Origin of the sequence: Microcystis panniformis FACHB-1757 (assembly GCF_001264245.1) — a bacterium.
GTDB classification, from domain to species: domain Bacteria; phylum Cyanobacteriota; class Cyanobacteriia; order Cyanobacteriales; family Microcystaceae; genus Microcystis; species Microcystis panniformis.
Window position 1 is genome coordinate 1383717 of the sequence record NZ_CP011339.1, and the last position, 56511, is coordinate 1440227.

Annotated in this window: 58 protein-coding genes and 11 pseudogenes (2 of these 69 running past the window's edge); 24 read left to right on the forward strand and 45 right to left on the reverse strand. The window is 43.1% G+C overall.

The genetic code is table 11. The features are described 5' to 3' along the window. Both VL20_RS06695 and VL20_RS06700 read right to left on the reverse strand, forming a co-directional pair. On the reverse strand, positions 1–196 hold the beginning of the coding sequence (locus tag VL20_RS06695; RefSeq protein WP_052276015.1) for a TRAFAC clade GTPase domain-containing protein. Its footprint begins 551 nt before the window's first position; the window shows 196 of its 747 coding nt (coding positions 1–196); its start codon is at positions 194–196; the stop codon falls past the left edge of the window. 578 nt (positions 197–774) lie between these two features. Beyond that, positions 775–1116, reverse strand: coding sequence for a phage holin family protein (locus VL20_RS06700; RefSeq protein ID WP_052278398.1), 342 nt, complete (start codon positions 1114–1116; stop codon positions 775–777). Positions 1117–1411: 295 nt separating this feature from the next. Between VL20_RS06700 and VL20_RS06710 the strand changes: the two genes are divergently transcribed. Beyond that, positions 1412–1801 carry a hypothetical protein gene (locus VL20_RS06710; protein WP_052276017.1) on the forward strand — a complete coding sequence of 130 codons (390 nt, stop codon included), beginning with the start codon at positions 1412–1414 and terminating at the stop codon, positions 1799–1801. Positions 1802–2133: 332 nt separating this feature from the next. After that, entirely contained in the window at positions 2134–2490 is a 357-nt protein-coding gene (locus VL20_RS06715) for an iron-sulfur cluster assembly accessory protein (protein WP_052276018.1), read from the forward strand. A gap of 199 nt (positions 2491–2689) precedes the next feature. On the opposite strand, the gene VL20_RS06720 is transcribed toward VL20_RS06715, so the two are convergent. Beyond that, entirely contained in the window at positions 2690–2956 is a 267-nt protein-coding gene (locus VL20_RS06720; protein ID WP_002747571.1) for a hypothetical protein, read from the reverse strand. 370 nt (positions 2957–3326) lie between these two features. Continuing rightward, on the reverse strand, positions 3327–4406 hold the full coding sequence (locus VL20_RS06725; RefSeq protein WP_128575400.1) for an ISAs1 family transposase: 1080 nt from the start codon (positions 4404–4406) through the stop codon (positions 3327–3329). Between the two features lie 181 nt (positions 4407–4587). On the opposite strand from VL20_RS06725, the pseudogene VL20_RS06730 reads away from it, so the two are divergent. Then, positions 4588–5802, forward strand: a pseudogene (locus VL20_RS06730) (ISL3 family transposase). A gap of 291 nt (positions 5803–6093) precedes the next feature. Here the strand turns inward: VL20_RS06730 and VL20_RS33625 are convergent. Beyond that, positions 6094–6309: pseudogene (locus VL20_RS33625) on the reverse strand (RNA-guided endonuclease TnpB family protein); the annotation flags it as partial. Positions 6310–6627: 318 nt separating this feature from the next. On the opposite strand from VL20_RS33625, the pseudogene VL20_RS06740 reads away from it, so the two are divergent. After that, positions 6628–7692, forward strand: a pseudogene (locus VL20_RS06740) (ISKra4 family transposase). 95 nt (positions 7693–7787) lie between these two features. Here the strand turns inward: VL20_RS06740 and VL20_RS06745 are convergent. The 10 genes and pseudogenes from VL20_RS06745 to VL20_RS06790 all read right to left on the reverse strand — a co-directional run bounded on the left by VL20_RS06745 (position 7788) and on the right by VL20_RS06790 (position 13946). After that, positions 7788–8000 carry a hypothetical protein gene (locus VL20_RS06745; protein ID WP_052275239.1) on the reverse strand — a complete coding sequence of 71 codons (213 nt, stop codon included), beginning with the start codon at positions 7998–8000 and terminating at the stop codon, positions 7788–7790. After that, positions 7975–8808, reverse strand: a complete 834-nt coding sequence (locus tag VL20_RS32320; RefSeq protein ID WP_284525807.1) for a transposase — start codon at positions 8806–8808, stop codon at positions 7975–7977. Before VL20_RS32320 ends, VL20_RS06745 begins: the two co-directional genes overlap by 26 nt. A gap of 66 nt (positions 8809–8874) precedes the next feature. After that, entirely contained in the window at positions 8875–9810 is a 936-nt protein-coding gene (locus VL20_RS34040) for a hypothetical protein (protein ID WP_128575156.1), read from the reverse strand. A 154-nt stretch (positions 9811–9964) separates the two neighbouring features. Further along, a pseudogene (locus VL20_RS06760) lies at positions 9965–10207 on the reverse strand (DUF3368 domain-containing protein); the annotation flags it as partial. A gap of 53 nt (positions 10208–10260) precedes the next feature. After that, positions 10261–10602: a PIN domain-containing protein gene (locus VL20_RS06765; protein ID WP_260441251.1), complete on the reverse strand. Its 342-nt coding sequence runs from the start codon at positions 10600–10602 to the stop codon at positions 10261–10263. After that, a complete protein-coding gene (locus VL20_RS06770; RefSeq protein ID WP_002770627.1) occupies positions 10599–10844 on the reverse strand; it encodes a UPF0175 family protein in 246 nt (81 codons plus the stop codon). The genes VL20_RS06765 and VL20_RS06770 overlap by 4 nt, the downstream gene beginning before the upstream one ends. A gap of 168 nt (positions 10845–11012) precedes the next feature. Beyond that, positions 11013–11969 carry a DUF4351 domain-containing protein gene (locus VL20_RS06775; RefSeq protein ID WP_052276020.1) on the reverse strand — a complete coding sequence of 319 codons (957 nt, stop codon included), beginning with the start codon at positions 11967–11969 and terminating at the stop codon, positions 11013–11015. Then, positions 11966–12151, reverse strand: a complete 186-nt coding sequence (locus VL20_RS33630) for a hypothetical protein (protein ID WP_128575157.1) — start codon at positions 12149–12151, stop codon at positions 11966–11968. The genes VL20_RS06775 and VL20_RS33630 overlap by 4 nt, the downstream gene beginning before the upstream one ends. Before the next feature lie 27 nt (positions 12152–12178). Beyond that, positions 12179–12697: pseudogene (locus VL20_RS06780) on the reverse strand (DUF4347 domain-containing protein). A 312-nt stretch (positions 12698–13009) separates the two neighbouring features. Further along, positions 13010–13946, reverse strand: a pseudogene (locus tag VL20_RS06790) (IS110-like element ISMae40 family transposase). A gap of 509 nt (positions 13947–14455) precedes the next feature. Here VL20_RS06790 and VL20_RS06795 point away from each other — a divergent pair. Next, entirely contained in the window at positions 14456–15640 is a 1185-nt protein-coding gene (locus tag VL20_RS06795) for a DNA cytosine methyltransferase (RefSeq protein WP_052276021.1), read from the forward strand. A gap of 212 nt (positions 15641–15852) precedes the next feature. Here the strand turns inward: VL20_RS06795 and VL20_RS06800 are convergent, their stop codons facing one another. The 10 genes and pseudogenes from VL20_RS06800 to cysK form a co-directional block, all read right to left on the reverse strand. After that, a complete protein-coding gene (locus tag VL20_RS06800) occupies positions 15853–16302 on the reverse strand; it encodes a hypothetical protein (RefSeq protein ID WP_128575159.1) in 450 nt (149 codons plus the stop codon). 279 nt (positions 16303–16581) lie between these two features. Further along, complete coding sequence (locus VL20_RS06810; RefSeq protein ID WP_284526024.1) at positions 16582–16893, reverse strand: helix-turn-helix domain-containing protein; 312 nt, start codon at positions 16891–16893, stop codon at positions 16582–16584. A gap of 66 nt (positions 16894–16959) precedes the next feature. After that, positions 16960–17667 (reverse strand): MBL fold metallo-hydrolase, encoded by a 708-nt coding sequence (locus VL20_RS32330; protein WP_249264845.1) that lies wholly within the window; start codon positions 17665–17667, stop codon positions 16960–16962. A 1011-nt stretch (positions 17668–18678) separates the two neighbouring features. Beyond that, positions 18679–18801, reverse strand: a pseudogene (locus VL20_RS34045) (hypothetical protein); the annotation flags it as partial. After that, positions 18801–19106 (reverse strand): FAD/NAD(P)-binding protein, encoded by a 306-nt coding sequence (locus VL20_RS32340; protein WP_284526025.1) that lies wholly within the window; start codon positions 19104–19106, stop codon positions 18801–18803. The gene VL20_RS32340 and the pseudogene VL20_RS34045, both read right to left, overlap by 1 nt. A 223-nt stretch (positions 19107–19329) precedes the next feature. Then, on the reverse strand, positions 19330–19968 hold the full coding sequence (locus tag VL20_RS06820) for a cadmium resistance transporter (RefSeq protein ID WP_052276024.1): 639 nt from the start codon (positions 19966–19968) through the stop codon (positions 19330–19332). Between the two features lie 30 nt (positions 19969–19998). After that, positions 19999–20573, reverse strand: a pseudogene (locus tag VL20_RS06825) (Crp/Fnr family transcriptional regulator). Between the two features lie 158 nt (positions 20574–20731). Continuing rightward, positions 20732–21405, reverse strand: a pseudogene (locus VL20_RS06830) (hypothetical protein). Between the two features lie 219 nt (positions 21406–21624). Continuing rightward, positions 21625–22161: an MgtC/SapB family protein gene (locus VL20_RS06835; RefSeq protein WP_002733201.1), complete on the reverse strand. Its 537-nt coding sequence runs from the start codon at positions 22159–22161 to the stop codon at positions 21625–21627. Between the two features lie 199 nt (positions 22162–22360). After that, complete coding sequence (gene cysK, locus VL20_RS06840) at positions 22361–23308, reverse strand: cysteine synthase A (protein ID WP_052276026.1); 948 nt, start codon at positions 23306–23308, stop codon at positions 22361–22363. 777 nt (positions 23309–24085) lie between these two features. Between cysK and VL20_RS06845 the strand changes: the two genes are divergently transcribed. After that, positions 24086–24604 (forward strand): C-phycocyanin subunit beta, encoded by a 519-nt coding sequence (locus tag VL20_RS06845; protein WP_284526154.1) that lies wholly within the window; start codon positions 24086–24088, stop codon positions 24602–24604. A 55-nt stretch (positions 24605–24659) separates the two neighbouring features. Further along, entirely contained in the window at positions 24660–25151 is a 492-nt protein-coding gene (gene cpcA / locus VL20_RS06850; protein ID WP_002732914.1) for a C-phycocyanin subunit alpha, read from the forward strand. A gap of 491 nt (positions 25152–25642) precedes the next feature. Here the strand turns inward: cpcA and VL20_RS06855 are convergent, their stop codons facing one another. The 8 genes from VL20_RS06855 to VL20_RS06890 form a co-directional block, all read right to left on the reverse strand. Continuing rightward, entirely contained in the window at positions 25643–26641 is a 999-nt protein-coding gene (locus VL20_RS06855; RefSeq protein ID WP_052276028.1) for a sulfurtransferase, read from the reverse strand. 111 nt (positions 26642–26752) lie between these two features. After that, on the reverse strand, positions 26753–27421 hold the full coding sequence (locus tag VL20_RS06860) for a phosphatase PAP2 family protein (RefSeq protein WP_052276029.1): 669 nt from the start codon (positions 27419–27421) through the stop codon (positions 26753–26755). Further along, a complete protein-coding gene (locus VL20_RS06865) occupies positions 27418–27798 on the reverse strand; it encodes a DUF7980 family protein (RefSeq protein ID WP_052276030.1) in 381 nt (126 codons plus the stop codon). Before VL20_RS06865 ends, VL20_RS06860 begins: the two co-directional genes overlap by 4 nt. 314 nt (positions 27799–28112) lie before the next feature. Continuing rightward, positions 28113–29195: a sulfate ABC transporter substrate-binding protein gene (locus tag VL20_RS06870; protein ID WP_052276031.1), complete on the reverse strand. Its 1083-nt coding sequence runs from the start codon at positions 29193–29195 to the stop codon at positions 28113–28115. Between the two features lie 622 nt (positions 29196–29817). Continuing rightward, positions 29818–30210: a DUF5615 family PIN-like protein gene (locus tag VL20_RS06875; RefSeq protein WP_036399750.1), complete on the reverse strand. Its 393-nt coding sequence runs from the start codon at positions 30208–30210 to the stop codon at positions 29818–29820. Continuing rightward, positions 30207–30584, reverse strand: coding sequence for a DUF433 domain-containing protein (locus VL20_RS06880; protein WP_002741562.1), 378 nt, complete (start codon positions 30582–30584; stop codon positions 30207–30209). The genes VL20_RS06875 and VL20_RS06880 overlap by 4 nt, the downstream gene beginning before the upstream one ends. A gap of 260 nt (positions 30585–30844) precedes the next feature. Further along, entirely contained in the window at positions 30845–31216 is a 372-nt protein-coding gene (locus VL20_RS06885; protein WP_052276032.1) for an aspartyl protease, read from the reverse strand. Further along, positions 31213–31488 (reverse strand): hypothetical protein, encoded by a 276-nt coding sequence (locus tag VL20_RS06890; protein ID WP_002733756.1) that lies wholly within the window; start codon positions 31486–31488, stop codon positions 31213–31215. Before VL20_RS06890 ends, VL20_RS06885 begins: the two co-directional genes overlap by 4 nt. Before the next feature lie 354 nt (positions 31489–31842). Here VL20_RS06890 and VL20_RS06895 point away from each other — a divergent pair, with 354 nt between their 5' ends. Together VL20_RS06895 and VL20_RS06900 are read left to right on the forward strand one after the other, a co-directional pair. Continuing rightward, positions 31843–32067 (forward strand): type II toxin-antitoxin system HicB family antitoxin, encoded by a 225-nt coding sequence (locus VL20_RS06895; protein ID WP_002779120.1) that lies wholly within the window; start codon positions 31843–31845, stop codon positions 32065–32067. Continuing rightward, positions 32064–32285, forward strand: a complete 222-nt coding sequence (locus VL20_RS06900; protein WP_052276033.1) for a type II toxin-antitoxin system HicA family toxin — start codon at positions 32064–32066, stop codon at positions 32283–32285. Before VL20_RS06895 ends, VL20_RS06900 begins: the two co-directional genes overlap by 4 nt. Before the next feature lie 248 nt (positions 32286–32533). On the opposite strand, the gene VL20_RS06905 is transcribed toward VL20_RS06900, so the two are convergent. The 3 genes from VL20_RS06905 to VL20_RS06915 form a co-directional block, all read right to left on the reverse strand. Then, entirely contained in the window at positions 32534–32743 is a 210-nt protein-coding gene (locus tag VL20_RS06905; protein ID WP_002732654.1) for a hypothetical protein, read from the reverse strand. Next, positions 32730–33221, reverse strand: coding sequence for a type II toxin-antitoxin system VapC family toxin (locus tag VL20_RS06910; protein ID WP_052276034.1), 492 nt, complete (start codon positions 33219–33221; stop codon positions 32730–32732). The genes VL20_RS06905 and VL20_RS06910 overlap by 14 nt, the downstream gene beginning before the upstream one ends. Before the next feature lie 408 nt (positions 33222–33629). After that, complete coding sequence (locus tag VL20_RS06915) at positions 33630–34385, reverse strand: hypothetical protein (protein ID WP_052276035.1); 756 nt, start codon at positions 34383–34385, stop codon at positions 33630–33632. Positions 34386–34901: 516 nt separating this feature from the next. Here VL20_RS06915 and VL20_RS06925 point away from each other — a divergent pair. Continuing rightward, complete coding sequence (locus VL20_RS06925) at positions 34902–35759, forward strand: IS5-like element ISMae4 family transposase (RefSeq protein ID WP_052278400.1); 858 nt, start codon at positions 34902–34904, stop codon at positions 35757–35759. Positions 35760–36289: 530 nt separating this feature from the next. Here VL20_RS06925 and VL20_RS06930 read toward each other — a convergent pair. Continuing rightward, positions 36290–36640 (reverse strand): hypothetical protein, encoded by a 351-nt coding sequence (locus VL20_RS06930; RefSeq protein ID WP_052276037.1) that lies wholly within the window; start codon positions 36638–36640, stop codon positions 36290–36292. A gap of 476 nt (positions 36641–37116) precedes the next feature. Here VL20_RS06930 and VL20_RS06940 point away from each other — a divergent pair, with 476 nt between their 5' ends. Then, positions 37117–39447 (forward strand): heavy metal translocating P-type ATPase, encoded by a 2331-nt coding sequence (locus tag VL20_RS06940; protein WP_052276039.1) that lies wholly within the window; start codon positions 37117–37119, stop codon positions 39445–39447. Between the two features lie 297 nt (positions 39448–39744). Here VL20_RS06940 and VL20_RS06945 read toward each other — a convergent pair whose 3' ends face one another. Beyond that, positions 39745–40086 (reverse strand): hypothetical protein, encoded by a 342-nt coding sequence (locus VL20_RS06945; RefSeq protein WP_002734498.1) that lies wholly within the window; start codon positions 40084–40086, stop codon positions 39745–39747. 12 nt (positions 40087–40098) lie between these two features. On the opposite strand from VL20_RS06945, the gene holB reads away from it, so the two are divergent. Next, positions 40099–41064 (forward strand): DNA polymerase III subunit delta', encoded by a 966-nt coding sequence (gene holB, locus VL20_RS06950; RefSeq protein WP_002787161.1) that lies wholly within the window; start codon positions 40099–40101, stop codon positions 41062–41064. 37 nt (positions 41065–41101) lie between these two features. Continuing rightward, on the forward strand, positions 41102–41314 hold the full coding sequence (locus VL20_RS06955; RefSeq protein ID WP_052276040.1) for a hypothetical protein: 213 nt from the start codon (positions 41102–41104) through the stop codon (positions 41312–41314). 431 nt (positions 41315–41745) lie between these two features. Here VL20_RS06955 and ftsH2 read toward each other — a convergent pair whose 3' ends face one another. Next, positions 41746–43632, reverse strand: coding sequence for an ATP-dependent zinc metalloprotease FtsH2 (gene ftsH2, locus VL20_RS06960; protein WP_024970580.1), 1887 nt, complete (start codon positions 43630–43632; stop codon positions 41746–41748). A gap of 603 nt (positions 43633–44235) precedes the next feature. Between ftsH2 and VL20_RS32350 the strand changes: the two genes are divergently transcribed. The 3 genes from VL20_RS32350 (at position 44236) to VL20_RS06965 (ending at position 45609) form a co-directional block, all read left to right on the forward strand. Further along, positions 44236–44358, forward strand: a complete 123-nt coding sequence (locus tag VL20_RS32350) for a hypothetical protein (protein ID WP_284526155.1) — start codon at positions 44236–44238, stop codon at positions 44356–44358. Positions 44359–44565: 207 nt separating this feature from the next. Continuing rightward, complete coding sequence (locus tag VL20_RS27540) at positions 44566–44661, forward strand: type II restriction endonuclease (protein WP_071825022.1); 96 nt, start codon at positions 44566–44568, stop codon at positions 44659–44661. Between the two features lie 15 nt (positions 44662–44676). After that, positions 44677–45609, forward strand: a complete 933-nt coding sequence (locus VL20_RS06965) for a DNA adenine methylase (RefSeq protein ID WP_052276041.1) — start codon at positions 44677–44679, stop codon at positions 45607–45609. 35 nt (positions 45610–45644) lie between these two features. Here VL20_RS06965 and VL20_RS06970 read toward each other — a convergent pair whose 3' ends face one another. Next, on the reverse strand, positions 45645–45944 hold the full coding sequence (locus VL20_RS06970; protein ID WP_002759071.1) for a hypothetical protein: 300 nt from the start codon (positions 45942–45944) through the stop codon (positions 45645–45647). Positions 45945–46162: 218 nt separating this feature from the next. Here VL20_RS06970 and psbX point away from each other — a divergent pair, with 218 nt between their 5' ends. Beyond that, on the forward strand, positions 46163–46282 hold the full coding sequence (gene psbX / locus VL20_RS27545) for a photosystem II reaction center X protein (RefSeq protein ID WP_002759073.1): 120 nt from the start codon (positions 46163–46165) through the stop codon (positions 46280–46282). Positions 46283–46324: 42 nt separating this feature from the next. Here psbX and VL20_RS06975 read toward each other — a convergent pair whose 3' ends face one another. Together VL20_RS06975 and VL20_RS06980 are read right to left on the reverse strand one after the other, a co-directional pair. Further along, positions 46325–46972 carry a ComF family protein gene (locus tag VL20_RS06975; RefSeq protein WP_052276042.1) on the reverse strand — a complete coding sequence of 216 codons (648 nt, stop codon included), beginning with the start codon at positions 46970–46972 and terminating at the stop codon, positions 46325–46327. Next, the gene (locus VL20_RS06980) at positions 46941–47240 is read right to left on the reverse strand and encodes a DUF1816 domain-containing protein (RefSeq protein WP_002787171.1); all 300 of its coding nucleotides are present in this window, start codon (positions 47238–47240) and stop codon (positions 46941–46943) included. Before VL20_RS06980 ends, VL20_RS06975 begins: the two co-directional genes overlap by 32 nt. Positions 47241–47494: 254 nt before the next feature. Between VL20_RS06980 and VL20_RS06985 the strand changes: the two genes are divergently transcribed. From VL20_RS06985 to VL20_RS07005, 5 genes are all read left to right on the forward strand, one after another. Then, entirely contained in the window at positions 47495–47854 is a 360-nt protein-coding gene (locus VL20_RS06985) for a ferredoxin thioredoxin reductase catalytic beta subunit (protein WP_052276043.1), read from the forward strand. Between the two features lie 9 nt (positions 47855–47863). Continuing rightward, complete coding sequence (locus VL20_RS06990) at positions 47864–48289, forward strand: DUF309 domain-containing protein (RefSeq protein ID WP_052276044.1); 426 nt, start codon at positions 47864–47866, stop codon at positions 48287–48289. Positions 48290–48338: 49 nt separating this feature from the next. Next, complete coding sequence (locus VL20_RS06995; protein WP_052276045.1) at positions 48339–48839, forward strand: LptA/OstA family protein; 501 nt, start codon at positions 48339–48341, stop codon at positions 48837–48839. Positions 48840–49051: 212 nt separating this feature from the next. Further along, the gene (gene lptB, locus VL20_RS07000; protein ID WP_052276046.1) at positions 49052–49780 is read left to right on the forward strand and encodes an LPS export ABC transporter ATP-binding protein; all 729 of its coding nucleotides are present in this window, start codon (positions 49052–49054) and stop codon (positions 49778–49780) included. A gap of 32 nt (positions 49781–49812) precedes the next feature. Further along, complete coding sequence (locus tag VL20_RS07005) at positions 49813–50982, forward strand: LptF/LptG family permease (RefSeq protein WP_002787175.1); 1170 nt, start codon at positions 49813–49815, stop codon at positions 50980–50982. Between the two features lie 36 nt (positions 50983–51018). Here VL20_RS07005 and rsmI read toward each other — a convergent pair whose 3' ends face one another. Next, on the reverse strand, positions 51019–51858 hold the full coding sequence (gene rsmI / locus VL20_RS07010) for a 16S rRNA (cytidine(1402)-2'-O)-methyltransferase (protein ID WP_052276047.1): 840 nt from the start codon (positions 51856–51858) through the stop codon (positions 51019–51021). Between the two features lie 382 nt (positions 51859–52240). Here rsmI and VL20_RS27555 point away from each other — a divergent pair, with 382 nt between their 5' ends. Both VL20_RS27555 and VL20_RS07015 read left to right on the forward strand, forming a co-directional pair. Next, the gene (locus VL20_RS27555) at positions 52241–52357 is read left to right on the forward strand and encodes a photosystem II reaction center protein I (RefSeq protein WP_002732356.1); all 117 of its coding nucleotides are present in this window, start codon (positions 52241–52243) and stop codon (positions 52355–52357) included. Between the two features lie 140 nt (positions 52358–52497). Continuing rightward, positions 52498–54891, forward strand: a complete 2394-nt coding sequence (locus VL20_RS07015) for a DUF3769 domain-containing protein (RefSeq protein ID WP_052276048.1) — start codon at positions 52498–52500, stop codon at positions 54889–54891. Positions 54892–55349: 458 nt separating this feature from the next. Here the strand turns inward: VL20_RS07015 and VL20_RS27560 are convergent. Together VL20_RS27560 and VL20_RS27565 are read right to left on the reverse strand one after the other, a co-directional pair. Then, a pseudogene (locus VL20_RS27560) lies at positions 55350–55859 on the reverse strand (ISAs1-like element ISMae8 family transposase); the annotation flags it as partial. 117 nt (positions 55860–55976) lie between these two features. Continuing rightward, a pseudogene (locus VL20_RS27565) lies at positions 55977–56511 on the reverse strand (ISAs1 family transposase); its annotated part runs 50 nt beyond the window's last position; the annotation flags it as partial.

Here is a 56511-nt window from a genome sequence, read left to right on the forward strand (position 1 = left end):
TTTTTTCAATATCTTCTTCGCTTTCTTCCTCTTGAGATCTGAAGACAATATTAGCCTGATTTCCCCAAGCTGCTGGATTTTTCAAACTCTGATAAGATGCCGCTAGGAAAACTGTTTTTCCTGCTCCTCTTTGACCGATACTGAGAACTGTATAAATTTGGTTTTCTTTACTAAGATTTTCCTGATTATTAGTCATTTTACAACCTCTAAATTGAATGAAAAAAACTTTTGCGACGATGATTGTGTCTCTCAAGCCAACACAGACGAGAAAAATTGACTTGAGATTAGTTAATCTCCTTAGCTCAACAATTCCATTCTGCAGTCTTGTAGTTATGCTGTCTGGAAAGATGGTTAAGATGATTATATTTGTTTTGTCCCCTCGGATCATCCCGGTTAACCAAATCTTCACAAAAAGTTACTATTCTAATAGTAATGGAACTTGCTCTCGGTGCTTGAGATGGAAATCTTGGGATTAAATTTTCCTGATTTTTAAGTAGGTAGGTGTTAAAAACTTTGAGATGTCCCCTTGTTAAAGATCGATTAAGGGTAGGGTTGATTCATGAATCAACCCTACGATGAATCAACCCTAGTATTAAGGGGGGATCGAACCCAAAACCCATCTTCAATTTAATTATAACCAGCTACTTAACGACAAAAGCCAGAGCAAATCAGTAGAGACTTCCTCGTCTCCAAAAAATAGAGAGACATTGTTATAACAACGTCTCTAGATCAGAGTAAGCCAAGCTGTTTTAAACAACCGAATTATTGGTCACTTTATTCAACAAAAAAACCATTGAGAACTCCTGAAATGATCGAAACCACAATCGAACCGAATAGAGCGGCAAAAAATGATTTTACCTCAAAGCCACTGATAAAATAGGAGGCTAAAGAAAAGGAAATGGCATTGACCACAAAAATAAATAACCCTAGGGTTAAAATAGTTAAAGGCAGGGTAAAAAGAATCAACAGGGGTCTAATAATAGCATTAATTAAACCCAAAGCGACAGCAGCTATCAAAGCCACGGGAAAATCTTTAATTTCTATACCGGGTACTATTTGCCCTGTAATCAATAAAGAGACGGCGGTAATCAACCAACGGAGGAAAAAAGATAACATAAGTCCATCCATCTAAGATAGTTCATCCTCATCTATTCTAATCGCCATCGCCACTTAAAGAGACGGAAGTCTTCAGAAGATGACAACGAAAACCGACATTGACTGCTGCCGCTGCTCGAAAACCAGAGCAGGAACATAAGTAGCTGGTTATAATTAAATTAAAAATGGATTTTAGCTTCGATCCCCCCTGCCCCCCTTGATAAGGGGGGTGCCGATAGGCGGGGGGATCTGACACTGATAATAAAAAGGAAGATTCCCTCGGACTATCACTCCCAGAAAAGAGGCAAGACTAAAGATGATATCTAGAAATAATTTTAGCCAGAACTGGCAAGGACAAATCGGTAAAACGAGAATAATTCGGGTATCAACTGGCATTTTCATGCTAATGAGTCTGCTTTCTCTCCTCTCAGTGCCACCCAGTTTAGCATCTCCTGAGCCACCTAATTCGGTCATCGAGGCTGTCCGTCAACATTTGAGTCAGAAAACCAAGATACCCGTTAATCGCTTGCAAATTCAAGCAGCACAACCACAAACCTGGCCCGATGGTTGTTTAGGATTAGCTAAACCGGGAGCATTATGTACTCAAGCGCTGGTGCCAGGATGGCGAATTATTCTGACTGATAAGCAAAAAACTTGGGTTTATCGCACCGATAGCAGTGGCACTAATCTCCGCTTAGAAAAGTAAATTTCTTTTGATATTTTCCGGCTGCTTTTTCGGCATCCCCAAAGCAGCGTTTTCCTGATTTAATTTTCCTTCCCTCAGGGAAGGCGAATTGTCTCAAGCACCCCGTTGGGTGACGAAAATCGGCTGAGAATGGCTCTATGGTTTGTTTCAAGAATCTAGTCGTCTCTGGCAACCCTATTTAATTAATAATCCCAGTTTTTTGCTTCTTTTTGCCCTACAACTCCTGCGAGACCGGGAAAAGTAAACAGTAATCCAGTCATCAGTCCTCAACTATCGCTAAGATGAATAGGAGAAGGCAAAGTTTTATCTACGTTTAGGAGTTCCTGCTAAAGATGACACAAGCTACTCAGACTCAAGGAAAAGGAATTTTACTCAGTGAGGCTGCCCTCAAACACCTTACCATGCTCAAAGAGCAACAGGGCAAGGATTTATGTCTGCGCGTGGGTGTGCGTCAGGGTGGTTGTTCGGGAATGTCCTATATGATGGATTTTGAGCATCCTAGCAATATTGGCCCCCAAGATGAGGTTTTCGATTACGATGGCTTTAAAATTGTCTCTGATAAAAAAAGTCTGCTCTATCTCTACGGTCTCATGTTAGATTACAGCAACGCGATGATCGGCGGCGGTTTCCAATTTACTAATCCCAACGCCAGTCAAACCTGCGGTTGTGGTAAGTCTTTTGGCGTTTAATATTTCCCCGGGGTGATACCTTTCATCCCCGCCTCCCAGAGGCGATTTTTTTTTGCCAAAACTCTTGACAAAATCGGAGACTTGACATATACTTTCTGCATAATGGGAATCCGTGCCTGCCTGCGAACCCTTCATTTTTAGGCTAGATACCCTGCTCTGAATTAGAGACGATAATAATCTGAGGAAAACTTTTTAGACATTAAGAGGGGTTTTGACTGAGATTCCGCAGGGTACGATTGACAAAGCTGAGGTAGTCGTCAATTTCTTCGTAGGCATCGAGTTCTTGCTTTTGTGCGGGGGTAATTGCTGATTCTTTCTCTAGTTGGAGTAATTCTTCAATCCGAGTCTGAACGGCAGTGGAAGCTCGAAATATAGCAACTCCATCTTCTAATTCTAGGCAGACGGCTCCCTCTCTGGCTAGGGCAGAGGGCAAGTGATTGAGTTTAGGGATTGCTTGGGGGGTCATTTCAGTTACCAGTTATCAGTCAACGGTGACTACCGCAGTCCAGTCGGTAGCTTGAAATCATACCATTTTTCATAAGTAATGGCAGAGATGGTTAATCGCCCTAACCCCCCACCCCCCCAACCCCCCCGACGTCGGTAGGGTTGATTCATTTAAATTAAGTACAGCTAATTTTGAGTCAATAAATTTGACTGAAGATTCTCAAGTTTATCTTTTTCTAATCAAAATAGTTAGTCACAATAACTAATCTTTAATCCTCTGCCAAATTTATTATGAATAAATTGATAAAGCTTGTTCCCAAGCCACTAAAAGCCTATCTCTCTTCAAATTTTCTGAGAGTACATCCTGTTAATTTAGCTAATTTTTCTGCTTCTTACGTCGATAAAACTATCAGTTTTTCCCAACGTTCAGCTAACCACCTCTGTCCCTCTGTGATTGAGAGAAAACCCAAACCTCTGAAAAGATTCAATCCTATGGTTGTGAGAATTGACCAATTGCTGGCCGCTTGAAAATCACTAATTTCGCTTTTATCTTCCTCAAAAATTACATCTTTTACCCAATGTAACTGATTTTCTATTTTCCAGTGTCCTCGAATAATTTTAGCAAATACTTCGGCGGATTCGGTTAGGCTACTGATATAGTAAGCTGTTTCTTCATAGGTTTTATCCCCGCGACTACCCCTTCTTTCTACTTTAATAACTCTTCGCAGATTTTCAAACCCTTTTCTTTCATTTTTCCTCACTTTAAAAACTTCTATTTTTCTTGATATTTTTCGTCCATGACTATTATCTTGTTCAAGAAAAAAACTTTCTGGCTTTGAGGAATTACTCAGGTCTTGTATTCGCTGATAAAGATTTTTCTGATTTCCTTTAACGGTGATAACATAGTCATTTTTAGTCTTGGCTATTAAGCTGATTGTTTTCTTCTGACAGTGTAAAGCATCCCCAGTAAAAACTTTATTTTGGAGAGAGCAATCCTCAATTATAGCTTGCCCTTCGTCGATTTCAGACCCTTTTTTGTTTTCGATTCTTTTTAAGTGTAATACCAAGCCACTTTCTTGACTAAACAATGAGATAAACATGATAAAATTTTGTTGTTCATTGTTAGGATTCTTTAGGGTGTTTTTGAGACTTTTTCCATCTATGCCTAGCCAATTTATATCATCTCTTTGTCCATATTCTTGTAATGCCCATTCATTAAACATTTTTAACAAACTCTGCCAGTCAACTCCCATCATTACCCTTCTAATTGTTGAATAGGATGGGACTCTTTCTGGAATTATGTTAAATTCTTTACTCAGCCTGTGCCGATTATTTTTAGCAAACTCTCCTAGTTCTCTATAACCTGAGTATCCTAGCATTGTTCCTAGTATTATTACTACTAATACTATCCATAAAGGGTGTCTTTTTCCTTTACCTTTCCGAAAGTCCTTGACTTGTTTTAGTTTTTCTATGGCTCTTCGGGAATTGTTATGCAAATAATTAACTTAAAATAAAATTCGATGAGAGCGCCTACGCTCAAAAGTAGCTGAAATCCATACAGGGAAGGACTTAAGGCACAAACAGGTTAATACCAAAAGATAGACAATTGAGTTAAGATTTGATATAATAGCCAAAAACGAGATTATTTTACTTATGATACTTGACAAATTTTTGAACCTAAAAGGAACCTGTATTCAAGGCTATCTACACCTAGAAAATATCGGTATAGTTTGCCGAATCGAATCGAAAAATCAAAAAGCAACCTGTCCTCGTTGTGGGTTAGAGAGCGATAAACTCCACCAAAATCATCGACATTTAGTCAAAGATTTACCAATCTCAGGACAACCAGTGTACCTACAGGTTAATCGTCGTCAATTTAAGTGCGATAATTGTCAGAAACCCTTTAGCGAAGAGTTAGATTTTGTCGCCAAGAAACGAACCTATACGAAAAGACTAGCCGAGAATATACTCGAACAATTAAAAGAAGGAGATATTTTAAATGTTAGTCGAAGAAATGACGTAACGGAAGAAGAGATTCAAAGAATGATAGAGGACATAGCTGAAGAAATTACAGAGACAGACCTATCGAAATTAAAAAGACTAGGAATTGACGAAATCGCTCTAGTCAAAGGACAAAAAAATTACTGTGCGGTTTTAGTAAATTTAGATACGGGAAAACTAATAGCTATTCTAGAGAAGCGAACACAAGAAGAATTGAGGGAAACGCTTACAGGGTGGGGAAAAGAGGTGTTAGAGCAAATTGAAGAAGTCAGCATAGACCTTTGGTTGCCCTATAAAAATTTGGTGAAAGAATTGATGCCATCGGCCGAGGTAGTCGCCGATAGATTCCATGTAATGAAACAAATTAATCAAGAGTTAGACGAACAAAGAAAAGCAGAAAAAAGAGCCGTAGAAGCGCAGAAAAATAAAAAACAGAAAGCGGAAAAAGAAGCGAAGCTAGAAGTTTTAAAGCGAAGTAAATATAGCTTGTTAAAAAATGAAAAAGATTTAACGGAAACTCAAAAAATCAAACTAGAAGCTATCAAAGAAAATTGACCAAATTTGAAAAAGATGCACGAGTTAAAGGAAGAATTTAGAAAGATTTATGAAACCTCAGAGAATCCGACAGAAGGACTGCTATCCATCTCGGAATGGTTGGCAAAATCCTCCAGTGTTTTTACCAAGAGTTGTCAAACAATCCGAAACTGGTTTGGAGAAATAATTAGTTATTTCGAGCGAAGGACAACGAATGGGGTGGTCGAGGGAATCAACAATAAACTTAAACTAATAAAACGGAGAGGCTATGGCTTTAGAAACTTTCGGAATTTTTGGGTTAGAAGTATGTTATCTTGGCATCTTGTATGTTGATTTAGCATAAAGGGTAACGAAGAGCCTTTTCTATTAAGCTCAACATATATTTAAAAAGTTGGCGGTCACTTCTCATTTTACCTGATAGTGATCGCTTTTACTTTTGATATTCTGATGGGAGAATGAAACAGCCCTACCGACGTCGGGGGGGTTGGGGGGGGTAAGATACCTGCCAAGAATAAAGAAAAATGGTATCAGAAGGATTTTAATTTTTATCCCCATTATTATAGTTAGCAAAAGTATAGTCAAATATAGACAGACTGAATTCCATTTCAGAAATTCCCTTCACTTTTACTTCGAGAGATTGATTCTCCTTGGGTGAACTACGCACCTCTCTATCCCATAGCAGTTAAACGCATTTGGGAATGCTTTTCGTAAAATGTTGTAGGAACCCATGACATCAGATTGAACCAGAATCCCCTTATCTGTACGATATAACCCTCGCTTAATTCTTTTTCCTGAAAAAACGGGTTTTTCAGTTATCTGTCCATAAACGGGGAGAGGATCGTCACTGACTGACGGACACATTTTTCAATACAAAGACAAGTACTGTTATGTGAAAGCCTCAAACTCCTGAATAAAAGAAAAGGTAATTTTGCCATAATAATCCTGACGAGCTTTGCGAGAAGCAAAACAGGGAAAAGGGTCAACAGAAAATAAGTGGTCAAGTCGCAAGAAGGGAGGGAGCATCTCACTTATGCAATGAGTATTAATACTTATAGCAGTCAAAAACTAGAAAATCTTCAACTTGATCACAAAGAGAAATGAGATTATAATAGTTATAACTTACAATTCAGAATAGCTCTCGATGGGAGGAATAATTCAATGTTATCAGAAAATGAAAAAAGAATTAAAGAGTTATGTCAAGAGTTAGGGCAATGTCTCTATGAGCAATCCCAAATTAAGAAATTTAATAACTTGGGAGAGATAGAGGAGACAGTCAGAGATTTAATGATTCATTATGTTAACCCAGAAATCGGTATTTTTTTGTCAAAACAAGCACAGAAGAAACTGCCGGTCGGACGAGAAAAGTGAAAAGTATTTTGGGGGAATTACCAATTACAGAAAAACAAGCGAAAAAATTAGAAATAAAGTCTCGGACTCAGATGAGTCCAATGTTAGAGAAGAACTGTTTGCTATTAAGTGGCGATGAATCCTACGAAAAATCGGCGCAGAAAATCAAATCATTGACAGGGATTGCTGTTTCTCACAGTACCCAACAACGCCTCGTACATCGATATGCTTTTGAAGAATTACCGTCTAACCCAGAAGTGGAAGTGGAAGAAATGAGCCTAGATGGCGGTAAGGTACGACTAAGAACTGCCAAGGGAAAAGCCTTAATTTGGCGTGATTATAAAGCAGTGAGTTTTCATCAACTGGGGGTAGCGGCTTTTTTTCAAGATAACTCAGCTTTATTAGATTTGGTTAATTCTCAAGTTTTGGCCAAGCCTTTAATTTGTTTAGGAGATGGACATGATGGTATCTGGAATTTATTTCGTGAGCTCGGAGAGAAACAGGAAAGAATTGAAATATTGGATTGGTATCATTTAATCGAAAACCTCTATAAAGTTGGCGGGTCATTCCAGCGAATTGAGGAGGTAAAATGTTTTCTTGAGGAAGGGGGACGTGGACGCCGCTATCTCTTGTTGTGAAGGATGGTCAGAGCCGCAAGTTGAGAATTTTATTACTTATTTAAACAAGCATAAACATCGAATTGTCAATTATGGTTATTTGCAGGCAGAGGGGATTTCCATTGGCTCTGGCTCCGTCGAATCAAAAATTAAACAAATTGCTCATCGTCTTAAAATTACTGGTGCAAGTTGGCAATCTTGTAATGTACCGCAAGTCCTTCGTCATCGCTGTGCTTATCTAAATGGTTGCCTTTTTTAACTTTTTTATTGATCTCATTAAGCATTTCTACTTATTGCAAAGGTGAGATGCTCCCAGAAGGGACGCGCCTTATGAACAACTCCCGCCAGCCAACGTCAACCAATTTTCAAATAACTCAAACCACGCCGAAAATGAGCATCAACCTGACGGCGAGAGCCAGATTGTTGAACCGCCATGCCAGTTAAAGTAGCAAAGAGAATAGAAATGGCAACAATGAGATAGAGACGTTCTAAACAAGCAGCAGAGCGAACACGAGAATGTTCCCAGTCAAAAACGCCCGATTTACTGCCCTTGAAAGAGATGTTCAATGGGAAAACGAAGACCATACTGCCAGAAGGTGTCAAGGGTAGGAGGTTCATCGCTCAGAATTGCCCAATTATCCTTAACCCCTGGAACAGAGGCTAAAGCAAGATGAGCAGTGATTCTAGCCTCCTGCCAGACTTGAACGTTGCGATCAAAGCAGGCTTGCCGTTTGGGAGGATAGAGTTCTCTGACCTCATAGCCAAAACCCCGACGGCGAACACCGTAAATGAGGGTATCGCAAGGTAAGCGAAGACACCAATGCCAAGTATTTTTCCTGAGCCATTGAATTAATTGCTGATTGGCAAAGCCTCGGTCGGCTAACAGCATGACATTCTCAAAGCCCTGAAGATAGCCTTTGGCTCTGTCCAACAAGGGTTCGTATTTCTCAAAAGCTAGGCTGGCACTACCATGTTCTAATCCCATCCACATCAAGGGGACGGCTCTCCCCCCGCAGACCACCGCTAGATAGACAAAGCAGTATTGATTCCACAACAGAGTGGTATCTATTGCTAGATACAGTCTTTCCCCCTTCTCCTTCCAAGTCTCGATGGCTTTCAATATTAAGGGGATGTATATCTTTTCCACCGCTACTCTTCCATTCTGGCAAAAGCGATTCCACCGTCTCTGATAACTATTGGCTTGTTCGGCTCTGCTTTGTACAAAGGGTTCCCATCTGGCTTGATTGAGACTTTGACTACTGAGTAGGGCTGTCACCATCCAACTGAGGACGGTTAAATGTCTTTTATCCACAAATCGGCTTCCTTGTTCTAGATAGGAATAAACTTGGGAGAAGATTCTGTTCTCGGTTTTCATCTTGTAGGGATTCTTGCTTTTTCCCTATCTACCCAGATATTTTTCTTTTTGGCAACCCTTGTCTTGTCAGGTTTTGACCCACTTGTGTCCGTCAGTCAGCAACTTACCTTTGGAGGAATTTGGTAGGGATTTCAGCGTAACATTCCCACTTTGCTTACCTAAATCGAGTTTGATGACATCTCCTACAAGACCATTGAAGTTTATTTGAGCATTGTCAGTAGAAACAGAAAAATCCCAAGCTGTTCCTGATTGAGGAGCAGTAACAACGATATTGAGAAAGTCTTGCCCTTGCACTTGCTTAAATGTTACATTTCCAGTTTTACTTCCCGAAACAAGTCCTCCAGTATTGACAATGTCCTTTCCTGCATATCTGACCTGAAATTGATCAGGAATAGAATAATGCTCGTAGAAATAGGTAAGAGTAACATTTCTTTCGGTTTGTCCTTGGGGTAGAGGATCGAGTTGAAGAGTTTTGTTAGTTCCACCTACACCACCACTGCCCGAAAGACTGGCTTGCTCAATCAGAACTTCTTGCCCATCAATTACTACCACTGCATGATCATCTTCCGTCTGAATCCGACTCAACCCCGAAGGACTTAAACTTACCCCGCGTGCCAACGCCGAAAATAACTCCCCCTCATCCCCCACCGTATCCACCCTATTAATTTGAGCATCCACAAAATGCCCAATTTCTTCCAACACCACCGCAACCAAAGCATCTGAACTAGCAGAAGCAAAAAAGCTTTCAGATAGATATATCTTATTGGTGCTAATCCCATAAGCGCCATTTGCACTACCTAAAACACTGCTGTTGACAACCTCAATCGGGGGAATTTGACTAAAATTTCGGCTTTGCCACTGTTGTCGTAATTGCGTCGCTTTAACCACATCATAACTTGTGCCAAAAGCGGTTTCTAAATTCGCCCAAAAACCGTCAGATTGAGCGAAATTGAACAAAACATCGTCAACAACAGGAAGAATCGGCAACAGGGTAGAAGTCATGACAGTAACAGCAAAAGTTTATTGCTAAAAATTTTGGCACAACAATTGCAAATTTCTCAAGACCCCTGTAACAGAAATTAACATTGATCGGGAAAACTGTATTTCTAAATCATCAGTTTTTCTGAATATTGTCTCTCAATTCCCCCCTCACAACTTAATCTAATTCATTTGCAGTTTGCAAAACCTCCTCATAAAGTTGATGACTGATGCGAAAATTTGCTTGGCTAATTAGAGACTCCATTATCGGTTGAACCTTAGCAATCAATCCTCTATTTTTAGCGATTAAAAGAACTCCTAGAACCCCCGTAATTGACAGCCCCAAACGCACAGCCTCCCTCCGTCCAAGACGCTCATCAATTAACAATTCATCTGCTTTTAATTCTAAGGCAAGAGCGATTGGCTCTTCTGGTTTCTGTGTGTAAACGAGGTCTATACTGATAGTTTCTTCTTTCAAAATAGTCCTAAAAGTCTTGCCCAGTAAGCATTTAACCTTACATAAGCAAAAATTATCACACAAAGTCGAGAAGAGCCAGCGATTGCTTCTGCTTCGCCAATATCTAAATTATAGTCATTGCTCAAACAAGCCACAAGTTCCAAATTAGAGGCTTGTTTAACCTGTATCCAGTTCAGAGAAATTATCGCTTTAATGCGGATATCTTCCTCAGTTAAATTGGCTAATTCATTGGCAACTGCTTGGGGAATAACAACATTAGTATAAATATCTTTTAAGATTGACAGATAACCAACAAGAGCAAGACTGCTGAGAGGAGAAGTATCGCTAATAATAATCATAGCCAACCTTTCTCTTTTAAATGCTTAATATCTTCCTGAAACTCAGCAACATCATAGTGAATACAAATTCCTCGTTCAGAAAGCAGCCGTTGAAACTTGATTTGATTAATACCTAATAACTCACTTGCTTTTCCTAAGCTAATCTTATCTTGTTGGAATAACATAACAACAATTTCCTTCAACAGTTCATCCTCTGATAAACCACTTGCTTTAATCACTTCTTGGGAAATAACTAGAGTCATATTTTCTCCGTATTTTGATAAGAATTATACAAATGCTATCCTATGTTTTGCGGTCTGTCAATTCCCTTTGGCAGACCTCACTTCTAACTGTTAACTGTTAACTGAAATTCCCTCTCCGAAGCAATCTTACCCCTTGTCATGGCGAAGATGTGATCGCTAACGTCAAAGCTAGGCAGTTAAAGTATTCAACCAATTGATTAAATCTTCAACTGTAGAGAAATCGAATAAAGCTTCTCCTAATACTTCAACATCATCAATACTTAACTCCATGATTTTAGTTTCTAATGAAGGATTAATCTCCCCTAACTTGCGTTTAAGTTGACGAAGAATCAATGTCTTTTCCCGTTCAATACCTTGTTCGATACCGCGTTCAATACCTTGTTCGATACCTTGTTCAATACCTTGACGCATCCAACTGGTGGTAATTTGCATAACTCCCTCCTGTACGGGTTGACTAAATGTGCTAATCTCTTCTTGAAATTGTCTCTCTTCGACTGGATTAAGATTAAGATAAGTATCAATAAATCCAGAAATTAATTGCATTTTTGCAGGATTTAACTTTAAAGTAATTAACAAGCGCAGACATTCAGCCTTTACCTTGGCTCGCTCTTTCTCGGCAATGTTCATCTTCGCCATCAAAGCTGAAGCAACCGGATTCGGTTGATTGAGAAAATCTCGCCAATTTAATCGATTTAACTGCACGACTTGATAGTTAAATTCTAATACCTTAAAATCGGGAAAATCGACTATATATTGACTAATCGCTTCTCTTTTTGGCTTTGAATAAGAAAAAATTACAATGGGATAAATCGGTAAGACAAATTTCTCATGAAAGCGAGCAAAATAAGTAAACATTCGCCGGTTAAACCACTGGCGGGAACTTTCCTGCGCCTCCAGATGAATCAGGAAAAAAGATTCTTTTCCTCGAAACTTAACCTGTGCGACTAAATCGCTTTCATGCCTTTCTCCTTCCGTGACATCGGTAAATACTTCTTTGTCTAAAAAAGTAATCGAGTCCCTATCTAAATAAGCCATTACTTGAGGAAAAAATAACTCGATAAATTCGACAAAAAAGGTGGAGATTAACTCCTTAAATAAGCGATCATGGTCAATATTATTAGTCATGTAATATGGCTCTTCGTTACTTGGTATGGTTCGATAGGGGGGCATAAATCGACTAAATCCTTATCTGGCAAGAGATTTAATTGATTAGTTCGCTCTAGATCAAAAACAATTGACAAAAATCGCCAAATATCTTTCTCTATAAGGGTTTCATCTCTTATAATCCTGTCCGTTGCATAAGACAAACCGAAGAACCTGTAATATCATCTTAACTAATCTAAGGCTGCATTTCCTACCCGTCGGCTGGAAGCCGCTATTTTCGCCCCAGTAATTTGAGATAATTTATTAATAAACTCTGTCCCCGCATCTCCCGCCGCAACCTGACAACCTTACAGTAGAATATGATTAATCTTTGCCCAATTCTGTAACTTTTGGCGGTAATCGTAAATATTTGTTAAATTGAGTTGACAATTCCCTAAATATAAGCATCCAGGCGCACCATGAGAAACCAGGTGAATGGTGGTAATCTGGGGATTTTGTGGTAAAAAAGCGGATATTTGTTCGATTCCGTCTTGATTGGGAGTGAGAATAACGGTGGCGACTTCTGGAATTACCCCAGCTTGGAGACTTTGATAATCGGCAACACCAGCATCGAGGAAAACTACGGTAGCGGTTAAACGCTGATTTCTCGCACTATTCACCTGATTAGCTTGACTCAAGCCATCAGATTGAGCAAAATTGAACAAAACATCGTCAATAGCAGGAAAGCTCGGCAACAGGGGAGAAGTCATGACGTTAACTGCAAAGGTTTATTGCTAACAGTTTTAGCCCCACAGTCCCCAATTTTTCAATGGTGCTGTAACAAAAATTAAGATTATACAGAAAACGGGTTTCTCAAAGAAACCCGTTTTCTAAATAGTTTCTCGAAGAAACCCGTTTTCTCTGTTGAGAATGTAGGTTAAGTAGGGAGGCACAATTATTTGTAGCGATTGTCTTAAAAGTCAAGGGGAATAAAGAAAATCTTTTGTACCCCAAATAGGCAAGACAAAGTAACGGCACCAGTCATCCGTTTTGTCAGCGATGAAATTGTTCGGAAAACTGGACTAAGCGGGTGCTTGCCAGCATTTATTATCACGAATCATGGCATTGAGGATAACCAGCAATTTCCTCATACAGGCAACTAAGGCCACCTTTTTCAACTTGCCATTGGTCAACAACCGTTCGTAGAACTTCCGAATCACCGGGTTATGACGAATGGCTACCAATGTGGCCATGTACAAGCCACAGCGAACCGAGGTGCGTCCCCCCGAAATCATGCGTTTACCCTTGTGCTGGCCACTATCGTGGTTGATAGGAGCGACCCCGACCAGCCGGGCAATCTGTTTTTCGCCAGAGTGTTCCCATCTCGGGTAATTCCGCCAAACATAGGGCAGATGAAACTTTGCCGATCCCTTTAACGGATTGTAAGATTTCATTTTTGCCTTGCCAATCGGCTTGCTGTTGGGCGAGGGACTGAATCTGCTCGTTGAGGCTTTCAATACGCTGTTGGATTTCCTCAATATGGGCTTTGATATCTAGTTGCACCGTCTCAGACGCACGACTGAGGCGGTTTTTCTCCGCCACCTGCATCTCCACCAACTGCTGTCGTCGTCGTACTAGGTCGCTCAATTGTTGGGCTTGGGGGGCAACCACGGGTTGGGGTTGGGGTTGCACGGCTCGTGCGAATTGAGCGATTACCTGTGCGTCCAATTTGTCCGTTTTTGCTTTCCCCAATGCCGTCGCAAACCCTTTGACCTTGCGGGGGTTGGCGATCGCTACCGGTATGGTGGCGGCTTGTAAGCCCGATACGAGTGCGCGCTCTAATCCACCCGTCGATTCCACCACCACCAAACTCGGTGAGAGAGGATGTAATTGTTCAATCAGCGATTGAACGCCAACGTCGCTGTTGGGTTGTTGCAAGGTCAGACCTTGCGGCAACACGTAGATATCTAGAACCTCTTTACTGACATCGATCCCTACCCATGTTTTTTCTTCTGTCATCGTTTATGCTGGGGTTAAGTTATTTTGTCCCTTTGGTAACTCGTCCTTGCGAAGACGAGGTTAATCCTAAGGGCGATTGTTCGAGCTTGTCTCCTCGGGATGACGGCGTGGCTCCGGTGGCTACCCAACGGTGTCAAGCACCTCGGTTGAACTGGATGTCCACGCCCTTTTTCAGAATATAGGCACCCAAGCTACAAAGCGGTATTTTTTACCTAGGTTGGGACGGGTTGCCTACTTCTCAAGATACAAGGTTGGGTTAGCGGTAGCGTAACATGAGCGGGCGTTGGGTTTAATGCTTCAACCCAACCTAGGTTCTTCTAGTCACTTTCGGGAATGGGTGGGAAATGGGCAATGGTCGCGGGTTGGGGATGGTCGGGTAGAGAGCGATCGGGGATTGATGACGACCAGGTTAAAAGTAGCTTGACTTTGTTACTCTACCTTCCATAGGCGTGACTTGATTTTTTGTGGACGATGTGTCACAATAAACCATATATATTCAAGTCAGAGCAATGTCAGAACTTCAATTATCATTATTCCCTCAAAATAATCAAGATATTGAAAAGACGAAAAAAGTCAAATTAGGACGTTATGAAAAAATTCAACGGGAACTACTGACCATCAAGCGTGATTTACATCAAGTTTTTGTGGATGTTAATTGTCCGATCGCTCCTCATCTAACTTATAACTTCATTGATTTATTTTGTGGTGCTGGTGGCATAACTCAAGGTTTAGTTCAGGCAAATTTTCATCCAGCAGCAAGTGTTGAAATCAATCCTGTCGCTTCATTAACACATCGGTACAACTTCCCACAATGCCATCATTTCTGTGGTGATATTCATGACTTTCAAGCAGAGAAATGGCTTATCTTGGCAGGCTCACCCGATATACATTTAGTGGTTGGAGGTCCGCCGTGTCAGGGTTTTTCGGTCGCTGGTAAACGAGATCCCAATGATCCTCGAAATCAATTATTTAAAGAGTTTATAAGAGTGGTTTCTGAAATTCAGCCTTGGTATGTCGTCATGGAAAATGTGCCAGGGATTCTCACGATGCAAAAAGGCAAGGTGAAAGAAACTATCTTAGAAGAGTTTGAATCGATCGGTTATTCTAATATTTCGATCGCTATTCTTGAATCTGCCGCTTATGGAATTCCTCAAATTAGACCGAGAGCAATTTTTATAGCTAATAGATTCGATCTACCTAATCCTTATCCTCAACCTCAATTACTACCTCATCAATATATTCCGATAGAGTCGGCTATTTCCGATTTACCTGCTTACACGCCTATTCCCGAAATTAATCATGAATGGACACGCCATTCCTCGAAGTATATGGAACGGATCGCACGAGTACCCCCCGGTGGTTCTCTCTATGAAACCTACGTTGATGCTTTTAAGCGCCAGTATCCAGGCAAACCGAGTATGACCATCAAAGAAAATCATGGAGGTACACATATTCATCCCCATCTTAATCGAGTTATTTCCGCCCGTGAAATGGCCAGACTTCAATCTTTCCCCGATTCGTTTATTTTTGAGGGAACCATGAAAAAAGCTATGTGGCAAATTGGTAATGCGGTTCCCCCACGTTTAGCCGAATGTATCGGATACGCTTTAATTCCTTATCTCAACAAAGTTGCTTTACAGCTAGAGCAAGAATCGCAGATTAATCAGAATTTAAATCCGATAGCTTGCGGTTGAGAGCAATTCTCCATTTCTGCAAATCATACCATCCACAGCCACTACACCCTACTTCCGCCACTTTTCCACTTTTTGGAATGGTATCCGGCCATTTTTCATCACCCTCATAATAAGTACCTAAGCAAAATTAATTACACATATCTAACCACCTCTTGCCTCTTGCCTCTTGCCTTTTGCCTTTCTTCACTAGGAAATTTATTTTGCACGACTACTTAGTATTGGATACCGAAGGGATAGCCCCGATCCCCTGTTTGGTAGCATTTACGGCAGACTTCACGCTTCTGTAAATTGCGCTGATTCGTCAAAAGTTGAAATTGTTCTCGAATCTCCGTATCGGCCAAATGCTCTAATGAATCTCGTCTCGTATCGTTTCCCCAACGAATTTCTGGAAATTTATGGTCGGGTAACAGATTATCTTTCCCTACAGTCTTACCCTCGTAAGCATCATAACCACCGAGCAGATCAATGATTTTCTTTCGTAGGGATGACGACCATACTTCGTATCCAGATATTCCACCACGAGGTAGAGGAACAAGTATAATATGCGTTTTCTTGGAACCACAAGTCGGGCATTTTTTTGATGTATGAGTTGCGATCGTATATCCCATTTCTTTTAAATCTTGAATCCTTCTAGCCCAATTCGGATTCGGGGTAATTGACAAGCAACACAAGTCCATTTAAAAGTGATGAGTACATCAAAGAATGATTTTGTTACTTCCGCTTCTTTCTGTAACCAGAAGACCTCTTGTTCTTGTCTCCACTTCGGATAATTACTCGGATGACAGTATAGAAAAGCTTGCTGAAGATATTCTTCGATTGCCGAAGATTCGGCCAGATCTACGCCAGTACGTCTATACTCAACTGGAATCGCGCCTTCCCAAATCGTACCGTCATCATATCGAAAAGTAACATCTATGTAACTTTCGGAAGCTTTTGAGTGTCTACGTTGTCCGTGTTGTACGATCTTTTCCATTGGTTTGATTAACTTTGTTTTCCAAGCCTTCTAATAGATTGGAGACATTGAGGTTCATTCCGTTCGCCAGACTAACAAGAGCGGTTACAGAAGGATTGCGAATCCCGCGCTCGATGCCAGAAATATATGTTCTATCTAGATTCGAGCGTGTCGCTAGTTCTTCTTGGGAAATACCTAGATTTTCTCTGTGTTGTCTTACTAACGAACCCAACGCTTTTAAAATTTTTGCCTTGTTTTCGTCCATAGCTCTATCCTGACCGAACATAGACGATGAGTCCACGGACGATCTGTCACATTCCGAGCGAAGCACTAGAAATCGAGCGGCTTTTGAGTATCGCTTGCCCGTTTATATCTGATAATCCATGACGAAAACCACCTTACCACCCCGTGCGTTGGCACTTAAGGCAGCGGTCATCTTCTTGGGATAGGGGAGATTGAGATTATTCATTAACTGAATAAAATCCTCACGATCGCGGCCGGCAAAACGGGGATTCCAGCGCTTTTCCTCACCGATCGAGGAGACCGTTCTGCCCAGATAATCGTGGCAGGGATAAACAAGCGTATCGTCGGGGAGAGTGAATAACTTCTCCGTCACCGTCTTGTATAGTACTTCCGGCGAACCGTTCTGAAAATCGGTACGACCACAACCGCGAATTAAGAGTGCATCCCCCGTTAATAGGCGTTTTTCATCGATGAGATAGGCTATATGACTATCGGTGTGGCCTGGAGTGGCGATCGCTTTTAGCTGCTGACCTGCCACGATCCAGATATCGCCATCGCGCACATAACCATCGATATCGCTCACTTCCGCATTTTCGGGAACGAGGATCGAACAGTTGGTTAACTCCCGTAAGCGGTGCGCTCCGGTGATATGGTCGGCGTGGACATGGGTTTCCATCGTGTAGCCTAGAGTTAACCCCAACTGCCAAAGAATCTGCCGATCGCGATCGACCTGTTCGAGGACCGGATCGATTAAAATTGCCTCCCCCGTACCCGAATCAGCGATCAGATAGGTGTAGGTACTCGATTCCCTATCGAAAAGCTGGCGGAAAATCGGCGCTGCCGGCCCGAATGCGATCGAGTAGGCCGTGGGGAGAGAAATTCTCTCTTTCAGCGATCGCAACAACTCCCGGGCCAGTTCGGCCGCCTGTAAACGCAGTTCGGGGATGGCGGTGGTTTCCCAGAGATCGCCTTTGCGGGGATTTCCCAAAGTGTAGAGCGTTGGCGATGCCGTACCGTCTGGCCCGAGAATTGCCCCATTGTCGGCGGTTTCGATGCCACAACCTAGGGAATGGGGACGGATTAACCCTCGTTGGCGAAGATGAACGACAAGGGGATCGGTGATCGTCCTGTAATCGTTACTTGCGCCGGTACAGTTAATAATTCGATCGACCGGTAGGTTTAACAGGTTTCCCGTTCCCCGTTGACGGATAGTAACCTCTACACAGCCGTTTTTATCCTCAGCACTTTCAATTCTTCCCGCATGATAGGTTAATTGTCCCGATTCTACAGCCTCATCGAGGATACTGGCGATCTCGTCGGCGAGGCGATGGCGAAGAACCTCCCAATAGGCTTTCAGGTGGCGTAGAAATCTGGCGCGTTCCGCTATCGGCAGACAATGCCATAGACCTTGAGATATAGGACGTAAGGCGTTTAAAACGGCCCGCCAGTCGTGACCTTGACTCTCTGCGGTTTTTACCTCCGCGCGAATCCGCCCTAGGAGTCCCCGGGTGGTCTGGGGCGCGGTTTCGAGGGTGAGGAACGGGGGATAGGGATCGGTGGGTCGGTGCGATCGAGGGATCAGTCCATGACGGGAAACTGCGTGGATTTTGCCCGTGAATCCCCTTTGTGCCAGGGAAACCACCATATCCACCATCGTTAACCCCGTACCGACCAGCAGCATCGTCCCGTCGGGTTTTAGCTCGGCGAGTGCCTCCGTCTGCCAAGCGTCGCGGAGATAGGGGGAATTGAGAGACGCGAGGGGTTGGGGAACCGTTGCGGGAAAATTGCCCAGCGCCAGAACTACCTTAGCGGCGCTGATTTTCTTGCCTCCTTTGAGGGTAATCGTCGCCTTTTCCCCGTCGAGGACCAGATCGATCGCCGCATCGGTAAATGTTTCCAGACGGTGATCGGCAATGGCGTTGTCCCGCGCTTCTTCTAGGATCGATCGGATGTATTTGCCGTACACTAGACGCGGTACAAAACTGGCCGGATCGATCGATAGCCGTTATCTGCTAACCAGTGGAGGAAATGTTCGGGATCGTCCTCGAAGGCGCTCATTTTGCCTGCGGGAATATTGAGCAGGTGGCCGCTATCTCGCGTTCCGTAGGCGATCCCCGTACCGAGGGGTTTTCGGCGCTCGATCAGAGCGATCGATAATGGAGTCCCTGTGTCGCGCAACAGGTTCGCTGTCACGAGGGAGCCACTAAATCCTCCCCCGATAATGGCGATGTCGAAAGTTGCAGAAAATTGATTCCGGTCAATGTAGCTCATAGATAAGGGGTATGGTAAGGGTTAAAGAGTTAGTATTACTTGGTCTAAGTAAGTAGTTATAATTAAATTGAAGATAGATTTTGCCTCTGATCCCCCCTGCCCCCCTTGATAAGGGGGGTGCCGATAGGCGGGGGATCCCCCCTGCCCCCCTTGATAAGGGGGGTGTCTGACAACTTTTAACACCTACCTACTTAGCTGAAAGATAATTTTTGGGCATTATTGTTTAATACATTAAAAATAAACGATAGGATTTGCTGTCAATTAAGATATAAATTCCTAGAATAATATAGATAAAAGGACTAATTTTATGTCCGTAGTTTGTAACCACTTTAGCTATCCTGGGATGGGTAATCAAAAAATAGGCTAGGACGCACCAAATTCCCATCATGAGATAAAAAATTATCATGATAATTAAGACGTGCATCGGGGAATTATTGGCAAAAAGAGAGGTATAAATACCAATATTATCACCGCCATTAGCCACGGTCACGGCAGCGATGTAATAGGTTTGGGAGGGAAAACGAGGAACAAAGGAGCGATTTTTAGAATAATTAACATCTTCTCTTACTTCTTGAATGTAATCCTCATTTTCCCTTGACAAAAGTTGTTTAATGCCGATAATTAGAGGGATAAATCCTAATAGACCAATCCATTCTTTAGAAACCAGTAACCCAAATAGTAAACCGAGGGAACTAGCTAGGAGAATCAGGGTAAAACCGAGGTATTGACCAACAATCAGGTGTCGAGGTCGAAAATTAGCATTAAGTCGCGAGAAAAACAACATTAGCACCATCAGATCATCAAGATTTGTGGCCACAAAACTCGTCACGCTAGTAATTAAAAGGGTTACTAACCAATTCATAGATTGAAAAAAGAGATAATCCTTCCCATTCTAAATCTCGTAGTGCCAGATTTCCTCCTCTCGTAAAAGAAGACGATGGACGGGAAGACGTTCCACGGCCCCCTGTTGTTCAAGATGATTAAGTGCGCGGGTAATTGTGACTCTGGTGGTTCCTAATAAATCAGCGATATCCTGATGAGTTAGACGCACATCAATTAATTGTCCAGTACCAGTTTGTTTACCAAATTGATTGCCTAACCATGACAGTAATTTCACAACCATAATATCAGTACGTTTGTAGCTACGAATAATACTTAGTTCTTGTGCTTGCTGAAGATGAGACAGCAGAATTTCTGCCATTTGATAACTCTCAACTGTGGAAAAGGAAACTGCTTGCACTGGAGTGATGCACTCAACTTGATAGGGATTGACTCTCTCTAGGGTTTTGCCAACAAAATTGCCAGGTCCCCACAATCCCAAGACGATTAGGGTTCCATCTTCTAACCAGGTGGAGGTTTTCACGACTCCACTCTCGATTTTCCAGAAATTAGGGTTTCTCAGGGGCAAAATCGCCCGATTATCAAAGTGCCAGCGATGGGGGTTGGTGGTTGATAGGTAAGCGTCATGATTGGTAATTAATTTTGATGAGGTACTTAGCTAGTCAAAAGCACAAGGTGGTCGATAAAGGGGCTTTTTAGACGAGTTAAGGCTTTTGGGGAGAATTTTGGGGTAAAAACGATAATTACCCCAAAAAAGACTGATTTTATGCCCTTGCAAGCCCTATTTATTTCGGGGTGCTAGTCTTCTCCAGTTCCGTGGTGGCCGAGGAGATCAGTTCTTGCCAAGCTCGATCGCTTTCCTGTAGAGTCTGTTTAACCGCGTCGATGGTCTTTTCCACGCGAGTTTTCAGAAAAGGAGAAGCATTGTCTTTGAGTCGTTCGGTGTCGTCGGCTAAGATATCGATCGTCTCGGAGGTATTAACGAGGCTCTTTTCTAGGGTAATAAGGTTGTTTTGCAGGGTTTCACTGAGTTTAGCCCCGGATTTGGTCAATTTTTTCGTAAATTTACTCACTTTTTCCCCTAGATCGTCAATATTGTCCGCTAAGTCCTCCAGGTTGTCCTGTTGAGCTTCGATAATCTTCTTATCGAGAGAAGGAGCGGCCAGTTGAGCCTTTAGGTCATCAATAGCCGATTTTGCCGCTTGGATGGCTTTTTCATAGGCAATTTGGGCATCTTCCAGAATTTTTGGGCTAGAAACCTCATTTTTTTTCTTGACCGGTTCCACCACAGTGCCACCCGTTGCCGTGGCACGGTCGATGACGGCCAACTGTTCGGGGAGTAGGGGCAAGGCGATCGCATTTCCTCTTCCCCGAGGAGCAAAGTGACAGTTAAGAGGAAAATCAGCAGCCGGAAAACTTGATTTTTGAGGCTTTGAAAGCTCTTATTTCGGTTGATCATGATTTGATTTTCTCCTGTTTAGAAAAATTAGTTACTCTCTACTAAATATTATCACATAAAATATTTGCATGTTGTTTATATACAAATATTTTATAAAAAATTTATTATATTTTTTGCTTAATAAATTGTAGATAAAAATATAAACTTTTTGGGCTAAAAGCCATTATAGAAAAGCTTTTGCTCTCTTAATAAAAAATTAATTTTTATCACTTTTTTTTATTAATGAGACGCTGAACTATCCGATGAGTCTATTTCTTGATTAATCGGAGATATTTTCTTACGACCTTTAATATATTTGGCTAAAGGTTGTTTTTTCTTCAGTCGTTTAATGCCACTGAGGGTGGAGAGAGTGAAAAAAGTTCCCACCAGAACCATCTGCCATAAACCGCAGCCAGAAGCCGCGCCTAATCCTGCCGCTAACCAAATAGTCGCCGCTGAAGTCAAACCTTTCACTTGTACCTTATTTAGTTCCCGATGGGATTGTTGTAGGATGATTCCCGCCCCTAAAAAACCGACACCAGAAGCGACCCCTTGAATAGTACGACTGAGAGCATTAGAAGACGCATAACCCACATCTCCCTCCGCTTGTAGGGGAATCATCACGAACATGGCAGCTCCGAGACTAACGATGATAAAAGTTCTCAATCCAGCCGGACGACCGCCTCGCTGTCGGTTATAACCAATCAGACAGCCGACGGCCATAGCCATACTGAGCCGAAAAATAATCGTTTGCCAATCTTCCGAGTCAAAAAACATTGCTTAACCCATCAAATGAGATAAAAACTTCGCCTAACCAATCAAAGCCTTTTCCAGATCCCGCTTTAAATCGTTTCTATTCTCGATCCCGATCGATAATCGTAGTAAAGCCGGTGTTATAGGTGGAAGTGAGATCAATGGGAACCGTTACCGCCCCATGAATCGCCCTCGTTGCAAATTCCATCAATTTATTGTCCTATTAGTCGATATCTTCGAGGTCTTTAAACAGGGCCGTGCTGAGGTAACGTTCCCCAAAACTAGGCTGAATCATGACGATTAATTTATCTTCGTTTTCGGGTCTTTTGCCCACCTGAATTGCCGCCCATAAAGCCGCCCCGGCCGAGATGCCCGATAGTAGTCCCTCCTGACGAGCTAACCGTCGCGCGTAGGCGAAAGCCTCTGTATCATCGACGACAATCACCTCATCGATTAATTCCGGTCGGAAAATGGCCGGAATAAAACCGGCCCCGATGCCTTGGATTTTGTGCGGCCCCGGTTGTCCCCCCGATAAGACGGGACTATTAGAGGGTTCAACTGCGATCGCTTGAAATTGGGGACGACGGGGTTTAATGGTTTCGGCAATACCGGTAATGGTTCCCCCGGTTCCCACGCCACCGATAACGATATCTACCAGGCCGTCGGTATCGGTCCAGATTTCTTCGGCGGTGGTTTCCCGGTGAATTTTCGGGTTGGCCGGGTTGCGGAACTGTTGCAAACTATAGGCGTTGGGGGTATTTTCGACTATTTCCTCAGACTGGGCGATCGCTCCTTTCATGCCTTGGCTACCCGGGGTTAATTCTAATTGCGCTCCGTAAGCTTTTAACATCGCTCGTCGTTCTAAACTCATGGTTTCGGGCATAGTCAGGACTAAGCGATAGCCTTTGGCAGCGGCTACCATGGCCAGGGCGATGCCGGTATTGCCGGAAGTTGGTTCCACCAGAATTGTTTTATCGGGGTGAATTAGTCCGGCGGCTTCCGCGTCCTCCACCATACTGACCCCGATGCGATCCTTAACCGAGGCGGCGGGGTTCATACTTTCTAGTTTGACGACGATGCGGGCTTTTACTCTCTCGGCTACTGGGATTCGATTCAGTTGGACTAGGGGTGTCCGTCCTACCAATTGGGTGATGTCTCTTGCGATCGGCATAATCCCACTTGCTTTATACTTGTTGGCTATTTCTGATTATATATGTATTTTAAATGTTTTACAATACTTTTGGGGTTGAAGTACAGTGACTCGGCGGGGATTATCCCGGTCGATTTTTATTGCCTTGCTAGTTTTTTGGCTCTTCTGGTTTCTGTGTGGAAACGAGGTCTATACCGATAGAATATCCGCAAAATAGTCCTAAAAGTTTTGCCCAATAAGCACTTCAGGGTTCCATAAGCAAAAATTATCACACAAAGTCGAGAAGAGCCGTTTTTTTGTATATCGAAGCACAATCGGTCAAATTGTCTTGGGAAATTTCCCTCAATTTAGTTAATTATTATTAGTATATGAAAGCACATTTGTTTAAATAACTTAAACGAATTATTAGAGAGATGAAAAGAGTGATACTTTTTCTTGGTATAGGGTTACACATTTAGGAAAGTTTTCTGAGATTTATTCTAAAAAATTATTTTTTTGCCACTTTTTTGAGAAACAATTTTTAATAAATAAAGGTGGAAATATGTTCTATAAAATAATTTATGGCAAAAACGAAGTCTATCTAGGAGCGGATAAAAACGCTAAATTCAATTAACAAGAATTGTTCCTCGATATACAAAAAAATCTGGACAAGGGAGAGTAAAACTTTTTTCTGGGACGATAGTATAGTTCCAAGAGAAAAACTCCCAGATACTTTATCGAAAAAATAAAGAAAAGCCAGAAAAATCAACCTCGATATTTTGCTGAAACCAATCATCATTATAGGAGATGAAAACTATGGTGTTAGATGCCTTTGCCAAAGTCGTTTCCCAGGCCGATACCCGGGGGGAATACCTGAGCGAGAATCAAGTCAATGCCCTAATTGCCTTCGTCAAAGATGGTAATAAACGCGTCGATGTGGTCAATCGTCTTTCCAGTAATTCTTCTGCGATCGTTACCGATGCCGCGCGTAGTTTGTTTTCAGAACAGCCCGTTTTAGTTGCCCCCGGTGGCAACGCCTATACAAACCGTCGTGCCGCCGCCTGCTTGCGGGATTTGGAAATTATCCTGCGCTACGTTACCTATGCCACCTTCACCGGCGATGCCAGCATCCTCGATGATCGCGCCTTGAACGGTCTCCGGGAAACCTACGTCGCCCTAGTGGTTCCGGGTGCTTCTGTTGCAGCTGGAATTCTCAAGCTCAAAGACGCTTCCCTTGCCCTAGCAGCCGATCCCAACGGGATCACTCGTGGGGATTGCAGTTCTTTACTGGCAGAAGTCGCTTCTTACTTCGATCGAGCGGCGGCGGCAGTTTCCTGATGCTGTGACTTTCTTCTCTCAATCCGATTAAACTTTTGTAGGAGCAATTCCATCGATGACCAAAACACCTTTAACCGAAGCGGTGGCTACTGCCGATTCCCAAGGCCGTTTTCTCAGCAGTGCTGAATTACAAGTAGCCTTCGGTCGTTTCCGTCAGGCCGCCATCACCCTAGAAGCGGTAAAAATCCTCGCCCAAAAAGCCCCCAGTTTAGCCCAAGAGGCAGCCAACGCTGTCTATCAAAAATTTCCCTACACCACCCAACTCCAGGGGCCGAACTATGCCTACGATGAGCGAGGGAAATCCAAGTGCGTTCGCGATATCGGCTACTATATCCGAATTATTACCTATGCCCTCGTGGTAGGAGGTACAGGCCCGATCGATGAATATCTGGTCGCCGGTTTGAGTGAAATTAATAGTGCTTTTGAACTATCTCCTAGCTGGTATATCGAAGCCTTAAAATACATCAAAACCAATCACGGATTAAGTGGGGATGCTGCTGTAGAAGCTAATTCCTACATCGATTATGTGATCAACGCCCTTAGCTAATTCCCGTCAACTTTACGTCAACATAAGCTCAAATCTCCTAAATTCACCTCGGGATGAGCGCCGAGGTTTTTTTGCGTCCGTCTAACTTAGCCCTACTCGGGAACCCACCCTAAGCAAAAAAAAGGCGTTGTCAGATCAGAAGAGGAAAGATGCAATGCTCCGGTGCTGATTCGGAGCATCTTTCCATTTGACAACGCCGATTGTAGGGCTAATTCATGAATTAGCCCTACGCCGATTGTAGGGCTAATTCCACTGCTAAATCGAGCGACCCCTTCGACTTGGCTCAGGGCAAGTCTTGTTCCCCACTTAAGCCCAACTATCGGCACTATTCGTTCATTAAACACTAATTGTCAAGATGCCATGTAATCTTTCCTATCAAAGTAATTTCAGTTCCGGTGCTGATTCGGAGCATCTTTCAATTTGACAACGCAAAAAAAACCATCTTGGGTAAGATGGTTGCACACAACGAGTATAAACCGACAAACTTGACTTCAGACCGCTTTTTCTGGCCCAGTAGCGACGGGCAGATCTGTGGTACTGGACTCTGTCCAAGAACCCTCGTAAATTCGCACCTTGGGATAACCGAGCAGATGTTTGAGGACAACATACTGTAAAGTAGCTTCCCGTCCCGTACTGCAACTGACAATAATATTATCCGAGGGCTTGATGTTGCGTTGGGCAAGAATCTTCCTGATTTCGTCTAAAGATTGCAATTTATGGTGATTTTTCAGGGATTCATCGGGATTATTCGCTTCCGTAAAGGTCGGCCAGGGTATATTTTTCGCCCCCGGAATATGACCATTTCTCAGCCAGATATCCTGTTTTCCCTGAAAAAGTTCTTCGGGCCTGGGATCGATAACAACCACATCCGGTTTGCCGATCAATTTTTCTACTTCTGCCAAAGTCACCCGAATCGAGGGATTATCACGGACAGTAAAGCTCCCTGGTTGATATTTAGGGAATTCTTTCGTTACCTTCTGTTCAGAACCCTTATAACCCTTAAAACCACCATCTAAGACGGCCACATCTCGGAAACACGATCGCTCTAGTAAATAGGCGACCATGGTTGCCCCCAAGACATCGCGACCATCGGAATATACTACCACTCGATCGCCATTAGTGATTCCCGCGGCGGCAAAGAGACTGCCAATTTTATCCTCTTGCCAATATTGAACCGGCAAAAATCCGTTTGGACCACGAAAATTATTGTCGGCTATATTCACCGCTTTCGGTAAATGACCGGTGATATATTCCAAAGGATTAATCCGCACATCGAGAATTTTTAACTTCGGATCGTTGAGATTTTGTGCTACCCACGCCGGCGATACAAAGTCTATCTTAGTCTCAGATTTGGACGTGGCCATCAGGGGCGATGACGGTGCTAAGGTAAAGGTTAAAATGCACAGAAGAACTAAAGTGAGAAAAGCAAGGGGACGGCTTTGAAACCGTCCCAGGGATAGACCCTTCCCTCGTGGCAGTTTTGATTTCATGATTCAGTGTCAGCGACGAATATCAAACGATAATTACTATAGGGCTTTGATTAGCTTTCTCCAAAAATTTAGGTATAACGTGATATTTTTTTTGGGGAGCAAGTCGATCAACTAATTATTAGTTTCCTCTTGGGTATTGATCGCCTTGGGTGTCTCTAATAACTGTCGCCACCAGAGATGAACTAGGAGGGACCAAGCGATCGCTAAAAGCCAAGCAGCAAGGATATCACTAGGAAAGTGAACCCCTAAATAAAGACGAGTCCAAGCAATAACCAAAACCAAGGGAATCCCCAGTAAAACTACCCCGAAAAACCAGCGCGTTCTCCAAGATAAGATCAGTAAAGAAACCACTAACAGGGAACTAAATAAAGCATGACCGCTAGGGAAGGCAAAATCATCGGGCAAGGGATAAAATAACGTCCAAAATTGCGGGCGATTTCGATGAAAAACAATCTTGAGATTATAACTAATTGCCCAACCTCCAGCCATAGTCACAAGCAGATAAGCGAACCCATACCAGTATTTTTTTAGGGCAAAAATCAGCAGTGAAATTGTTAGTATCGGAGCCACTCCCCAATAAGTACCTAATCCCGTTAATTTTATGGCCAAAAAGTTTAGGTTTAAATTAGCGGTTTGATGAATAGATAGCAGCAGCGATTTTTCCCAAGCAAATCCTTGGGGATGCTGGTCAATAGCGATCGCTAAATCCGTAAAACTTAGCGATGTTAACAAGATGGCTAAGAAAAATAAGCTATTGTTTAAGTGGGTTTTGGGAATCACGGGGAAAAAGTAGCGATCGAGGATAACAGGGGCATTTCTAATATCTGAAAATGAATTAAGACCATAATGACTAATGTATAGGCAGTCGAGGAAAGTAATCCATTTCTTAATTCTTTTGGCCAATTGCGTTCTTTTTTCTCTCCACCGATTAATTCTTTCGTCCCAAACTGCATCAGTAGGATTCCCACAAGATTAGATAACCAATAACCAACCACGGCTGCGGGGAGAAAAAAATCGGCGTGTAAGCAAGCAATTAAACGACCGAAACCGTAGGCGATCGGCAGATTAAAAATTAGATCGTTCCACCAACACAGGGGCGATAATAAGTAACCAATCAATACCAAGCTTCCGTTTTTTATTTTGTCAAGTAGATACATCTTTTTTTTAGTTACTAACTATTAGTTTTGTTTTTTTTGCCATCAGCAATCAACTATCTCTGCTATCTAGGGTTTGCGGCAAAAAGTACGGGCGAAGCATTCGGTTAGAAAATCTACGGTTTCACCGATAGGTTATTGCCCGAATGCTTCGCCCCTACAGGACGCGGGCCGGTGAAGACGCAAGGTTTTGAACGACGATTCTCTCAAAATCTTGCACCTGTTTCGCAAGAAAAGCCACAAAACCCTTCCCTTGCCCACATTTCAGATTTATTCAGCAAGCGCTATCTAGCTGACGGCTGATGGCTCACTACTAATTAACGCTGAATTTGGTCAAAAATCGCCCCATCAGCGAAGAATTTTTTCTGGATCGCATCCCAGCTACCAACCGCCGTATAGGGGAACAGATTCGACACTTTTGGATATTGTTTACTAAACTCTTTAGCCACATTAGCATTAACGGGACGGAAACCCACCTTGGCGAATTCCCGCTGCGCTTCGGGAGTAAAGAGAAATTGGGCAAAAGCTGTCGCTACTTCCCGGGTTTTGCGTTTATCAACTATTTTATCCACTACGGCCACGGGCGGATCGATCGAAACATTGACTGGAGGAATAGTATAGGAAAAACCGGTTTCTCCTTTTTGACGGGCCAGAATCACCTCGTTTTCGTAGTTAAGCAGCACGTCCCCCTGATCCTGTTTAAAGAAGACATCGCTGGCTTCCCGGGCATCTTTGGGTAGTATAGGCACGTTTTTATAGACATTACGGACGAAATTGGTCGCTTGTGCTTCACTGCCGCCGGTCCGAGTTACCGATCCCCACAGGGCCAGAAAATTCCACCGGGCCACCCCAGAGGTTTTCGGGTTGGCAGTAATGACTTTAATCCCCGATTTGGCTAGATCTGGCCAGTTGCGGATTCCTTTGGGATTGCCCTGACGAGTAACTAAAGCTACCACGGAACGAGTGGCGATGGCGTTATTGGGTAATTCTTTCTGCCAACCGGGGTTAACTAAACCCGCTTTTTGCAGGCGTTCCACATCGGAACCGATAGCCAAATTTACCACATCTGCATCTAATCCGTCGATAACAGCGCGGGTTTGGGAACCAGAGCCACCATAACTCTGTTTAATCACCACATCCTGTTTTTTCTCTCTTTTCCATTTGTTGACGAATAGAGGGATGATTTTTGAGTAGGCTGATTGAGTCACCGCGTAGGAAACCAGGGTTATTTCCACGGTTTGTTGTTTAGCTTGCTGTTTATCCGCAGCTGCCAGCAGATTACTCGATGCTGATAGGGGACTAAAAGTTAGTCCGATTCCCGTTGTCACGACGGCAGCCGTAGCTAGAGAAATAAAAGGTAAGAGGGTTTTCCGTTTTGGGGATCTAGGATCAGGGATCACGATGTCATCGGCTCCTTTGTTTATTTATGGGAGATTGCTAGGTATTTTCTCTCGAATTGTATTCTATACGAAATAAAAAACATTTTCAATACATCGAAGAAAAAATTATACTGTTTGGGTTGGATGCAAAGAAATCAAGCCATTAATGGCTTGATTAGCTGAAAAAAGTGTAAATATTCGATTTACATAGCTTAAATGTGCCTTTAAATTCGCCTGAAGCCTCTTTATGCTTCCAGAATAGAGATTTTATTGTCTTTATGGAGAAGAAAGAATTTTTTAGTGCTCACAAACCTTTCCCTATGTGGGTTCACCGGTGAAGTTAGCGGACTTTAGCAACTATTACCCTAAAATTGAAGCGGTCTAACGACTTCAATCAATAATACCATTTTTCTTTATTTGCGTCACAACGAATGCAGGCCTGGCAAGCATTCGAGCGTGGATGTCTGTCATGGATTTAGAAATTTGGTATAAGCAGGGTGCGTCCCAAAAAATCCTGCATTAGGTAACGCACCCTACAGCGATTGCGATCTATTCAGAAACTTGCCGCATAACGGCTAAGTTATGCCGTGCTTCTCACCGATAAGACTGCGATCGCCCTAATTTTCAAGCGTAGCCGACAATATCATGGAATGAATAACCGACCAACCCCCTTGTAATTATCAAGATCTACAGCAATTTCGATCAGTCGTTCAGCGCAGCGCTCTCTATACTCAGCTTCACTCAAACGATCGAGATTTCCAATCGTCAACACTGGAAACGATTTCTCTGTGTTCTCTTCTCGCATAACCTGCTCAAGGGAATCATCACCCTTCATATTTCGGTTAGCAGTAAGAATCATCATCTCCTGTTCTTGAGCATAGCACCAGACTACGCGATCGCTACTTTCCATCGACAGTCCAACCTCTCTAAAGGTGACAAATTGGACAGACTGAAACTCAAGCCAACCACGTTTTGCCAATATACCAAGAAAAATCAGCGCATAACCGTCGAGGTTGTAGTCAACTAAGAAAGTCATTGTTTTTGTGCGGCACGTCTCGCTCTCTGCTCCTCAAGCTTTGCCCAAAACGCTTCTTGCCCTGGTTTATGTGGCATTGCTGCAATTCGAGCAAAGCGTTCGCGGTTACGATCTTCCCAGTACTGACGAATTTCTTCTCTATTTTGAAGAACCTCTTGATATTCAACCTCGACCTGAGCTTGGTTTACCTGAATGTAGGACAAAGCTGCGTCAATTTGCGCGTTCGTGAGGTTAAATGTGTCACGAATCAGTTTAGGAGGATAATCAGCTTTTAGGAGATCGATCACATCATAGAGGGTGATGCGCGTGCCAGCGATCGTCAGTCCTCGCTCTGTACGGATAATTTTCGCTTGTTGGTTTGCCGTCCAGGTCATTCCCTTAGCTCCTTAGAATCCACTTAATGGTCAATGGTTTCACCAGACAAATATTGGTCAATTTTTTCTGACCAATCAGGTTCACCGTTCATTATAGCCCGCCTCTTACGCGACAAAATCAGTGTACTGCTAGGCCGTGCCTTCGTCATCCCACTTAGACTGACAGCTTCAATCAATGTGCATGGTGCGTTCCCAAAAATCTATTGGTGGAACAGTAGGACTTGCATTAGGGAACGCACCCTACGGCGATTGTGATCGCACTATGACAAAGGTTTAATTGTCACTAATCCCCCAGCAAAACCCTGAATATTCAACTCATAGCCATCAAGTAAACCCATACCAACTAATGGATCTGTCTCTGACTCATTGATTTCAATAGATTTGATCTGACCATCCCAGATCACAGTTGCCTCAAATACGTTAAACATACAGAGGCTTCCATCGCCCAAGATTCCCTCTTCTTGCATATACCACGTTAATCCTAGTGTTGTAATGATAGCAGAAGGCAACGTGAGAAATCCAGTGTAACCAGTGTCAATAACTGCTTTAATCGCTTGTCTCTGGTGATTTTCGCCTAGCACTACGAATTGAATAATTGCTTCTCGGTGCGAATTGACGCTCCCCATCATCATGGCGATACACTGGGGGAACGAAAGCCAAAACGATGGACGGCACGATGTCCAATCCGAATACCAAATATTTGTGCATCAGGAAAACGTATTAACAGTTGTTTAGCAGCTGTTAGGCTGTCGTCAGCCACTTCAAAAGCCCCTGTTTCGATGTCTATTGCTACAATCTTCCCATGATTCCCTTCCTCGATTTGGGAGCGTACCTGAGACTCATAGACTTCGTGTCCACGTCGGGCAAATTCTTCTTTGCTGTAGCGGGGTTGTCGAACTGTCATTGAAGCGACCCTGTGGCAACTTTTGCCCCTCTATTTTAACCTAAACATTGGCAATCTTCGCTAACATTCCTCCACTGGGCCCACAAGAGCAGCACCGCACCTAACCTCACAGCTTCAATCAATGTGCATGGTGCGTTCTCAAAAATCCCGCATTAGGAAACGCACCCTACGGCTGAAACAGTCCAGTCAGCGTAACCCACGAATTTTGAACATTAGATAAGGTGCGTTACATTTCATTAACGCACCCTACAAGATCGGCGATCTGCTACGCAGTGCCTTCGGCATCACACTGGTTCTAAAACATAAAATGTTAATATTTGAATGAAACAACCAAATAGTTATCGAGCAATGATTATGGTTAAACCACAAGCTGAATCCAGCCGTAAAGTACTTCTCTATCCTGGTGAGGATAGTTACTTTGTTGTCGAAGTTCCTAGTTTGCCAGGATGTATTAGCCAGGGAAAAACTCGTGAGGAGGCTCTAGCCAATATTGAAGAGGCAATCGCTCTGTATATCGAAGTTTTACAGGATCGGGGTGAACCTGTTCCCAATGATACGGTTGAGGTCATTCTGGTATGAGTAAATTACCTGTTATCTCAGGCGCAGAATGTGTAAAAGCACTTGAGCAAATAGGCTTTGCCGTAGAGCGTCAGCGTGGAAGTCACATGATTTTAGTACGTGAAGCTCCCAAAACAACAGTCTCGGTACCAGATCATCAAGAACTAGATCGAGGTACTTTACGCGCAATTATTCGGCAAGTCGGCTTGAGCGTTGACGAATTTGTTGAGCTTTTATAAAGCATTTTACTATGGGATTACACTCCCACAGATAATTCAGAATTTTCCGGTTCTAGAGCAACCCATAAAATTGTCGGCATAAACCTGCACAATATCATCGGTACGTTACACTTCGTTAACGCACCCTACAAGATCAGCGTACTGCTACGCAGTGCCTTCGGCATCGCAATCATAACTAACCAATCGGACTATTTACAAAGACAAGTACGAATCATTGTCGGTCTAACGGCTAAGTTGAGCCGCCACGATTAGATTTGAGATTCTTGTGGTTCATCCTGTTTTGGTCGGCTCCAACGACTTGTTAGACCTTGCTTTGGTGGTAAGCTGACTACCTGCCTGCCACTTTCTGCTTGTCTTTTTTGCCAATCTACAAACATTGCATCCAAATCGTAGTTAAAGGATTTAGCGTGTTCTTCTCGAAATTTATGAATTTCATCTAAAATGTCATCTTGCCACATCGTTATAATCTCCTAAAAGTTCGTAAGGAGTACAAATTATGGGTAACTCGTATCCCAAATCAAGACTGAGCTCTGCCAACTTCCTCTGAATTTGAGCGTTGGCAATATGTTTACAGTTCCATGTTAACAAGTAATCTAGCCCGTGGACAGTCGCCGCAGCAATGTGAACCGCATCATCAGAAGCTTTGGCAGGAAGGTTGCTTCGTATAAGAAACTGGGCTGCCAAGTTGCGTACAGCTTGATTGAGTTCAACCAAAGGCATTTCATTGACAATTTCTAACCTTTTCAAAGCAATCTCTGTATCTCCCTTAGCGACTTCATCTAAAACAACCTGTGAGATATAGAGAAGAAAATCATTACGGCGATTTTGCCACCAGTCCCTTGTCGTTTCAATATTCCCAGCAACAACCAAGTTTTTGGTCGATCTGGCTGTCAGATAACCAATAACGCTGGTTTCAATATAGACGCTTTCACTCACGGCAATCTAGAAAATCTATCCAACGTCTATCCTACTGCATTTAATCTTGGTTTTGAGGGAGTTGGGTAACAACCGTCAACCCAACCTACAAGATCAGCGATCGCACTGTTATGAGTTGATTGATGTTGGGTTTCCTTGCGTCAACCCAACCTACGGGCGAGGCGATCGCACTATGGGATTACACTCCCACAGATAATTCAGAATTTTCCGGTTCTAGAGCAACCCATAAAATTGTCGGCATAAACCTGCAAAATATCATCGGTACGTTACACTTCGTTAACGCACCCCACAAGATCGCACTGAAACAGTCCAGTAGGGTGTGTTAGCGTTAGCGTAACGCACGAATTTTGAACATTAGATAAGGTGCGTTACATTTCATTAACGCACCCTACAATATCGGCGATCGCACTAAATCTTCTTTTCACTTAGCACTTTTCGCAGGGCTTTGACAGCAGTATCAAGCCCAGTATCTAACATAATTCCGCCTGTAAATTTAAGCAAATCTGATGAATTCACTACAACCTGAATACTGTCGCCACTTGATACTGCTAATTTGAAAAGTTGTGCCTGCTTCATCAATACACCATTTGGTAATGTGTAGTTCGTAGAATCATCCCGCGTCGAAACGGCAACTACATCTCGATAGTGGAATTCATCGTCTCTTTCATTAAGAGGAACACCTCTTATAAAGTTATAATCGCACTGATAGGAACTGAGTTTATGTTCAGTTAAATGCACAACTGTTACAGCATTAATGCTAAATCGAATACGCTCATCTTTACCCTTTTTCCAGGCAAGTTCTTCTGTTGGAACACCATGAGTTGACCAGAGGATAGGTCCGCGAATCACAACAGAATCTCTAATTAGTTCTGCTTCCTCAATGTTTAGGCGATCCATCGAACGTTTCTTAAGATGTTCAATGTCATCAACTAGCCAAGCATCAACTGTTTGATCTCCAGGAGCATCCATAACAGGTTTGATCTCGAAAAACAACCATGCTCCTGCTGCAATTAAGACAAGTAGGCCGATTACCGCACTAGAGGATTGTGATAGCAAGAGCAAGCCAATTACAAGAAGGATGATTGGCCACTTTAGTTTTGGCTTTTTAAAGTAATTTCGGATTCGCTGGCGCTTTTGATCTTCCGAACTTTTGGATGCTGTCATTAATATGTTCCTCCACTCATAAGATTTGTTTAACAAGCTCAATGTACAATTGGTTATTGGTCATCGGTAGTTTTGCCAGCAATACTCGCAATCTGTCGATATTGGTTGCACCAGGGTGAATAGATTCCAAGATATTTGCTACGGATGGTGAGGGACATTTTATTCGATTGCCACTGTAATAGTCATCACGAACAAGTGCTCGAAACCATTGAACAGTTGCATCAGAATCACCCATAGCCGTAGCCGTAGTTAGTAATTGATCAATTTCCTCGATTTCACTACGCTTCAGTATTTTAGGTCGTCTGCCTCCAAGCAATGCTAGTGCCAAATAATAGTAGGCAGGAGCAATTGATGGATCAGCCTTGATTACATCCTTGAGAAAATTTATTGATTAGACCTCTTGCATAATTTTTTTATGGTATAATATAAGGTTTTGCTTTTTTCTCAATTCTTAGATTGAAGTGGAAAAAAGAATAAAATGTGATCTTAGGTCAGGAAATCATCTATAATTTTGCTATGTTTATTAGCAAAATTATGGATTATCAAAACTTATCAGATGAACAATTCAAACGCCGTTTCGGTGTGTATAAACCAACATATAGAAAGATGGTAGAATCAGTAAAAAGTGTTGAAGCCGACTCTAATTCACCATCTAAAAGGGGACCGAAACCTAAACTATCTATAGAAGAACAAGTTTTAGTAACGTTAGAATATTGGCGAGAATATAGAACATATTTTCACATTGGTACAAGCTGGGAACTATCAGAATCAACTATATGTCGGATTGTAAATAAGACGGAAAAAATGCTTTTACAATCGGGAAACTTCCGTTTAAAAGGAAAAAAAGCTTTACTCAATCAAGCAGAGATACCGGTCGTAACGGTAATGGATGTAACGGAAACTCCCATTGAACGCCCCAAAAAGAAACAGAAAGATTTTTTGGGGGGTAAAAGAGGTTATCATACTTTAAAATCCCAATTAGTAGCTGATCAAAATACCGAGGAAATTATCTGTGTCTTTTGTGGGAAAGGTAGAGGTCATGATTTTAGTTTATTTAAAAAAAGTCGAGTTCGTTTTCATCCTTTAACTACCAGCATAGAAGACAGTGGTTATCAGGGAATAGCTGCATACCATAGTAATAGTTATACACCGAAAAAGAAATCGAAAAATAGAAAATTAACAGAGTTAGAAAAAGAGTATAACAAGGCTTTAGCCAAAGAAAGGATTATCATTGAACATATAAATAGGAAACTCAAAATCTTTAAAATCTTATCCTGTAAATATCGGAATCGTCGTCGAAGATATAGTTTAAGAGTTAACTTGTTGGCGGCTATTTATAACTGTGAGTTAGGGATAGGTATAGCAGCTTCTTAAAAGTTGCCTAAAGATTAATCAAGTCAAGGAGAATTTATTCTCAATTATAAAAATTGAGATAGTTTGTGCTGCTTAAATAAAGAGGTTTTGATAACCAAATTAAAGCATATCTAAAGAGTTTTGAGTTAAAAGTTAAACTTCAAGTTTTCATTCAGGACTAATGTACTGGTTAACTAATTTTTTGGGGAAAATTAGTTAACCCATCATTATAACATATAATTAATTTGCAAGAGTTCTATTGCTGGTATGACTTCGCCTCCAGAAATTGGATACCTTGATTAAATAAAGTATCTGGATCTGGTGATTGAGAAACTTGATTAATATTGAACTGAGTGTTTACATGCTGATTTCGCTGGTCGTAGCTTGCCATGATTTTCTAACTCCTTAGTACGGCGGATTCAGGCTCAGTCTGGTACATCTTCTAAGGGTCAAGGCTTATCCAATAAGGAGTTGTTTGTGCCAGATGGATAGAGGAACCGCCGTAAGTATCCATTAAAAAATTGCATACGAACACCCTCTCAACTATACTGTCAAAACAGTTGTTGAACTAACTCAATAGCCTTGACAATACCTGTCACGATACCACCAGCCTCGACCACACCTTTCATAAATTCCTTTGCTTCACCAAGATGGTCCAATATAGATTTCCTGCTTGGTTCTGATTTTTTGGCTTGATCAATAGCCTTCTGAATCTGGTACTGAGCATCTGTGACTATCTCAGCATCGATAACTTCAGCCTCGCCAGCCTTTGATATCTCATCCTTGAGTTTTTCTAACTCACTAATCAGGTCTGCTCGATTTTGGACATTACCGAAATTGATGTCACCAGCAGCATTATACTGATAAGTTACTTTTTGACCCCGCTGATCAAACACTGGCATTGTTTCTCTTCCTCATAAACAACTGTACTGAATTCTTCCCTCTAGAAGCCTCACAGATAAACTCCCAACTATGTCACAACCACAAAACTAAGCCGTATAACTATTAATCATACCGCTCCCTGCAGCCCAGCACCCTCCCCGATCCTACTATACCACCCGCATCGGTGTAACAGCCCCTAAATAAAACTTAATACCGCACCTTGGAGTTTAATCATCTCAATTTGGGCATAATTACCATAGAAGGCGGTCTAACATTGCGCTCAAGTGGATTTTACCCCATTTGCCGATGACAGAATCCGGGAAGTCATGCGCCTGTTTACTGACGGGTTTGTAGTATAGTTTGCTATTAGTTTTTCCCGCATCATTGATAGCTGCCCCCCTAATAGTATGGATCGGGAAGAGATCGCCAAAATAGTTTAAAAATCGGCCGAGAATTTCTAGGATAGAAGTAAAGACCATCCTTGCCTACTTTTTCTATGATCCTAGCCGCCGAAACTGGACTAAAAACCGCTACTCTAGACGTAAAAGGCATGAAATGCGCTGGCTGTGTGAGTGCCGTAGAAAGACAACTCAGCCAAAATCAAGGGGTAAAATCGGCCCAAGTTAATCTAATCACGGAAATTGCCGTGATTGAATACCAACCGGAAGCGATCGCACCAGAGCAGTTAGCCGCAAAATTAACCGCGATTGGATTCCCCACCCAACCGCGCAGCTCATCGACTCCCCTTTCTCAACAAAATCAACGGCTGCAAAACCAACAAAAAGAACGGCAACAACAATTATACCGATTAGCGATCGCTTGTTGTTTACTGGTTTTTTCCCTGATTGGTCACTTACACCACATCGGGGGACCAGAAATCCCCATCTTTCAAAGCATTGCTTTTCACTGGACTTTAGCCACCCTAGCCATTTTATTCCCCGGGCGCGATATTTTCATCGATGGTTGGCGGGGATTACGGCACGGGATGCCAAATATGAACACTCTCGTTAGTTTAGGCACAGGTAGCGCCTATATAGCCAGTTGTTTGGCTCTTATCTTGCCTAATCTCGGTTTAGAGTGCTTTTTCGATGAACCGGTCATGCTGTTAGGGTTTATTCTCCTCGGACGGACTCTAGAAGCGCATTCCCGTCATCGCGCAGCCGCAGACTTAGAAGCGCTTACCTCCCTACAACCGGCAGTGGCTCACCTGATTGGTAGTACAGATGACCGTGTGGGCGTGGCGATTCCGGTGGAACAGCTGCGCGTCGGGGAATGGGTGCGCGTCTTACCCGGGGAAAAAATTCCCGTGGATGGGGAGATTATTCAGGGAAGAACCACGGTAGATGAAGCTTTATTAACGGGGGAATCGCTGCCGGTGGTTAAGGAAATGGGAGATCTAGTCATTGCCGGCAGTTTCAATCTCTCTGGTGCGATCGCCGTACAAACTCGTCAGGTGGGGACCGATACCACCCTAGCTAAGATTATCGCAGCCGTGGAATCAGCCCAAACTCGCAAGGCCCCAGTACAGAAGATAGCGGACAGGGTAGCGGGTTATTTTGCCTACGGAGTGATGATAATTGCCCTAATTGTGCTGCTCTTTTGGTATTTTTGGGGAACTAGGCTCTTTCCAGAGGTGTTAGGGTCAACCACAGGACACCACGAGATGATTCAACCCACTTCTCCCCTACTTTTGTCCCTAAAATTAGCGATTTCTGTGCTTGTGGTCGCTTGTCCCTGCGCTCTCGGTTTAGCCACACCAACGGCCCTACTGGTGGGAACCAGTTTAGCAGCCGAACGGGGTATTTTAATTAAAGGGGGCGATGTTTTGGAAACCGTCTCGCAACTGCAAACGGTGGTTTTTGACAAAACGGGAACCCTTAGCCAAGGTCATCCGGAAATTACCGATTGTTTGAGTTTTTCTGAGCTTAATTCCCTGGAAATTCAACAATTAGCGGCAGTAGTGGAGAGTGGCACTAATCATCCTCTCGCTCGGGCGATTTTAGACGCGGTTACTCCTCCTACTAACCTGACGGGGGAAGATTTTCAAACTGTGGCTGGATTGGGAGTTTCGGCAAGGGTGCAGGGGTCGAAAATTGTTCTAGGAAATCGGCAATGCTTGGCGCAGAACGGCATTAAAATCGATGAAACTATCCCCAGTATTCAAGAGCTTTTAGAGGCGGGTAAAACGGTGATTTATCTGGGTATGGAAGAACAATTACTCGGCGCGATCGCTTTTCAGGATCGATTACGTCCCGATGCTCAAACAACCGTGAATCAGTTGCAAAAACTCGGTTTAGAGGTGATTTTACTCAGTGGTGATCGCAGAGAAGCAGTGACAGCGATCGCTAATAGTTTGGGTATTAGCCAATTTTATGCCGAAGTTGCCCCCACCGAAAAATCGGCCTTAATTGCCGACCTACAGACAAAAGAGGGCAAAATCGTGGCTATGGTCGGGGATGGTATCAATGACGCTCCTGCACTAGGACAGGCTAACATCGGTATTGCTCTGGCCGGTGGCACGGAAGTGGCCATGGAAACGGCCGGGATCGTTTTAATTAGCGATCGCCTGGAAGATGTGGTGCAATCTCTGCATTTAAGTTTGGCCACATGGCAAAAAATCCGACAAAATCTTTTTTGGGCTTTGGGTTATAATACCTTTGCTATTCCCATTGCTGGTGGTTTATTACTGCCCCATTGGGGTCTAGCTTTCAGTCCGGCCCTAGCAGCAGCTTTGATGGCTTTTAGTTCGGTTATGGTGGTGAGTAATTCCTTGCTTTTACGTCGTCAATTTCCTCCGCTCAAATCGACAAAGGAAGGCAAAAACTAAAGCAATTATCGATTTTTTCTCGATAAATCTATCAAGCACCAAAAAGAGCATTTTTTCATCGTCGAAGATGATCAAAACAGAACCAAAATTCTCTTAGAGGATAGGGAAGAACGTAGGTTGGGTTGAAGCATGAAACCCAACGCCCGATTATGTTACGCTACCGCTAACCCATCCTACAAATAATTGTGCCTCCCTACTTATATCTGAAGGAAAAGTTAGCCCCCCAGTTAAATCACGGTGATAAGATGGTATTTTGTCCCTGTCTTTGTCAGTTGACGGAGACAGGAACAAATCGGGTTAAGCGGTAATTCTGGTCAGGGATTGACCTTGATAATTGTTGGTAATAATCTGGTGAATAGATTCAAAAAATCGCCGACAACGATTATTAGTTCTCAGGGGCAATTCATGATTTTTTACCAATAAATCGATCTGAAGTTCCGAGCTAGTGGGAGGATGAATAAACAATTCCACTTTCACTAACTGGGGAAAGAAAGCATCGTTAGGAACTTCCGATAAAAGCAAGACATCGGTCCGGCGCTTGATGATTTCAAATTCACCCAAACTTAATATATCATCGTATAAAAACCCGGTCTGATGAGGAGAAATCCCGACAAAATAGGAACAGCAATAGCGAGCCATGGCAGGGAAAAGATGATAAATTGGTCAAGGTTAATCGGTCAAAATCAGGCCATTGAACTACTACAAAGAGCGCTTGAAGTCAATTCGATCGCTCCCGCTTACTTATTCGCCGGCGCTAAGGGGATTGGACGCAATCTAGCAGCAAAATGTTTCTGTCAAGACTTGTTAACTAGAGATCGATCTCCGGAAACAAGGGAATTAATCCTGAAACGCTTTTTAGGGGGCAATCATCCCGATTTACTCTGGATTGAACCCACTTATCAACACCAAGGCAAACTGCTCACCGCAAAAGAAGCACAGGAAAGCAATCTCAAGCGAAAAGCTCCCCCGCAAATCCGCATCGAACAAATTCGCGAGATTACTAACTTTTTAAGTCGTCCTCCCCTCGAATCGGCCCGCTCTGTGGTGGTAATCGAGGAAGCAGACACCATGACCGAATCGGCGGCAAATGCGCTCTTAAAAACGCTTGAGGAACCGGGAAAAGCCACTTTAATCCTAATTGCTCCCAGTCCCTCCTCTTTACTACCGACTCTCGTTTCTCGCTGTCAACACATCCCTTTTCAGCGTCTTTCGGAAGAAAATCTCGCTCAAGTCCTGCGCTCTAACGGACACGCTCGCGTTCTCAATTATCCGGCAATTCTCGGTTTAGCTCAAGGTAGCCCAGGAGAAGCGATCGCCGCTTTAGAGTTTCTCGACAGTCTCCCCCAAGATTTACCGCGATCTTTGAGCAAGTTTCCCCTAAAACTCTCCCAAGCGCTGGAATTAGCCAAAATTATCGCTCAAACTCTTGACACGGAAACCCAATTATGGTATGTGAGTTATCTTCAGTATGAGGATTGGCAACGACGACGAGAGCGATCGATTTTAGAAATCTTGGAAAAAACCCGCCGGCAGCTGTTAGCCTACGTTCAACCCCGTTTAGTCTGGGAATGCACTTTCTTGGCATTAGCCAAGCTATCCACCGCCCAAAAGTCTTAAAATTGTTATATTTATCGATCGAGTGGGGAGAAAGACTATGAAAATCAAATCCTTAGTTTTGCTGATTCTGTTAACCTTGACTACGGTTTTAGGCGCTTGTCAGGGAGCAAAAGAAGCCGAAGAACCGAAAAACGTCCCTACAACGGTGGAATCGCCGCAAACAGACGAAGATAGCGATAAAGACGGGGAAAATCGGCAAAAAGACGATGATAATGACCAGAATAAAGACGATGACGATGACGATGACTAGGGTTTGCGGCAAAAAGTTTGTTGGTGGGGTTAGGAGTCAGTAGCCAGTAGTCAGTAGTCAGGAGAATTAAGAATGAATAATAAGCAATTAAATCGTCTATTTACAGATTTTACGCCATTTAATCCTTATTTTTGCCGTTTTTGAACCCTTAACTAGGGTTTGCGGCAAAAAGTACGGGCGAAGCATTCGGTTAGAAAATCTACGGTTTCACCGATAGGTTATTGTCCGAATGCTTCGCCCCTACAGGACGCGGGCCGATGAAGACGCAAGGTTTTGAACGACGATTCTCTCAAAATCTTGCACCTGTTTCGCGAAAAAAGCCACAAAACTCTTACCTTGCCTACATTTCACATTTATTCAGCAAACCCTAACTAGCATAAAAAAATCGGGTGAGTCTTAACCCACCCGATCGCCTATAGATTGAAATCAACCTATAACTGTGGTACAAACTGTTCTTTTTCGGGAACGTAGGCGTATTCAGCCACAATCTGCCGGAATTCTTCCCCATTGATCGTTTCTTTTTCGATCAGCAGGTCCACCACTCGATCGATCACTTCGCGATGATCCCGGACAATTTGCCGAGAAATTTCATGACAGTGTTCCACGATCGATCGCACCTGATCATCGATGCGAGTAGCGACCTTCTCAGAATACTCGGAACGAGTCATCAAACCGCCACCGAGGAACACTTCACCCCCTTGACTTTCTAGGGACAAAGGACCCAAATCGCTCATCCCGAAACGAGTCACCATCTGACGCGCCATATCAGAAACCTGCTGTAAATCGCCACCGGCACCGGTAGTCACCTCATCATAGCCGAAGATTTCTTCCTCGGCCGCCCGACCACCTAAAGCACCGGAAATCCGGGCCATTAACTGCGCTTTCGTGGTTAAACCCTGTTCTTCGTTGGGAGTGAACCAAGTTAAACCCTGGGCCTGTCCCCGGGGAATCAGAGTCACTTTCTGAACGGGATCGTGATCTTTTAAGAGCGTACCCACGATCGCATGGCCCACTTCATGGTAAGCGATTAGGCGCTTGCTCTTGCTATCGACTAAAGGAGTACCTTCCATACCCGCAATAACACGATCCACTGCGTCATCTATCTCTAGGAGGGTAATGGCATCTTTACGACGACGGGCGGTTAAAATTGCCGCTTCGTTGAGTAAATTGGCTAAATCTGCGCCACTGAACCCCGGAGTGCGACGGGCGATCGCTTCGATGGAAACGTCGTTGGCCAGCTTTTTATTGCGGGCGTGAACGTCTAAAATCTCTAAACGACCTTTAAAATCGGGCGCATCGACGGTTACTTGGCGATCAAAACGGCCCGGACGCATGAGAGCGGAATCGAGAACATCGGGGCGGTTAGTGGCGGCAATGATGATAATTCCCGTATTCCCCTCGAAACCGTCCATTTCTGTCAATAATTGGTTTAGGGTTTGTTCCCGTTCATCGTTACCACCACCGATACCGGCACCCCGTTGACGACCTACTGCGTCAATTTCATCGATAAATATTAAACAGGGAGCATTTTCCTTGGCTTTTTTGAACAAATCGCGCACGCGAGAAGCACCGACACCGACAAACATTTCCACAAATTCCGAACCGGAAATGCTGAAGAAAGGCACACCCGCTTCACCGGCGATCGCTTTAGCTAACAGGGTTTTACCCGTACCCGGAGGACCAACTAACAGGACTCCTTTGGGGATTTTGGCACCAACGGCGGTAAATTTCTCCGGTTGTTTGAGGAAAGTGACGACTTCCTGTAATTCTTCCTTCGCTTCGTCAATTCCTGCCACATCATCAAAGGTGATGCCAGTTTTTGCTTCCATCTGGAAACGAGCTTTTGATTTGCCAAAACTCATGGCTTGACCGGGGCCGCCTGGCATATTATTAGAACGGCGGAACAGGAAAAAGAGAGCGGCAATCAGCAAAAAGGGGAAAAGTAGATTACCGAGGAATCCCCACCAAGCACCGTCATTCCGCATCGGGTGTGCATCGAAACTAATTTTAGAATCGCGTAAACGGGCGATTAAATCGGGGGAATTGGCTGGTAAATCGACCCGTAGGCGTTGTACTCGGTTTTCTAGTTCTGGATCTAGGGCCTGTACGATCGCGGTTCTGCCACCTTCGTAGAGATCGACGCTAACAACCCTACCACTGTCTAGGTATTCTAGAAAGCGTCCGTAGGTCATGCGGGTACTGGCGGTGTTATTGCCGATATTACTGGTGGCGGTGGCAAAAGTGCCTTGCCAGAGGAAAAAACCGACCACAAGGGCGGGCAATGTCCACAGTAAAATCGTTTTCCAGGATAGTTTCATGTTTGTTTAGTGGTTCTAGGATAAAGATTTTTGCTTAACTCATTTAGCTGTTTTTGTCAAGGATTTTACGTTATTTTTTCGAGATTAATCCCCGCAGCCAATTAAATCTTAACTAAATGTAACGTAATTCTCATAATTCTGACAAGAATGGTGACGAGAGATTTTTTAGTTCATTTGTTCTAGCAAGAGTCTCATGGTTTCTGCGAGCAGCTGTACTGAATTTAAACTGCTTAAAGGTAAGTAGGGAGGCACAATTATTTGTAGGATGGGTTAGCGGTAGCGTAACATGAGCGGGCGTTGGGTTTCATGCTTCAACCCAACCTACCTTCTATCCAACAAGGTTTTTAGATTTATTCAGCAGACCCTAAGTAGGGAGGCACAATTATTTGTAGGATGGGTTAGCGGTAGCGTAACCCATGCGGGCGTTGGGTTTCATGCTTCAACCCAACCTACCTTCTATCCAACAAGGTTTTTAGATTTATTCAGCAGACCCTAAGTAGGGAGGCACAATTATTTGTAGGATGGGTTAGCGGTAGCGGGCGTTGGGTTTCATGCTTCAACCCAACCTACCTACCTTCTATTGATACGAAAATCATCTTCAAAATCCTAGAATTGCTTCTTTTTCCCATATTTGATAATTTTGCTAGATGTAACCAATTAAAGATAGAGGGGTGTATCTCACTTATGCAGAAATACCAACAATCAGCAATTATCAGTGACCCTTAAATTATTACAGATATATCAGCAGCTACCTGTAAGCATCCCACCGAAAAACTAATGCGCTCCGAGGTTTGGGGGCGGCACTTCGACACGCTCAGTGGCCGCGCCACGCACCCAACGGGGGGTTTGGGTAGGGTTGATTCATGAATCAACCCTACTATAGAGTTCTTGCATAATTAATTTTTGAGAGGGCAAAAATGAGATGCACCCAAGATAGAGTTAGTATCTCAACAAAATTTTTACCCTGATTTAACCTTTATTCACGAGCCAACAGGAGCTAAGTTTGCTGTGGATAGAGATTACTATTGATGAGGAGAGTGTTTAGTGAAGTTAACGCCACTTGTGCCACCGATTAAGTGTCAAGGAATTAAAACTAAATTGGTGAAAGATATTAAAAATATTGTGTCTGATCTTAGCTTTGGGCGTTGGATAGAACCCTTTTCTGGATCGGGGGTGGTGGCTTTTAATATTAATCCCAAAAAGGCTTTACTTGCGGACACAAATACTCATATTATCCAGTTTTATAATAATCTAAAAAATCAAGTTATTACCAGTAAAACTGTGAAGCTTTTTTTGCAAGAAAATGGTCAAGTTCTTAAGGAACAGGGAGAAAGTTATTATTATCAGGTACGAGAAAGATTTAATCAAGCTCCTAATTCTCTGGATTTTTTATTTCTCAATCGCTCCTGTTTTAATGGCGTGATGAGATTCAATCGTAAGGGACAGTTTAACGTACCTTACTGTCATAAATCAGAGCGATTTTCTCAAGCATATATTACCAAAATAGTCAATCAAGTTATTGCCCTAGAAAATATTCTTATTAAAACTGATTATAATTTTCAAGTTGCTGACTTTCGAGAGACTTTATCTGATTGGCAAAAAACAGACTTGATCTATCTCGATCCTCCTTATTTAGGGAGACACACCGATTATTTTAACTCTTGGTCTGAAGAGGATGAAGATTGTTTGGTGACTATTTTAAAGGATATTTCTTGTCGGTTTATTTTGTCCACTTGGCACAGTAATCAGTTTAGAAGCAATCCTTTAATTAAAAAAAATTGGAGTGCTGATCAGTTTTATATCTATACTAAACAGCATTTTTATCATGTGGGTTCCACAGAAAAATTACGTCATCCGATCACCGAAGCACTCATTACTAACTTTAACATTCCCTTCTTGCCAGAGCGAGGAACTGATTTGCAACAACTGTCATTATTGCCATCGACAGCAGAAAATGAGGGAGTGAGAACAGTCTAGAAGATGCCTAGTTGCTAATTCTCACTCCTTACTATTTATCCTTGGCTTTGGCGTAGATGGTCATTAATTTGGCGTTTACGCTTTTCTTCGGGGGCAGTGCTAGTAATTTCGCCAAAATCTTGACTACTCATGGAAAGATGGGACATTATCTTTCTTTTGCGCTCTTTAGCAGTTAATTCCGGTGAAGGAGTTACTGGAGGCGGCGCTGCCACGGGTTCCGCTGCCACCGGAGGAGTTTCCACAATTGGCAGCGGTTTTTTGGGAATATAGTCAGCACCAGTGGTACTTCTGGAGAGATGATCGAGAATGCGCCGTTTGCGATCGTCAGTAGCCATAAAAATCTTTGCCAATCTAGTTTAAAGTTTTGTAACTATCACCTATTGTCAAACATCCCTATCCCCTTGAGAAGTCAAGGGAGACTTTATCTTGAGGGATTGAAGACATATAAAACCTGCGATCGCATCTATCTGGTCGTGGAAGTGGAGGTCTTCTCGCCCAAGGTGATAAGATAAAAAACTAAGTCTTTGAAAATATGACAAAGGATTTATCTATCATGACACCCTCTTTAGCTAACTTTCTCTGGAGCCTTGTTTTAGGTGCGGCTATCGTCCTGATCCCTGCCACTATCGGCTTGATTTTCATCAGTCAATACGACAAGATCAAACGGACTTAATTTAAAATCCTAAAATGCCTAGACCGATTCCGTCTGGGCATTTTAGCTAATTTTGGAACTGGCAAGAGCGATCGCACCGACTACCCGATATCCCTCTGTGCGTAAAACCTGCACGGCTTCCTCGATCGTGGTTCCTGTAGTATAAATATCGTCAATTAAGAGAATCGGTACTGATTTCGGTAAATTTTTCCCCAGTTGAAAAGCCGCTTGCATCGTCTTTTTTCTTTCCTCGGCTGCCAGACTAAATAAAGCTGCCGTGTTCTTAATCCGAATTAATCCGCGACTAGCCAGATGATAACCGGTTAAACGACAAAAACCCTCGCCAATGACTTCTGCTTGATTAAAACCCCTTTCCCTTAATCTTTCTGGGTGGAGAGGGATAGGAATCACCGTCAAACGTTTATCGGTGAGGGGAGGACGCAGCAGCCAAGTTTCCCCCATGCAACTGCCTAGCAAAGAGCCGAGAGCGGGATGGCGATCATATTTCATTTTAGCGATCACCTGTTTTAATTTACCTTCATAGCGTCCCCAGATAAACAGGGGAATAGAACCGTGCCAGAGAAAAAGCGGGTTATTCTGACGATAGGCCTGTAATTGTCGCCCACAATCACGGCAAAGCTCTTGATCGCTCTGCCGTTGACAAAGAGGACAGGGAGACTTAAGAAATAAAGCGAGAAAAGGTTCGAGCATGGGAAGCGAAAGTTTTAGCTAGATCCTGATTTCCATCGTCAAAAACGGTCAAATAATGGGGATTACTCCGCTCGATCGAAAGACTGATTCCTTGCGCTCCTTCGGACTCTAGATCTTGGAGATAACCCCCCTGATGCTGTTGTGCTTCCTCAAAAGAGGCAAAGGGACCAAAATAGTAGGTACAGTGGGGATAAAGGGAGGTAATTTTCAGCCACCAAGGCGTATTATCGTCAGAAATTTTATTTGTCTGCAAGAAAGATAAAATCATGTTCTGGTATTGATAGGGTACAGGGATTGCAGGAATTAAGGATAGGTTTGAGGAACTTTGCCCCCATAATTCCGATTTGCTGGCCAAAAAATCGAGCTTTTGGCCAAAGAGAGTCTTTTTATCGTATTAGATTAACAAGGGGATCGGTCGCAAAATCAAAAGAGATTCTAAAAATTCCCCTCAGCCAAGGGGAAGCGGATCGAGATAGGATAGTAAGGAGTTTTTTTGTAGAAAGCTAAGGGGATCAGATAACTATGAGCCAGATCACGGACACGGATAAGAGTCTTGAGGCGATGAAGAATTTTGCCGAACAGTACGCTAGACGTACAAATACTTACTTCTGTAGCGATCTCTCGGTGACAGCGGTGGTAATTGAGGGGTTAGCGCGTCATAAGGACGAATTAGGCTCTCCTTTATGTCCCTGTCGTCACTACGAAGACAAAGAAGCGGAGGTAAAAAATACTTTCTGGAATTGTCCCTGTGTGCCGATGCGGGAACGGAAAGAATGTCACTGTATGCTATTTATTACCCCCGATAACGAGTTTGCTGGGGAAGAACAGACAATTTCCCTCGACTATATCCAAGAAGTCCGCGAATCGATGAAGGGGCATTAGTTTAGGGTAATGACAGCCAGCGCTTTTGGCCAAGGAATCGACGAATTTAATCGCCAGCAATTCTATGCTTGTCATGATACCCTAGAGGCTTTGTGGATGGAGTCCGCAGAGCCTGAAAAAACCTTTTATCAAGGCATTTTGCAGATTGCTGTCGCTTGTTACCATCTGGAAAATAATAACTGGCGCGGAGCGGTAATTCTTTTGGGAGAAGGGGTTAGACGTTTACAACACTATCAACCCGATTACGAGGGGATCAACGTGACGCATTTGGTGGGGGAGAGTTTGGATCTATTAAACTTTTTACAGAATCTCGATCCCCAAGCTTTACCAGCAGTGCTAGAAGCGATGAAAAGCCATCAGGAACATCCTCATGCCCACCTCGATCGATCTATCTGTTCTCTGCCGAAAATCCTCAAAAGTCATCCCGTTCTCTAAAAAGCTAGATTAGTGAGTCAATACAATTACGTCTATAGGTGACATTTCTATGAGAGCAAGATCCGCAAAAATCAGAGGATGGCTAGTTGCCCTCGTTTCTACTAGCTTAGTCATGGGATTGGGCAATTCTCCCCTAGTCAAAGCACAGCAGAATATCGTACCAGGTAATGCCATGACAGTGCGATCGGATATTCAAGAGGCAAACTCAAAAACGGGCGTAATTACTGCGAGGGGTAACGTACAAGTGTTCTACCCCGCCCGCAAAATGCAGGCCACTTCTGCCCAAGCTCAGTATTTTAGCCGCGAACGTCGTTTAGTGATGACGGGTAATGTTTATGTTTTGCAGGAAGGCAACAGTATCCGCGCTGAAACGATGACTTATCTTGTCGATGAGGGCAGATTTATCGCTACTCCCCAAACCAGTCAGCAGGTGGAGTCAATTTATTTAGTCAAAGATAACGAAACTTCTCCCCAACCGGCAGCCTCCCCGACACCCGCACCCATACCTTCCCCTTCCCTCCCCGCTGCCCCAATTATTAACCCGCAGTGATAGTCAGGAGTCAGGAGACTCCGAGACAGGAGGCAAAAGACAAAAGGCAGTATTCTCCCCACACCCCACACCCCACACCCCACACCCCACACCCTACACCCCACCCCCCCACTTCCCCACACCCCACACCCTACACCCCACCCCCCCACTTCCCCACACCCCACTTCCCCACACCCCACATCCCACACCCCACACCCCAACACTGGATAAAGATGACTTTAGTATTAGAAAATATCCATAAATCCTACGGTAAAAGGCTCGTGGTTAACCGGGTGAGTATTACTGTTGCCCCGGGGGAAATTGTCGGGTTATTAGGACCAAATGGTGCGGGGAAAACCACAACTTTTTATATCGCCACGGGATTAATTAAACCGAATCTAGGACGCGTTTGGCTCGATCAAAAAGAAATTACTAAATTACCCCTTAATCAGAGGGCGCGTCTGGGGATTGGCTATCTGACGCAGCAGGCCAGTATTTTTCGTTATTTAACTGTATCAGAAAATATTCAGTTAGCCCTAGAACAGTCGGGGGTTCCCTTTTCCCAACGGACAAATCGTCTCTATGATTTATTAAAAGAATTTCGCCTCGATAAGATTGTTGGCACTAAAGGCGCTTACGTTTCTGGAGGAGAAAGAAGAAGGACGGAATTAGCTCGCGCTTTAGCGGTGGGAGTCAACGGACCAAGATTTTTGTTATTAGATGAACCCTTCGCTGGGGTGGATCCAATCGCTGTGTCTGAGATTCAAGCGATGATCGCTGGTTTAAGGGATCGTCAGATGGGAATTTTAATTACCGATCACAATGTGCGAGAAACTTTGGCTATCACTAATCGGGCTTATATTATGCGCGAAGGGCAGATTTTAGCGGCGGGAAGTGGCGAAGAACTGTATAATAATCCTCTGGTGCGTCAGTATTATTTGGGTGATAATTTTTTCAGATAATTGTTATTAATAAAAAATCGCTGCATTATATCATGAAAGTTAGCAATTGGCAAGGAAATTTAAGTAGAATACCCGGATTTACCATCTTAGACCGCTATATTTTTGTCGAGTTATTATTGCCCTTTCTATTTGGGATGGGTTTATTCACTTCTTTGGGAGTGGCGATCGGCACTTTATTTGATTTAGTGCGACGGATTACTGAGTCGGGTTTACCTTTTACTTTGGCCCTAAAAATTCTCCTATTAAAAATGCCAGAGTTTATCGTTTTAGCCTTTCCCATGTCGATACTTTTAGCAGCTTTAATGGCCTACAGTCGTTTAGCCAGTGATAGCGAATTAATTGCTTTTAAAAGTATTGGAATTAGTGTTTATCGCCTAATAATTCCCGCCATTGTGCTAAGTTTAATAGTGACGGGATTAACCTACGTTTTTAATGATTATGTGGCCCCGGCTGCCAGTTATGAAGCTAATGCTACCATGACGAAAGCTCTGCGACCAAATCGCAAGTCTTTTATTGAAGATAATATTATTTATCCTGAATACGGCAAAGTGCGGCCACCGGATGGAGGGGAAGCGCAAACGGTATTAAGAAGGTTATTTTATGCCGAAAGATTTAACGGTCAAGAAATGTTAGGGTTAACCATTCTCGATCGCACCCAGCCGGAAGTTAATCAAATTATTACCTCAGAATCAGCTTCTTGGAATATTGAAAAAAATATCTGGGATTTTTATAACGGCACAATTTATCTAATTGATCCTAATGGTTCCTATCGTAATATTGTTCGCTTTCAACATCAACAATTAGCCCTACCTCGTACCCCTTTAGATTTAGCTTTTCGAGGCCGAGATGGTTCAGAAATGACCCTAAGACAAGCGCGGGAATATCTAAAAATACTGGAATTAAGCGGCAATCCCACCAAAATTAGAAAACTACAGGTTCAAATCGAGCAGAAAATATCTTTACCCTTTGTTTGTTTGGTTTTTGGGATGATTGGGGCAGCCTTGGGATTACGTCCCCAAAATTCTAATAAAGCCACCAGTTTTGGTATTTGTATTGTCCTAATTTTCTCCTATTATCTCCTATCTTTTGTCACCAGTTCCTTAGGCATTGGCGGAGTTTTAACCCCCTTGATGGCCGCTTGGTTGCCCAATATTTTAGGATTAACTGCCGGGGGAATTTTGTTACTTCAATCAGCTAAGTAATCGAGGGTTAGCGGTGGGAATAAAAATTGATAATCATCAAATTTCTAGGGCTAATTTGTATAAACGACTGCGGGATAAATTAGTAACTTGTGCTAATTGTCTGCTGGCTTGCGATCGACTAACTCCCCGTTCTATAATTTGTTTTAATTCCCGTTTTAATTCCTCGTCAGATAATTGGATATTATCGGCCTGATCGTTGCCCATAACTACGATCGTAAATTCTCCTTTAGGAGTTTTATTATCCCGATATAAATTAATGGCCTCGGCGATAGTTCCTCGCCAAATTTCTTCGTAAAGCTTGGTTAATTCCCGACCTAAAACTATCTTTCTCGTGGGTCCAAAAGTTTCCCGTAAATCCTCCAAAGTCTTAATAAGTTTGTGAGGTGCTTCATAAAAAACCATCGTTCTCGTCTCGGTTTTTAAACCCTCTAAGCGCTCTTGTTTCAGCTTTTCCTTACCCGGAAGAAATCCTTCAAAACAGAATCTTTCTGTCGGTAATCCCGACACCGCTAAAGCAGTAATTACCGCCGTTACTCCGGGGATGGGAACCACTTCGATCTGAGCTTCTATACAAGCTTTAATTAACTCATAACCCGGGTCAGAAATCCCCGGCATTCCCGCATCAGTAACTAAAGCGATATCCTGACCTTGACTGAGAATATTTAATAACTCATCGAGACGGGAAAGGCGATTATGTTCATGGTAACTAATTTGAGGGGTCGGAATATCAAAATGCTGCAATAATTTGCCCGTGTGTCTGGTATCTTCGGCAGCAATTAGAGAGACTTTTTTGAGAGTTGCCAGGGATCGGAAAGTCAGATCGTCTAAATTACCGATCGGCGTTCCCACCACATATAATTTACCGAGATTATTCATAAATTGGCTAAAAATAGGCTATTTAGTTGTATTTTAAGTGATCAGTAAACAGTAAACAGTAGGCTGATAACCGATCACCGATCACTGATCAGACTGTCCACTAAAAACTCATAAGTAGGGAGGCACAATTATTTGTAGGATAGGTTAGCGGTAGCGTAACATGAGCGGGCGTTGGGTTTCATGCTTCAACCCAACCTACGTTCATCTTATATTTAATTCCACCCACCCACTTATCTGATCACTGATAACTGATAACTGATAACTGACGACTGAAGACTGATCACTTTTCTCTGTTCAGGGATCACTCAAATAGGGTAAAGTAGGTCAAGGTATGCTCACCCCTGTTATTGAATTAATCTAGTCTAAGGAGAACGTCTTAGTAATGTTAACCCTAAAAATCGCCGTTTATATCGTTGTTTCCTTCTTTGTCTTACTTTTTATCTTTGGCTTCCTTTCTGGCGATCCTACCCGTAACCCCGGACGCAAAGACTTTGAGTAGAAGACAATTATCAAACTGGTTCTAGGGTAGAGACACAGGGAACAAGTTATCGGACTTTCCCTGTCTCCCTAGAAATAATGATCGTGGTAGTATCAATGAGGTTCGCTCGTCCTCTATTTCGATCGCCGACTCGTGCAGTCATGTCTTTTTTTTTCTTAGCTGTTGAACCACCTGCCCTGATTAATACTGTAGCTGAACCGGAAACGGAGGAGCGCCAAGTCTCTGAAAGTAGTCCCACGTCTGTAGTTCCCCTCCCTGTCACCCCAGCACCTCTAGAGGCAAAAAAGCCTTCAGCAGAGAGCGTTTCTATTCCCCTCACCGTCACTCCCCCCCCGGAAACCGTCGAGGTAAAACCCTTGGTTCCCGCTCAGGGTATTCCCTTAGAACCTTTACCTAGCAGTGCGGGTGATGCGGCAACTTTAGGAACACCCCTTTCTGTTCAGAATTCTCCACCCCCCGCAGCCGTTGGTGTCACCATTAATCCCGAAACCGAGATAGTTTCAGGATTAAATCAAAAAGCTCTCAACCATAAAAATGGCTCAACTCGGCTATTAGTGCGGAAAAAGGGCGAAAAAACCAGCCAAGAATACTGGATTTCCCTCAATAACAGCCTAGCTCAGACCGCTGCAGTTAATCCAGAAGAGGAAAAGCCTCTAGAATTAGTGGCTGATGAGCAGGAATTTGACCAAAATCGGCAGATTATCACCGCTAGAGGTAATGTCACCCTACGTTTTGCCCAAAGTGTACTAACAGCCGATCGCTTACAGATTAATCTTCCCGAAAAGTTAGCAGTAGCGGAGGGCCAGGTGATCCTAACCCGGGGAGATCAAATCCTGCGCGGCGATCGCTTTGAATATTATTTCGTCCAGGATAGCGGTGTGGTATTTAATGCTAATGGGGAGATTTTTCAACCCAGCACCGCTAGGGATTTACGGCAAACGCTGCCCACGGATGTGGGGGCCAGTAGTTCTTTTGGAACCCTAACCGATCGTTTGGCATTAAATCAACCCTTGCAGAGAATCACGACGGGAGAGGGTTTTCAATTTGTCGTCGGGGGACAGGATCCCAGTCGGCGCGATCGACAGAATATTAGTAGTCCGTCGGGGGGAACGATTAATCGTGTCCGTTTTCAGGCCGAGCGCTTGAATTTTGATGGTAAGGTGTGGAATGCCACTAATGTGCGTCTGACGAATGACCCTTTTTCCCCTCCTGAGTTGGAAGTTCGGGCCAATTCCGCCACTTTTCGCAGTACCGGCCCCTTTACCGATGAGTTGCGGATGAGTAATTCCCAGTTGGTTTTCGATCAACGGGTAGTGGCACCCACTTTTATTAATAGTCTTACCTTCGATCGCCGTCGTCGTCGTCCTTTTTTAATTGCTCCGGGCTATGATGGAGAGGATCGGGGCGGATTTTTCGTAGAAAGTCCCCTAACTTTAGTGGAGACACCGAAGACTCTTTTTGAGTTGACACCCCAATATTTAATTCAAAAAGTCCTCAATCCCGATGCTTTTCCCTCAGCTAACCCCGGAGGTGGTGAAGTTTCACCCCTTAGTCCGAAAGCTTTTGGTTTATTGGGCAATTTTGCCACTAATTTTGGTGAGCGCTCGTTTTTTCAGGCGACAGCTTCTTTTTCTAATTTAGATTTGGAACAGATCGAAAATATTGTTCGTTCTAAGATTCGCTTTCAACAGACGATCGGACAGTTGCAGGATCCCTATCTGCTCAATGTGGAGTACAATTATCGCGAGCGTCTCTTTAACGGTTCTTTGGGGTTTCAGACGGTTAATAGCAGTTTTGGGGCAATTTTGACCTCACCGGTGATTGTCGTCCCCAATACGGATATTAGACTCAGTTATCAAGCTTCTGTTCAGAATGTCAACGCACCCACCGATCGCAGTAATCTCTTAGCGGCCAATGCAACGGATAATGTGACTAATTTAAGCCGTTTTCAGGGTGCTGTCTCCCTCAATCGCAGTTTTTTACTCTGGTCTGCCCTTACTTTACCACCGACTCCCGACCAAGGCTTAAGATTTTCTCCTCTTCCCGTTCAACCCTATATTGCTATTGTCACTGGTGTCACTGGTGTCACCAGTTATTACACTAACGGAGAGACGCAAAATTCCGTCACGGGAACTGTGGGATTATTGGGACAGTTTGGGCGTTTTTCCCGCGATTTTTTCGACTATACCGGGTTTAATATCAGTTTTAGTCAGGGTTTAGTTAACGGACAATCACCCTTTTTCTTCGATCGCTTTGTTGATCAACAAACAATGTCCTATGGTATAACTCAACAGGTATATGGTCCGATTCGTGTGGGTTTCCAGAGCATTTACAGTATCGATCAAGCGAAGGAAATCAGTACAGAATATTTTCTCGAATGGAGTCGTCGCACCTATAGTTTAATTTTGCGCTATAACCCGGTGCTGCAGTTGGGAATACTCAACATCCGCGTCTCGGATTTCAACTGGACAGGCAACCCCGGCTATTTTGAGGGTAGCGATGTCCGTCCGGTGGTGGATGGAGTAACCCGTTAAGCTGAGGAGACTCCGAGACAGGAGACTCCGAGACAGGAGAAGGGAGAAGGGACAAGGGAGATGGGGAAAAGGGAGAGGGAATTATGAATGATGAATTATGAAGTGGGGTTTTAGCGATTTTTAGGTCGGGATTACCTCTCATTGAGACTCCCTTGGCTAACTTCTAAGTAGTTGGTTATAATCAAATTAAAAATGGATTATAGGTTCGATCCCCCCTGCCCCTAGGGTTGATTCATTTAAATTAAGTATAGCTGATTTTGAGTCAATAAATTTGACCGAAGATTCTCAAGTTTATCTTTCTCTAACCAAAAGAGTTAGTCACAATAACTAATATTTAATCCTCTGCCAATATTTATTATGAATAAATTGATAAAGCTTGTTCCCAAGCCACTAAAAGCCTATCTCTCTTGAAATTTTCTGAGAGTACATCCTGTTAATTTAGCTAATTTTTCCGCTTCTTACGTCGATAAAACTATCAGTTTTTCCCAACGTTCAGCTAACCACCTCTGTCCCTCTGTTATTGAGAGAAAACCCAAACCTCTGAAAAGATTCAATCCTATAGTTGTGAGAATTGACCAATTGCTGGCCGCTTGAAAATCACTTATCTCGCTTTTATCTTCCTCAAAAATTACATCTTTTACCCAATGTAACTGATTTTCTATTTTCCAATGTCCTCGAATAATTTTAGCAAATACTTGAGCGGATTCAGTTAGGCTACTGATATAGTAAGCTGTTTCTTCATAGGTTTTATCCCCGCGACTACCCCTTCTTTCTACTTTAATAACTCTTCGCAGATTTTCAAACCCTTGTCTTTCATTTTTCCTCACTTTAAAAACTTATATTTTTCTTGATATTTTTCGTCCATGACTATTATCTTGTTCGAGAAAGCAACTTTCTGGCTTTGAGGAATTACTCAGGTCTTGTATTCGCTTATAAAGATTTTTCTGATTTCCTTTAACGGTGATAAGTAGGTGGGTGGAATTAAATATAAAATGAACGTAGGTTGGGTTGAAGCATGAAACCCAACGCCTGCATGGGTTACGCTACCGCTAACCCATCCTACAAATAATTGTGCCTACCTACTTAACATAATCATTTTTACTCTTGGCTATTAAGCTGATTGTTTTTTTCTGACAATGTAAAGCATCGCCAGTAAAAACTTTATTTTGGAGAGAGCAATCCTCAATTATAGCTTGACCTTCGTCGATTTCAGACCCTTTTTTGTTTTCGATTCTTTTTAGGTGTAATACCAAGCCACTTTCTTGACTAAACAATGAGACAAACATGATAAAATTTTGTTGTTCATTGTTGGGATTCTTTCGGGTGTTTTTGAGACTTTTTCCATCCATCCCTAGCCAATTTATATCATCTCTTTGTCCATATTCTTCTAAGGCCCATTCCTTAAACATTTTTAACAAACTCTGCCAGTCAACTCCCATCATTACCCTTCTAATTGTTGAAGAGGATGGGACTCTTTCTGGAATTATGTTAAATTCTTGACTGAGCCTGTGCCGATTATTTTTAGCCAACTCTCCTAGCTCTCTCTAACCTGAGTATCCTAGCATTGTTCCCAGTATTATTACTACTAATACTATCCATAAAGGGTGTCTTTTTCCTTGA

What these genes read in the sequence shown, in the direction of transcription:
- VL20_RS06875 (WP_036399750.1), bottom strand. Translation starts at nt 30,210, where the DNA reads ATGACTTTCTTAGTTGACTACAACCTCGACGGTTATGCGCTGATTTTT.
- psbX (WP_002759073.1), top strand. Translation starts at nt 46,163, where the DNA reads ATGACACCCTCTTTAGCTAACTTTCTCTGGAGCCTTGTTTTAGGTGCG.
- VL20_RS06945 (WP_002734498.1), bottom strand. Translation starts at nt 40,086, where the DNA reads ATGGCTCGCTATTGCTGTTCCTATTTTGTCGGGATTTCTCCTCATCAG.
- VL20_RS06975 (WP_052276042.1), bottom strand. Translation starts at nt 46,972, where the DNA reads ATGCTCGAACCTTTTCTCGCTTTATTTCTTAAGTCTCCCTGTCCTCTT.
- VL20_RS06970 (WP_002759071.1), bottom strand. Translation starts at nt 45,944, where the DNA reads ATGGCTACTGACGATCGCAAACGGCGCATTCTCGATCATCTCTCCAGA.
- VL20_RS06940 (WP_052276039.1), top strand. Translation starts at nt 37,117, where the DNA reads ATGATCCTAGCCGCCGAAACTGGACTAAAAACCGCTACTCTAGACGTA.
- VL20_RS34040 (WP_128575156.1), bottom strand. Translation starts at nt 9,810, where the DNA reads ATGACTTCTACCCTGTTGCCGATTCTTCCTGTTGTTGACGATGTTTTG.
- VL20_RS32320 (WP_284525807.1), bottom strand. Translation starts at nt 8,808, where the DNA reads ATGAAAACCGAGAACAGAATCTTCTCCCAAGTTTATTCCTATCTAGAA.
- VL20_RS06775 (WP_052276020.1), bottom strand. Translation starts at nt 11,969, where the DNA reads ATGACTAATAATATTGACCATGATCGCTTATTTAAGGAGTTAATCTCC.
- VL20_RS32340 (WP_284526025.1), bottom strand. Translation starts at nt 19,106, where the DNA reads ATGAGCTACATTGACCGGAATCAATTTTCTGCAACTTTCGACATCGCC.
- VL20_RS06915 (WP_052276035.1), bottom strand. Translation starts at nt 34,385, where the DNA reads ATGACAGCATCCAAAAGTTCGGAAGATCAAAAGCGCCAGCGAATCCGA.
- VL20_RS27555 (WP_002732356.1), top strand. Translation starts at nt 52,241, where the DNA reads ATGTTAACCCTAAAAATCGCCGTTTATATCGTTGTTTCCTTCTTTGTC.
- VL20_RS06710 (WP_052276017.1), top strand. Translation starts at nt 1,412, where the DNA reads ATGATATCTAGAAATAATTTTAGCCAGAACTGGCAAGGACAAATCGGT.
- VL20_RS06765 (WP_260441251.1), bottom strand. Translation starts at nt 10,602, where the DNA reads ATGATTATTATTAGCGATACTTCTCCTCTCAGCAGTCTTGCTCTTGTT.
- VL20_RS07005 (WP_002787175.1), top strand. Translation starts at nt 49,813, where the DNA reads ATGAAAGTTAGCAATTGGCAAGGAAATTTAAGTAGAATACCCGGATTT.
- VL20_RS06905 (WP_002732654.1), bottom strand. Translation starts at nt 32,743, where the DNA reads ATGTGGCAAGATGACATTTTAGATGAAATTCATAAATTTCGAGAAGAA.
- VL20_RS06895 (WP_002779120.1), top strand. Translation starts at nt 31,843, where the DNA reads ATGGTTAAACCACAAGCTGAATCCAGCCGTAAAGTACTTCTCTATCCT.
- VL20_RS06930 (WP_052276037.1), bottom strand. Translation starts at nt 36,640, where the DNA reads ATGCCAGTGTTTGATCAGCGGGGTCAAAAAGTAACTTATCAGTATAAT.
- VL20_RS06700 (WP_052278398.1), bottom strand. Translation starts at nt 1,116, where the DNA reads ATGTTATCTTTTTTCCTCCGTTGGTTGATTACCGCCGTCTCTTTATTG.
- VL20_RS06715 (WP_052276018.1), top strand. Translation starts at nt 2,134, where the DNA reads ATGACACAAGCTACTCAGACTCAAGGAAAAGGAATTTTACTCAGTGAG.
- lptB (WP_052276046.1), top strand. Translation starts at nt 49,052, where the DNA reads ATGACTTTAGTATTAGAAAATATCCATAAATCCTACGGTAAAAGGCTC.
- VL20_RS06855 (WP_052276028.1), bottom strand. Translation starts at nt 26,641, where the DNA reads ATGAAATCAAAACTGCCACGAGGGAAGGGTCTATCCCTGGGACGGTTT.
- VL20_RS06820 (WP_052276024.1), bottom strand. Translation starts at nt 19,968, where the DNA reads ATGAATTGGTTAGTAACCCTTTTAATTACTAGCGTGACGAGTTTTGTG.
- holB (WP_002787161.1), top strand. Translation starts at nt 40,099, where the DNA reads ATGATAAATTGGTCAAGGTTAATCGGTCAAAATCAGGCCATTGAACTA.
- VL20_RS06995 (WP_052276045.1), top strand. Translation starts at nt 48,339, where the DNA reads ATGAGAGCAAGATCCGCAAAAATCAGAGGATGGCTAGTTGCCCTCGTT.
- cpcA (WP_002732914.1), top strand. Translation starts at nt 24,660, where the DNA reads ATGACCAAAACACCTTTAACCGAAGCGGTGGCTACTGCCGATTCCCAA.
- VL20_RS06795 (WP_052276021.1), top strand. Translation starts at nt 14,456, where the DNA reads ATGTCAGAACTTCAATTATCATTATTCCCTCAAAATAATCAAGATATT.
- VL20_RS06885 (WP_052276032.1), bottom strand. Translation starts at nt 31,216, where the DNA reads ATGATGATGGGGAGCGTCAATTCGCACCGAGAAGCAATTATTCAATTC.
- VL20_RS06990 (WP_052276044.1), top strand. Translation starts at nt 47,864, where the DNA reads ATGACAGCCAGCGCTTTTGGCCAAGGAATCGACGAATTTAATCGCCAG.
- cysK (WP_052276026.1), bottom strand. Translation starts at nt 23,308, where the DNA reads ATGCCGATCGCAAGAGACATCACCCAATTGGTAGGACGGACACCCCTA.
- VL20_RS06925 (WP_052278400.1), top strand. Translation starts at nt 34,902, where the DNA reads ATGTTTATTAGCAAAATTATGGATTATCAAAACTTATCAGATGAACAA.
- ftsH2 (WP_024970580.1), bottom strand. Translation starts at nt 43,632, where the DNA reads ATGAAACTATCCTGGAAAACGATTTTACTGTGGACATTGCCCGCCCTT.
- VL20_RS06770 (WP_002770627.1), bottom strand. Translation starts at nt 10,844, where the DNA reads ATGACTCTAGTTATTTCCCAAGAAGTGATTAAAGCAAGTGGTTTATCA.
- VL20_RS06890 (WP_002733756.1), bottom strand. Translation starts at nt 31,488, where the DNA reads ATGACAGTTCGACAACCCCGCTACAGCAAAGAAGAATTTGCCCGACGT.
- rsmI (WP_052276047.1), bottom strand. Translation starts at nt 51,858, where the DNA reads ATGAATAATCTCGGTAAATTATATGTGGTGGGAACGCCGATCGGTAAT.
- VL20_RS06900 (WP_052276033.1), top strand. Translation starts at nt 32,064, where the DNA reads ATGAGTAAATTACCTGTTATCTCAGGCGCAGAATGTGTAAAAGCACTT.
- VL20_RS06980 (WP_002787171.1), bottom strand. Translation starts at nt 47,240, where the DNA reads ATGATTTTATCTTTCTTGCAGACAAATAAAATTTCTGACGATAATACG.
- VL20_RS06720 (WP_002747571.1), bottom strand. Translation starts at nt 2,956, where the DNA reads ATGACCCCCCAAGCAATCCCTAAACTCAATCACTTGCCCTCTGCCCTA.
- VL20_RS06865 (WP_052276030.1), bottom strand. Translation starts at nt 27,798, where the DNA reads ATGTATCTACTTGACAAAATAAAAAACGGAAGCTTGGTATTGATTGGT.
- VL20_RS07015 (WP_052276048.1), top strand. Translation starts at nt 52,498, where the DNA reads ATGTCTTTTTTTTTCTTAGCTGTTGAACCACCTGCCCTGATTAATACT.
- VL20_RS06985 (WP_052276043.1), top strand. Translation starts at nt 47,495, where the DNA reads ATGAGCCAGATCACGGACACGGATAAGAGTCTTGAGGCGATGAAGAAT.
- VL20_RS06880 (WP_002741562.1), bottom strand. Translation starts at nt 30,584, where the DNA reads ATGACCTGGACGGCAAACCAACAAGCGAAAATTATCCGTACAGAGCGA.
- VL20_RS06835 (WP_002733201.1), bottom strand. Translation starts at nt 22,161, where the DNA reads ATGTTTTTTGACTCGGAAGATTGGCAAACGATTATTTTTCGGCTCAGT.
- VL20_RS06955 (WP_052276040.1), top strand. Translation starts at nt 41,102, where the DNA reads ATGAAAATCAAATCCTTAGTTTTGCTGATTCTGTTAACCTTGACTACG.